General features: G+C 34.0%; 40 protein-coding genes and 3 tRNA genes (2 of these 43 only partly in view). 23 read left to right on the forward strand and 20 right to left on the reverse strand.

All coding sequences use genetic code 11. The features are described 5' to 3' along the window. Positions 1 to 864, forward strand: the 3' portion of a protein-coding gene (locus NBT05_RS16785) for a response regulator (RefSeq protein WP_265771061.1). 1,272 nt of this gene lie to the left of the window's left edge; only the last 864 of its 2,136 coding nucleotides appear in the window; its start codon lies off the left edge, out of view; it ends in the stop codon at positions 862 to 864. A gap of 27 nt (positions 865 to 891) precedes the next feature. Here NBT05_RS16785 and lpxK read toward each other — a convergent pair whose 3' ends face one another. Continuing rightward, entirely contained in the window at positions 892 to 1,902 is a 1,011-nt protein-coding gene (gene lpxK, locus NBT05_RS16790) for a tetraacyldisaccharide 4'-kinase (RefSeq protein ID WP_265771062.1), read from the reverse strand. A 90-nt stretch (positions 1,903 to 1,992) separates the two neighbouring features. Here lpxK and NBT05_RS16795 point away from each other — a divergent pair, with 90 nt between their 5' ends. From NBT05_RS16795 to NBT05_RS16805, 3 genes are all read left to right on the forward strand, one after another. Next, positions 1,993 to 3,087 (forward strand): Nif3-like dinuclear metal center hexameric protein, encoded by a 1,095-nt coding sequence (locus NBT05_RS16795; RefSeq protein ID WP_265771063.1) that lies wholly within the window; start codon positions 1,993 to 1,995, stop codon positions 3,085 to 3,087. Between the two features lie 2 nt (positions 3,088 to 3,089). Further along, the gene (locus NBT05_RS16800; RefSeq protein WP_265771065.1) at positions 3,090 to 3,866 is read left to right on the forward strand and encodes a zinc ribbon domain-containing protein; all 777 of its coding nucleotides are present in this window, start codon (positions 3,090 to 3,092) and stop codon (positions 3,864 to 3,866) included. Between the two features lie 94 nt (positions 3,867 to 3,960). Next, positions 3,961 to 5,202, forward strand: coding sequence for a glycosyltransferase (locus NBT05_RS16805; protein WP_265771066.1), 1,242 nt, complete (start codon positions 3,961 to 3,963; stop codon positions 5,200 to 5,202). 87 nt (positions 5,203 to 5,289) lie between these two features. On the opposite strand, the gene rpsT is transcribed toward NBT05_RS16805, so the two are convergent. From rpsT to proS, 4 genes are all read right to left on the reverse strand, one after another. Beyond that, a complete protein-coding gene (gene rpsT, locus NBT05_RS16810) occupies positions 5,290 to 5,538 on the reverse strand; it encodes a 30S ribosomal protein S20 (RefSeq protein WP_265771067.1) in 249 nt (82 codons plus the stop codon). A gap of 36 nt (positions 5,539 to 5,574) precedes the next feature. Continuing rightward, positions 5,575 to 5,646, reverse strand: a tRNA-Glu gene (locus NBT05_RS16815). A gap of 51 nt (positions 5,647 to 5,697) precedes the next feature. Beyond that, a tRNA-Glu gene (locus NBT05_RS16820) sits at positions 5,698 to 5,769 on the reverse strand. A 132-nt stretch (positions 5,770 to 5,901) separates the two neighbouring features. Then, the gene (gene proS / locus NBT05_RS16825) at positions 5,902 to 7,380 is read right to left on the reverse strand and encodes a proline--tRNA ligase (protein WP_265771068.1); all 1,479 of its coding nucleotides are present in this window, start codon (positions 7,378 to 7,380) and stop codon (positions 5,902 to 5,904) included. Between the two features lie 100 nt (positions 7,381 to 7,480). On the opposite strand from proS, the gene NBT05_RS16830 reads away from it, so the two are divergent. Together NBT05_RS16830 and NBT05_RS16835 are read left to right on the forward strand one after the other, a co-directional pair. Next, positions 7,481 to 8,617: a hypothetical protein gene (locus tag NBT05_RS16830; RefSeq protein ID WP_265771069.1), complete on the forward strand. Its 1,137-nt coding sequence runs from the start codon at positions 7,481 to 7,483 to the stop codon at positions 8,615 to 8,617. Between the two features lie 72 nt (positions 8,618 to 8,689). Further along, the gene (locus NBT05_RS16835; RefSeq protein WP_265771070.1) at positions 8,690 to 10,198 is read left to right on the forward strand and encodes a transporter; all 1,509 of its coding nucleotides are present in this window, start codon (positions 8,690 to 8,692) and stop codon (positions 10,196 to 10,198) included. A 192-nt stretch (positions 10,199 to 10,390) separates the two neighbouring features. Here NBT05_RS16835 and NBT05_RS16840 read toward each other — a convergent pair whose 3' ends face one another. Continuing rightward, positions 10,391 to 10,726, reverse strand: a complete 336-nt coding sequence (locus NBT05_RS16840) for a cupin domain-containing protein (protein ID WP_265771071.1) — start codon at positions 10,724 to 10,726, stop codon at positions 10,391 to 10,393. 447 nt (positions 10,727 to 11,173) lie between these two features. After that, positions 11,174 to 12,700: a T9SS type B sorting domain-containing protein gene (locus NBT05_RS16845; RefSeq protein WP_265771072.1), complete on the reverse strand. Its 1,527-nt coding sequence runs from the start codon at positions 12,698 to 12,700 to the stop codon at positions 11,174 to 11,176. A 245-nt stretch (positions 12,701 to 12,945) separates the two neighbouring features. Between NBT05_RS16845 and folE the strand changes: the two genes are divergently transcribed. The 5 genes from folE (at position 12,946) to NBT05_RS16870 (ending at position 20,186) form a co-directional block, all read left to right on the forward strand. Then, positions 12,946 to 13,623 carry a GTP cyclohydrolase I FolE gene (gene folE, locus NBT05_RS16850; RefSeq protein ID WP_265771073.1) on the forward strand — a complete coding sequence of 226 codons (678 nt, stop codon included), beginning with the start codon at positions 12,946 to 12,948 and terminating at the stop codon, positions 13,621 to 13,623. Positions 13,624 to 13,882: 259 nt separating this feature from the next. Further along, positions 13,883 to 15,367 (forward strand): cysteine--tRNA ligase, encoded by a 1,485-nt coding sequence (gene cysS, locus NBT05_RS16855; RefSeq protein ID WP_265773263.1) that lies wholly within the window; start codon positions 13,883 to 13,885, stop codon positions 15,365 to 15,367. A gap of 957 nt (positions 15,368 to 16,324) precedes the next feature. Beyond that, positions 16,325 to 16,555, forward strand: a complete 231-nt coding sequence (yidD, locus tag NBT05_RS16860) for a membrane protein insertion efficiency factor YidD (RefSeq protein ID WP_265771074.1) — start codon at positions 16,325 to 16,327, stop codon at positions 16,553 to 16,555. Positions 16,556 to 16,848: 293 nt separating this feature from the next. After that, positions 16,849 to 17,775 carry a prolipoprotein diacylglyceryl transferase gene (gene lgt, locus NBT05_RS16865; RefSeq protein WP_265771075.1) on the forward strand — a complete coding sequence of 309 codons (927 nt, stop codon included), beginning with the start codon at positions 16,849 to 16,851 and terminating at the stop codon, positions 17,773 to 17,775. A 566-nt stretch (positions 17,776 to 18,341) separates the two neighbouring features. Continuing rightward, positions 18,342 to 20,186, forward strand: coding sequence for a hypothetical protein (locus tag NBT05_RS16870; protein ID WP_265771076.1), 1,845 nt, complete (start codon positions 18,342 to 18,344; stop codon positions 20,184 to 20,186). A 23-nt stretch (positions 20,187 to 20,209) separates the two neighbouring features. On the opposite strand, the gene NBT05_RS16875 is transcribed toward NBT05_RS16870, so the two are convergent. Beyond that, entirely contained in the window at positions 20,210 to 21,772 is a 1,563-nt protein-coding gene (locus NBT05_RS16875; protein WP_265771077.1) for a solute:sodium symporter family transporter, read from the reverse strand. A gap of 424 nt (positions 21,773 to 22,196) precedes the next feature. After that, positions 22,197 to 23,273: a peptide chain release factor 1 gene (gene prfA / locus NBT05_RS16880; protein ID WP_265771078.1), complete on the reverse strand. Its 1,077-nt coding sequence runs from the start codon at positions 23,271 to 23,273 to the stop codon at positions 22,197 to 22,199. Positions 23,274 to 23,549: 276 nt separating this feature from the next. Here prfA and NBT05_RS16885 point away from each other — a divergent pair, with 276 nt between their 5' ends. Both NBT05_RS16885 and NBT05_RS16890 read left to right on the forward strand, forming a co-directional pair. Continuing rightward, positions 23,550 to 25,211: a T9SS type A sorting domain-containing protein gene (locus tag NBT05_RS16885; protein WP_265771079.1), complete on the forward strand. Its 1,662-nt coding sequence runs from the start codon at positions 23,550 to 23,552 to the stop codon at positions 25,209 to 25,211. Between the two features lie 159 nt (positions 25,212 to 25,370). Beyond that, entirely contained in the window at positions 25,371 to 25,865 is a 495-nt protein-coding gene (locus NBT05_RS16890) for a peptide-methionine (S)-S-oxide reductase (RefSeq protein ID WP_265771080.1), read from the forward strand. A 394-nt stretch (positions 25,866 to 26,259) separates the two neighbouring features. Here the strand turns inward: NBT05_RS16890 and NBT05_RS16895 are convergent, their stop codons facing one another. Both NBT05_RS16895 and NBT05_RS16900 read right to left on the reverse strand, forming a co-directional pair. Continuing rightward, entirely contained in the window at positions 26,260 to 27,441 is a 1,182-nt protein-coding gene (locus NBT05_RS16895; protein ID WP_265771081.1) for an AIR synthase related protein, read from the reverse strand. A gap of 61 nt (positions 27,442 to 27,502) precedes the next feature. Then, positions 27,503 to 29,689, reverse strand: a complete 2,187-nt coding sequence (locus NBT05_RS16900; protein ID WP_265771082.1) for a glutamine synthetase III — start codon at positions 29,687 to 29,689, stop codon at positions 27,503 to 27,505. Between the two features lie 220 nt (positions 29,690 to 29,909). Between NBT05_RS16900 and NBT05_RS16905 the strand changes: the two genes are divergently transcribed. Further along, positions 29,910 to 30,917 carry a glutamine synthetase beta-grasp domain-containing protein gene (locus tag NBT05_RS16905; protein ID WP_265771083.1) on the forward strand — a complete coding sequence of 336 codons (1,008 nt, stop codon included), beginning with the start codon at positions 29,910 to 29,912 and terminating at the stop codon, positions 30,915 to 30,917. A 195-nt stretch (positions 30,918 to 31,112) separates the two neighbouring features. On the opposite strand, the gene NBT05_RS16910 is transcribed toward NBT05_RS16905, so the two are convergent. Together NBT05_RS16910 and NBT05_RS16915 are read right to left on the reverse strand one after the other, a co-directional pair. Continuing rightward, positions 31,113 to 32,522 carry an alpha/beta hydrolase family protein gene (locus NBT05_RS16910; RefSeq protein ID WP_265771084.1) on the reverse strand — a complete coding sequence of 470 codons (1,410 nt, stop codon included), beginning with the start codon at positions 32,520 to 32,522 and terminating at the stop codon, positions 31,113 to 31,115. 402 nt (positions 32,523 to 32,924) lie between these two features. Next, positions 32,925 to 33,869 (reverse strand): calcium/sodium antiporter, encoded by a 945-nt coding sequence (locus NBT05_RS16915; RefSeq protein WP_265773264.1) that lies wholly within the window; start codon positions 33,867 to 33,869, stop codon positions 32,925 to 32,927. Between the two features lie 508 nt (positions 33,870 to 34,377). On the opposite strand from NBT05_RS16915, the gene NBT05_RS16920 reads away from it, so the two are divergent. Then, positions 34,378 to 35,151: a hypothetical protein gene (locus NBT05_RS16920; protein WP_265771085.1), complete on the forward strand. Its 774-nt coding sequence runs from the start codon at positions 34,378 to 34,380 to the stop codon at positions 35,149 to 35,151. A gap of 197 nt (positions 35,152 to 35,348) precedes the next feature. On the opposite strand, the gene NBT05_RS16925 is transcribed toward NBT05_RS16920, so the two are convergent. Next, positions 35,349 to 35,861 carry an adenine phosphoribosyltransferase gene (locus NBT05_RS16925; protein WP_265771086.1) on the reverse strand — a complete coding sequence of 171 codons (513 nt, stop codon included), beginning with the start codon at positions 35,859 to 35,861 and terminating at the stop codon, positions 35,349 to 35,351. Between the two features lie 142 nt (positions 35,862 to 36,003). Between NBT05_RS16925 and NBT05_RS16930 the strand changes: the two genes are divergently transcribed. Beyond that, positions 36,004 to 36,077 (forward strand) — tRNA-Arg (locus NBT05_RS16930). 253 nt (positions 36,078 to 36,330) lie between these two features. Here the strand turns inward: NBT05_RS16930 and NBT05_RS16935 are convergent. Then, complete coding sequence (locus tag NBT05_RS16935) at positions 36,331 to 36,639, reverse strand: hypothetical protein (protein WP_265771087.1); 309 nt, start codon at positions 36,637 to 36,639, stop codon at positions 36,331 to 36,333. A 168-nt stretch (positions 36,640 to 36,807) separates the two neighbouring features. On the opposite strand from NBT05_RS16935, the gene NBT05_RS16940 reads away from it, so the two are divergent. The 4 genes from NBT05_RS16940 to NBT05_RS16955 all read left to right on the forward strand — a co-directional run bounded on the left by NBT05_RS16940 (position 36,808) and on the right by NBT05_RS16955 (position 50,519). Beyond that, a complete protein-coding gene (locus NBT05_RS16940; protein ID WP_265771088.1) occupies positions 36,808 to 37,095 on the forward strand; it encodes a TetR/AcrR family transcriptional regulator in 288 nt (95 codons plus the stop codon). Positions 37,096 to 37,396: 301 nt separating this feature from the next. Then, positions 37,397 to 37,819 carry a hypothetical protein gene (locus NBT05_RS16945; RefSeq protein WP_265771089.1) on the forward strand — a complete coding sequence of 141 codons (423 nt, stop codon included), beginning with the start codon at positions 37,397 to 37,399 and terminating at the stop codon, positions 37,817 to 37,819. A 420-nt stretch (positions 37,820 to 38,239) separates the two neighbouring features. Then, a complete protein-coding gene (locus tag NBT05_RS16950) occupies positions 38,240 to 49,210 on the forward strand; it encodes a non-ribosomal peptide synthetase (RefSeq protein ID WP_265771090.1) in 10,971 nt (3,656 codons plus the stop codon). 34 nt (positions 49,211 to 49,244) lie between these two features. Continuing rightward, positions 49,245 to 50,519 (forward strand): MFS transporter, encoded by a 1,275-nt coding sequence (locus NBT05_RS16955; protein WP_265771091.1) that lies wholly within the window; start codon positions 49,245 to 49,247, stop codon positions 50,517 to 50,519. Positions 50,520 to 50,921: 402 nt separating this feature from the next. Here NBT05_RS16955 and NBT05_RS16960 read toward each other — a convergent pair whose 3' ends face one another. Beyond that, positions 50,922 to 51,392 (reverse strand): hypothetical protein, encoded by a 471-nt coding sequence (locus tag NBT05_RS16960; protein WP_265771092.1) that lies wholly within the window; start codon positions 51,390 to 51,392, stop codon positions 50,922 to 50,924. A 939-nt stretch (positions 51,393 to 52,331) separates the two neighbouring features. Here NBT05_RS16960 and NBT05_RS16965 point away from each other — a divergent pair. Both NBT05_RS16965 and NBT05_RS16970 read left to right on the forward strand, forming a co-directional pair. Further along, positions 52,332 to 52,652, forward strand: a complete 321-nt coding sequence (locus NBT05_RS16965) for a hypothetical protein (RefSeq protein WP_265771093.1) — start codon at positions 52,332 to 52,334, stop codon at positions 52,650 to 52,652. Beyond that, on the forward strand, positions 52,653 to 52,982 hold the full coding sequence (locus tag NBT05_RS16970) for a hypothetical protein (protein WP_265771094.1): 330 nt from the start codon (positions 52,653 to 52,655) through the stop codon (positions 52,980 to 52,982). A 142-nt stretch (positions 52,983 to 53,124) separates the two neighbouring features. Here NBT05_RS16970 and NBT05_RS16975 read toward each other — a convergent pair whose 3' ends face one another. After that, positions 53,125 to 54,648, reverse strand: coding sequence for an IS1182 family transposase (locus NBT05_RS16975; protein ID WP_265771095.1), 1,524 nt, complete (start codon positions 54,646 to 54,648; stop codon positions 53,125 to 53,127). Positions 54,649 to 55,124: 476 nt separating this feature from the next. Here NBT05_RS16975 and NBT05_RS16980 point away from each other — a divergent pair, with 476 nt between their 5' ends. Then, complete coding sequence (locus NBT05_RS16980) at positions 55,125 to 56,411, forward strand: T9SS type A sorting domain-containing protein (protein WP_265771096.1); 1,287 nt, start codon at positions 55,125 to 55,127, stop codon at positions 56,409 to 56,411. Positions 56,412 to 56,663: 252 nt separating this feature from the next. Here NBT05_RS16980 and NBT05_RS16985 read toward each other — a convergent pair whose 3' ends face one another. The 3 genes in view from NBT05_RS16985 to NBT05_RS16995 are tightly spaced (each overlapping or abutting the next) and all read right to left on the reverse strand, a layout consistent with a single transcriptional unit that may run on beyond the window. Further along, positions 56,664 to 57,206, reverse strand: coding sequence for a transposase (locus NBT05_RS16985; RefSeq protein ID WP_265771097.1), 543 nt, complete (start codon positions 57,204 to 57,206; stop codon positions 56,664 to 56,666). Further along, positions 57,158 to 57,547, reverse strand: coding sequence for a hypothetical protein (locus tag NBT05_RS16990; RefSeq protein ID WP_265771098.1), 390 nt, complete (start codon positions 57,545 to 57,547; stop codon positions 57,158 to 57,160). Before NBT05_RS16990 ends, NBT05_RS16985 begins: the two co-directional genes overlap by 49 nt. Next, positions 57,525 to 57,671: the 3' portion of a transposase gene (locus NBT05_RS16995; RefSeq protein ID WP_265771099.1), read on the reverse strand. Its footprint extends 153 nt past the window's final position; the window shows 147 of its 300 coding nt (coding positions 154-300); its start codon lies beyond the right edge, outside the window — the gene reads right to left on this strand; the stop codon is at positions 57,525 to 57,527. The genes NBT05_RS16990 and NBT05_RS16995 overlap by 23 nt, the downstream gene beginning before the upstream one ends.

Consider the following 57,671-nt stretch of genomic DNA (forward strand, 5'->3'; position numbering starts at 1 on the left):
CTTAACAAATCTGCAAAGGACCGTAACAATAAAATTATTTTTGATTTTGATAACGAAATTCCCCAAAAGTTAAAAGGTGACCCATTAAAAATATCCCAAATTTTAATTAACCTGATTGGAAACTCTATTAAGTTTACAAACAACGGTAATATCTGGATTGCAGTAAATCAAATACGTCGTTTAGATAAAACGGTATATCTAAGGTTTGAAATAAAAGATAACGGAGTTGGCATTTCTGAAAAGAAACAGCAGAGTATTTTTGAAAATTTCACCCAGGGTTCCGTACAAATCAATCGAAAATTTGGGGGAACCGGTCTAGGGCTTTCTATTGTCAAAAATTTATTGGCTTTGATGAATAGTGAGATTCACCTGGAAAGCGAACTTAACAAGGGTTCTAAATTTTATTTTGAAATAAAATTTGAAATTTATGAGGATGAATCTGCGAACTACCAGGAGGAAGCGAAAAAAATAGATTATTCGGCTTTTGTTGGTAAGAACGTATTGATCGTAGAAGACAACAAGATAAACCAGTTAATTACCCGTAAAATTCTGGAAAAGAATAAAATGATCTGTGATGTTGCGGATAATGGTTCCATAGCGATTAATAAGGTAAAAGAATTTGATTTTGACCTAATCCTGATGGACATTCATATGCCAGGTATTAGCGGGATTGAAGCAACCAAGCAGATACGGGAATTTAATACAAGCATACCCATCGTAGCTTTAACTGCGGTAACGCTGGACGATAACCTGGATGAGTTCTACGACAACGGATTTAACGACATCATCCCAAAACCCTATAAAACCGAGGAATTTTTTACCAAATTACATAAAGCTTTTACTACAAAAAAAACGGCTTCTTAATTATAGAATTGAAGCAACATAAAATACTTATCCTTCTACCCTCTTAAGTATCTCTGAGTCAAATTTATCTTCCTGATCAAACAAGAAGGTAGTTTTAATAGGTTGGTACCAGAGTTTTTCTTCTGGTAAATGACCTGACAACCGAACGTAATCCTTTTCCGTACACAACACCTTATCATATGTATTAAACTTAGCTATGTCTTTGTCATTAAAATGATAATGATCCGGAAAGTTTAAATGAGTAAATTGTAATTGTTGTTCATTTAGATAAGATATTAGGGTATCCGGATTGGCAATACCGGTTACTAAAAGAAATGAATTTCGTTTTAAATTGCTTAAAGGTATTTGGCTGTTTTTATTTTTAACTTGTCGATCATATATAATTGTTGAGAAAAATAAATGTTGACCAGAGGCAAGTTTTAATTTATCTGTAATTAAAACAGCATCTTTTTGAGTCAGGTTTTTAGGACATTTAGTTACTACAATAATATCCCCACGTTTTGCTCCGGATTTGGGTTCTCTTAAATTTCCGGTAGGTAAAACCATATCATCAACATATAATTGATCGTAGGTAGTCAATAATATATACCCAGAAGCTTTTACTTTCCTATGTTGGAAAGCATCGTCAAGCAAAATGGCATCCCATGGTTCTTCTTCTAATAACTTTTGAATACCCTGAACCCTATTTTCGGCCACGGCAACTTTTACATAAGGAAATTTCTTCTTTATTTGCAAAGGCTCGTCTCCGACTTCATGTGCATTGCTTTCTACCTCTACCTGATAAAATCCTTTAGTTTTTCGACCGTATCCCCTACTTAAAACAGCAATTTTGTTAGTTTTTCTTAAAAGGTCAATTAAATATTCTACCATCGGAGATTTTCCGGTACCTCCTGTACTTAAATTTCCTACGGCAATTACCGGAAGGTTAAAACTGGTTTGTTTCAAAATCCCTTTATCATATAAAAAGTTTCGTACCCAGGTGATTGTATAATACACAGGAATAATTGGAAATAATATGATTCTTATTAACTTTAGCATAAATGGATAACCTCGATGTACAAATGTACTAAGCAGTCATGGATAAATCTTAAACTTTACTTACATTCACCCTAAAACTTATTTTAATTTATGACCGTTCAGGAAGTTGTTCAAAAATTGCAGGAAATTGCTCCGTTAGCTTACGCCGAAGATTTTGATAATGTTGGATTGCTTGTAGGCAATCCGTTACAGCCCATCACCGGAATTCTGGTAACATTAGATACTTTAGAAAGTGTAGTCGATGAAGCTATCCAAAAAAAATGTAACCTTATTGTCAGTTTTCATCCGATTATTTTTTCCGGTTTGAAGAAAATCACCGGGAAAACCTACGTGGAGCGGGTGGTGATCAAAGCCATTCAAAATCAAATTGCTATCGTTAGTATACATACGGCAATGGATAACCATCATCAGGGGGTTAATTTTGAAATTTGCAAGCGCCTGGGAATTGCAAAACCTCAAATTTTAATACCTAAAGCAAATACGATATATAAATTATCCGTAAACGTTCCAAAACAGAATGAAACCGAACTAAAACAAGCCTTATTTAGTGCAGGTGCCGGCAATATCGGCAACTACCAGGATTGTAGCTTTACTGTGACTGGTACCGGAACTTTTACACCTAAAGAAGATGCTAACCCAGCAATAGGAAAGATAAATAAGATAGAAACCCTTGAAGAAGTTCAACTACAATGTATCTTTCCTTCTTACTTAAAAGAAACTATGGTCAATACTTTATGGCAACATCATCCCTTTGAAGAAATTGCTTACGAGATCATAGCCCTTAAAAATAATAATCAACAAATAGGGATGGGGATGATTGGTGACCTGGAGGAACCCATGTCCGAAGCAGATTTTTTACAATTCGTAAAAAAACAATTTGACGCACAAGGTATTCGGTATTCTGCACTACTTAATAAACCGGTTCAGAAGGTAGCGGTTTTAGGTGGAAGCGGTAGTTTTGCCATTAAGAACGCAAAGCAACAACAGGCGAATGTATTTATTACCGCGGATATCAAATACCATCAATTTTACGAAGCCGAAAATAAAATAGTCATCCTGGATATTGGGCATTATGAAAGCGAACAGTATACAAAAAACCTAATTGTTAGCAATCTTCAAAAAAAAATCAGTAATTTTGCCATCATTTTATCCGAAATAAATACCAATCCAATTCAATATTTATAATTATGGCAAAGAAAGAAGTTACAGTCGAGCAAAAGTTAAGAGCACTGTTTGATTTGCAACTAATTGATTCAAGAGTCGACGAGATCAGAAATGTACGTGGAGAACTACCTCTGGAGGTAGAAGATCTTGAAGATGAGGTAGCTGGTTTAAATAAGAGGTTGGAAAAGTTACATACGGATCTTGAAAGTATTGATGAAAACATTAAAGAGAAAAAGAATCAGATTGAAGAGTCAAAATCTTTAATGAAAAAATATGAAGAACAGCAGAAAAATGTTCGTAATAACAGAGAGTACAACTCTTTAAGCAAAGAAATTGAATTTCAAGGTTTAGAAGTCGAACTTGCTGAGAAAAATATTAAGGAATTTAAAGCTCAGATTGCTCAAAAAAATGAAATCATTGATCAAACTAAAGAAAAGATTGATCAAAGAAAAGCGCATTTAAAACATAAGAAAGATGAATTGAATGACATTCTTTCTGAAACTGAAAAAGAAGAGCAGGCATTAATTGAAAAATCAGAAGATTTTAAAAAGCAAATTGAAGAACGCCTGGTGGCTGCTTATACCAGAATCCGAACTAATGTAAAAAATGGTTTGGCAGTAGTACCTATCGAAAGAGGTGCGTCCGGTGGATCATTTTTTACTATTCCTCCGCAGGTACAAATGGAAATTGCTTCCCGAAAAAAAATAATTACCGATGAACATAGCGGACGGATATTAGTAGATGAGGTGCTAGCAAAAGAAGAACGTGAAAAAATGGCAACCTTATTTTCCAAGCTTTAAAAGCAAGGTTTCTTACCATACATTTAATAGGCTGTCTTTTTTAGATGGCCTATTTTATTTTTATTTTGTTCCAATACTTTTTTATAACAGAACCTTGAGAAAAATATTAGTTATAGGTCAGGTATGGCCGGAACCTACTACCACTGCCGCCGGTATAAGAATGTTACAGTTAATTAGCATTTTTAAAGAGCTTCAGTATATTATTTATTTTGGTAGTCCGGCTCAAACCTCTAAGTATTCAACCGATTTTAAAGACCAGGATATTCAATTCGTACCGGTTCATTTAAACAATGATCAGTTTGATCAACAAATTCAAAATTTGCAACCACATATTGTCATCTATGACCGTTTTGTTATCGAAGAACAATTTGGGTGGCGGGTTAAAGAATTCTGTCCGCAGGCAATAAGTATTTTAAACACAGAAGACCTTCACTGCCTCCGGAACACACGGGAATTTGCAGTTAAAAAGAACCTACCCTACACTACTTCCTTGTTACTTGAACAGGAAATTACCAAAAGGGAAATCGCCAGTATCTATCGATGCGACCTTTCTCTTATCATTTCTTTAAAAGAAATTGAAGTTCTAGACAATACCTTTCGAATACCGCCTCAACAATTAATTTACCTCCCCCTGTTCGTAGAACATTCATTGGATCATCTAAAAGATCACTGGAAAACTTTTGAGGATCGAACCGGTTTTATGACTATAGGTAACGGCAGGCATACCCCTAATTCAGATAGTGTTCTGTATCTCAAAGAAAAAATCTGGCCTTTGGTTAGGAAACAACTCCCTAAGGCAGCTTGCAACGTGTACGGAGCTTATTTGCCGGAAAAAGTAAATCAGTTGCACAATCCAAAAGAAGGTTTTTATATTCAAGGCTGGGTTGTAAATAAAGATGAAGTTTTTACTAAGGCAAAAGTTTGCCTGGCGCCACTTCGTTTTGGGGCAGGTATCAAAGGAAAACTCCTGGATGCAATGCGTAATGGCACTCCAAGTATCACCACCAGTATCGGTGCTGAAGGAATGCTCTCTGAGGATGGGGACTGGAACGGTTTTATTACCGATACCCCTGAGAATTTTGCCAAAGCTGCCATAAAGGTGTATCAAAACAAGCAACTCTGGTTACAATGCCAGCAGAACGGATTGGAAACCATACGAACGCAATTTAATAAAGCACCTTATTTTACAATTTTAAAAGATAGGTTACATAAAGTAGTAACCAACTTAAAAGCACATCGCAATCAAAATTTTACAGGTGCGATGCTTCACTATCATACTTTACGAAGTACCATGTTTATGTCAAGATGGATTGAAGAAAAGAATAAGAATAACTAAATATTATAATTCTTTTGAAGAAGTGGTTATAAAAGAAAAGACCGTTTACCAGAGTAAACAGTCTTTCTAAATAAAAAATATCTTTATTTATAGCGCAGCTACGTGCTTTGCTAATTTAGACTTTAGATTTGCCGCTTTATTGTCGTGGATCACGTTATTTTTTGCAAGTTTATCAATCATAGACACCACGGAAGGGAATAAAGTCTCAGCATCTTTTTTATCTGCTTCCTTTAGCTTTTTAATTGCATTACGGGTAGTCTTATGCTGATATTTATTACGAAGCCTTTTGGTTTCGTTGCTTCTAATTCTTTTTAATGATGACTTATGGTTTGCCATTTTTGTTTTATTAAATATTATCTTCTACATTTCTCGTAGCCCGTAGGGGAATCGAACCCCTCTTACCAGGATGAAAACCTGGCGTCCTAGCCGATAGACGAACGGGCCTTTTTTCTTCTTCATTCAGGTGATCAACACCTTAAACTCAAAAGTAAAAAGTAGCCCGTAGGGGAATCGAACCCCTCTTACCAGGATGAAAACCTGGCGTCCTAGCCGATAGACGAACGGGCCATATATTATCTTACTAATATACGCTAAACAAGCATTAAAAAATGTTGCTCAGGCGGGTGCAAAAATACAACTATTTTTGAATGCAACAAGTCTTTTTTATTTTTTTACGTACAAATTTAAATTTTAACTCGTTTAATAGGCTTTTGCAAATAGTACCCTGCCTTGTGAGGCCTGTCCGGTTACTATACACGTACCTTCTTCTGTTACCTGATCAAAAGGGATACATCGTATCGTAGCTTTAGTTTCTTCTTTAATACGCTGTTCGGTAGCTATAGTCCCGTCCCAATGGGCAGCTATAAAACCTCCTTTGGTTTCCAGGACTTCTTTAAACTCTTCGTAAGAACTTACTGCAGTAATATGGTCATCCCGAAACTGTAATGCTTTTTTAAACATTTCTTCCTGCATGGTTTTTAACAACTTTGTAATCGTTGACACCAGGGTTTCCTGTTTTTCGTATTGTTTGGTCAAGGTATCTCTTCTAGCTAGCTCAACGGTTCCTTTTTCCAGATCTTTTGGTCCTATGGCAATCCGGATAGGTACTCCCTGCAATTCATATTGAGCAAATTTGGCTCCGGGCCTAAAGGTATCTCGATCGTCAAATTTTACAGAAATATGATGATCTGTTAATTCATCTACAATGCTTTGAGCAACTTTAGAAATTTCCTTTAGTTGTTCTTCCCCTTTATAAATAGGAACTATCACAACCTGTATGGGTGCCAGGTTAGGTGGTAAAACCAATCCCTGATCATCGCTATGGGTCATAATAAGCGCGCCCATTAGACGAGTAGAAACCCCCCAGGACGTAGCCCATACGTATTCTTGTTTTCCTTCTTTTGACGTAAACTTTACATCAAAGGCTTTGGCAAAGTTCTGTCCTAAAAAGTGAGAGGTTCCGGCTTGTAACGCTTTTCCATCCTGCATTAAAGCTTCAATACAGTACGTATCTTCGGCACCGGCAAAACGTTCACTTTCTGTTTTGCGACCTTTAATAACCGGAATGGCCATAAAATTCTCAACAAAATCCGCATAGATATTATTCATCTGCGTGGTTTCTTCTATAGCTTCCTGTTTGGTAGCATGTGCAGTATGACCTTCCTGCCATAAAAATTCGGCAGTCCTTAAAAATAGGCGGGTGCGCATTTCCCAGCGTACCACATTGGCCCATTGGTTAATTAATAAAGGAAGATCCCGGTAGGATTGAATCCAACCTTTATAGGTATTCCAGATAATAGCTTCTGAGGTAGGTCTTACAATCAATTCCTCTTCCAGTTTTGCATTAGGGTCTACAACTAGCTTTGAAGCATCTTCCGGATCGGTTTTTAAACGGTAATGCGTAACCACCGCACATTCTTTAGCAAAACCTTCTGCGTTTTTTTCTTCAGCTTCAAATAAACTTTTCGGAACAAACAAAGGAAAATAAGCATTTTGATGACCGGTTTTCTTAAATTTTTTATCCAGTTCGGCCTGCATTTTCTCCCAGATGGCATATCCATAAGGTTTGATCACCATACATCCTCGAACCGCCGAATTCTCTGCTAAATCCGCCTTGACTACCAGTTCATTATACCATTTTGAATAATCTTCTTCCCGCTTAGTTAGGTTTTTACCCATATCTGCTTATTTGGCACAAATCTTGTGACTATGTTAAAGTGAAATTTAATTTGGGCAAAACTAGTTAAATTTGTATAGTTCAACAATAAAATAAGGAGATATGAGGGTTAAAAATTATTTTGGGAAGCAACACAATTTTGGAGTTTTAATGATAGTATGTATTTTATTGTTGACCTCTTGTGGCGGTTATGAATATGTATCATATGAAGATGGTATTTATGGTGATTCACGTAATGTACAAACGATTGACCAAAGAACTCCTGCTCCTGCTCAAACAGAAGATGGAAATTATTATACGGACTATTTTGCTAACAAGTCTGCTATTATTGATAATGCCCTTTCTCAGGATGATGAAATATTTACGGATGTTGATCAATATTCCAGTAACGCCTATGAGGATAATGCTGCACTAAACGAATTAAATTATAGTAACGGACGTCCTTCCTGGGGAAGTCAGTACGATGATATTTCAGTAAACGTTTACAATACCGGATGGAACCAGCCTTTTATAGGAGGTGGTTTTGGCTGGGGCGGCGGTTTTGGTTGGGGTGGATTTTATGATCCTTACTGGAACAACGGTTTTGGTTGGAATGGCTTTTACGGTAATTTCGGATGGAATCGTGGTTGGGGTTGGAACCGTGGTTGGGGCTGGAATGGTTTCTACGGTGGTGGCGGTTATGCCTGGAACGGAGGTTTCTGGTGTCCACCTTATTATCAGGCATATCACAACCGATATAACCGGGCGTATACCACCAATCGTCGGGGTGGTGTTGGATACAGAACCGGATATGCTACTAGTTCCAGAACCAGAGGTGTTAATAACGGACGCTATAATGTAAACTCCAGAGGATCACGAAGCTATACTTCAAGCAGATCCAGAGGTTCTTCTAGCAATACTTATAGCCGTAACAGGGTGTCAGCAGACGGTTCCGGAAACAGAAGCTACCGTAGTTCTTCAAACTCGGGTGTTCAAACACGTTCAGCAGGTAGTACAAACAGAAATTATTCGAATAGTAGCCGAAGCAGAAGTTCGCAGGGGTATTCTAAAAGTAATAGTACAAGCCGTAGTCGTAGCTACTCACCTAGCAGAAGTAGCGGGAATCGATCTTATTCTCGAGGAAGTAGATCCAGCGGTAGTAGGTCTTACTCGGGAGGAAGCAGGTCGAGTGGTAGCCGATCCTACTCTGGTGGTAGTCGATCTTCATCTCGCAGTAGTCGTGGGGGTGGCAGACGTTAATCGGTAAGATAATTATCGTTTTTCTTTCTTAAGCTCAGAGAATTAATTTCTTTTATAAAAACTTTTTACTACATGAAAAATATACTTTTAATTCTAAGTATATGTTTTATACAGCTATTCTATGCTCAGGATTTGTCAGATGCTTTTCGATATGGAAATACGGAGATTTTAGGAACTGCTCGTTATAGAGGTATGGCAGGAGCTTTTGGGGCTTTGGGAGGTGATTTATCTGCTATCCATAATAATCCGGCAGGTGCCGCAGTTTTTACAAATAGTTTCGGATCTTTTACCCTGGGATCTGTAAATAAACAAAATGATATATTGTACAGCAATGACCTAACAGTGAATGAAGCTGTAGATTGGAATTTAAATCAGTTTGGTGCTGTATTGGTATATCGTAGAGACGGAGAAAGAAAAGGGTTAAATAAGATTGCTACTGCCCTATCCTACCATCAGACTGCTGATAATCGAAATAACTATAATATTTTGGGAAGGTCTAATACCTCAATCAATCAGTATTTTCTGAATGAAGCAGAGGGAATTACTTTGAGTCAACTCGATTTACAAAACGGACAAAGTTTTGATCGGGCGTATGCTGAAGCGGGAGAACGACAGGGTTTTGGTTTTCAGCAAGCGCTGTTAGGTTACGAAGCCTTACTTATTGATGCGGTTGATCCGGATGACCCAAATAACACTTCTTATGTATCTAATACCGGTTCCGGAAATTTTGACCAGGATTATCTATTTAACAGTTCTGGTATAAATGGTATTATGTCTTTCAATATTAGCGGAGAGTTTTATAATTCTTTATACCTGGGAGTTAATTTAAATTCTCATTTTATTGAATATAATCGATCCACTTCGTTTTTAGAAACCAATACTAATCCGGGAGTACCTATTAGAGATATTGATTTTAGAAACAATATTAGCACTACAGGTTCTGGGGTTTCGGCACAAATCGGTGGAATTTATAAATCCGGAAATATTCGGTTGGGACTAAGCTTTGATACGCCCACTATCCTGTTTATTCAGGAAGAATTGGTGCAATCCATTGATGCCTTTAGTGATGATGTAGGCGACATACGGGTAGCACCGGATGTAATTAACACCTTTCCGGAATATCAAATAACAACTCCCGGAAAGATTACAGGTAGTCTCGCTTTTCTATTTGGACAGTCCGGTTTGATTAGTCTGGATTACTCCTATAGGGATTTTAGCACCCTGGAATTTTCTTCAGATGAAGGAGTTGATTTTTCTGATCTAAATACTCAGATCGAACGTGAATTTAAAGAGGTAAGTACATTTAAAATTGGTGGGGAGTACCGATTAGGAAATTGGAGTTATCGTGCTGGTTATAGCTTTAGTGAAAGCCCATATCAGGATGCGGTGATCATTGGAAATACTACGGGTTTAGCCATGGGACTAGGTTATTCTTACGGAAAGTGGCGCTTTGATATGGCTTATGATACTTTTTTCCAGGATAGAAGAGAACAATTTTTTCCTAACTCCGGCTTTAACAATTCGGCTATCATAGAAAATTATAATACGTCCTGGATTTTTACGCTAGGGCTTCATTTATAATTATAAAGGGCTCTAGTTTATAATAGTATTAGTATATCAAAATCAACCTAACTATTTTATTTACAACTATATATCCTATCTTAAATCCTTTCCAAAGGAAAGAACTTTTAGCTATCTTCCCTGAAGAAAGCGCCTAAGAACGGGATTAGTTTATATAAATTAGAATTATCTACGCAATTTTAAACTAAAACCTTATATAATTCTATCACCATGCGCGTGTGGTTGTGAAATAACCAGGAATTCTAAAGGTTCTTTTGTTTCGTTTTTAATCTGGTGAAAATAATTGGGTCTGATGTATATACCTTCATTAATGCTTACTTCAAATCTTTTATTTTCGATGATAAATATTGCTTTTCCTTTTAGAACAAAGAAAAATTGTTGACTTTCTGTATGTTTGTGTATTACTTCACTAGTTCCCGGAGGCATTATCTCCTGAATTATACTAAGCTTTTTATTGTTTACTAAATGCCATCCCTGACAGGTTGATCCCCATTCGTAGGTTTCGCTGGTATTTTTAGAAATGATCATTTTGTTTTTTTAGATTGATAGTTGTTAAAGTGGGTATAAGATACTAATTGTTATAGATATATAACTCGTAGCTCGTTAGAATCATAAATACTTAATTTTCTACTTTATGATGAGAGGATTATACGTGTTTTCACCTTGTAGAAGTATAACCCGAGGTGCATTTGTACAATAATCATTTCGAAATCAGCTGGTTCGAGTGCTTCGTCCAAAGGAAGAAGTGAACTTCATCTACATTCAGCAGAACTATTGAGCTTTTCGACCAGGCTCAAGACGATAAGAATTTTAGTCAAAAAAGCTATGTAATCCTGAGTTAAACCGAAGGACTCGATATCCTCGATTAAATCAAGGTCAGGCTATTTTTTCTTTATTTCATTACGAAAAAACACTTGAATTGACGCTTTTTCCCTAGATACGCCATGGGTTAAGTATAGTTAAGACCAACCAAACTTACCGAATTAAAGAGAAACTTCCTGAAAAAGTTCTTCGCCTTCGGTTGGGATCCGTAGGTTCGTTAAACTCCACTTTAAACCAATATTGAGCGGAGGGCATTAAACTGCCGTTATAGGTACCATCCCATCCGGAAGATAAAGGATCTATTTGTTTTAATAGCTTTCCGTTTCGATCAAAAATATAGAGTAAAGCGGTCACCTGACCTTCCGGATTAATCAGGTTCCAGGTTTCGTGGAATCCATCTCCATTAGGTGTAAAATATTTAGGATACCCTAGTATCATCAGCGTTTCGGCAGAAACGACTTCATTATCAGGACATCCCCTGTATCGTGCCCGAACTTTATAATCCCCGGGAGGTACATTTTCAAAAACCGGAGAAGATTGAAATTCCCGAAGGGTGGTAAAAGATATCTCCCCTCTTACGTTGCCTTCTTTTTCTAACAGATATTCAAAATCTTCAAAACCTGCATCCGTAATTACAGGGTCAACAAGTATCTCTGCTGTAATAGTATATAAACCGGAAAAAGATTCTTCGGCTACACGTAAGCCAACTTCAAAATCCAGGGATAATACGTCTAATACGGCTACCTGATCCGGAGAATTCGCGACTTCACTACCCGTACTATCAAAGCCTTGCAACCTGTAAATACCATTAGCGTTTACTTCCAGAAAGGGTAAGGTTGCTCCGGCAATATTAGTAAACGTATCACTTCCGATAGGGGCATTTGACCATTGATAGGTAACCGCTGGTAAAATATTTTGCTCCGCATCTCCCGGAAACCTTCCTTCTATGGTAATAGGATATGCTCCGCAAGTGGTTATGGTTTCTTGTGCAATTCCTGGTTCCAGAATACTACAATCCGTACTTCCGGCTTCTTCTTCGTCTACATTGGTTTGCTCTAACTGAATAACACCGGATTCATCGGCAAAATTGGTGATTAGTACCAGGTAATATTCACCTTGCTGTGCATTTTCTATGGTAAAATTTTCAACAAATATCCGTTCTTCAGGTTGACGGGCGTAGCTGCAATCTATAATATTTGTATTATCTAAGTTGTTAATATAAAAATCGGGTTCATCGGCATTGTTTACACACTCTGCCGGTTGTATATTCTCCCCATCGTTGTTCAGGTCACAACCTTTGGCTAATACATCACAAACGACAAACGAAGTTTCAAACGGACCCCATGCAATAAAATCCACATCTAGTTGCCGTTCGTTACGATCCAGACGTTGGTCATCATCCGTATCCACCCATTGACGGATATCAAAGATAAGCCTACCGGATTCTTCAATTCGTAAAAAATACCAGGAAGGGTTCGGGGTTGTATTTAAGCAACCTATTTCGCCAAACCCATCTAAATCTCCGATTTTATTAGGAAACGTAAGGCGTTCAGACTCATCAGAACAAAAAGGTTGTGCTAATTGACAGGCAGTATCAAAGTCATCCTGGGCACTTATATGAAACAATCCGCATAAAAATATGATTACATATAATACAAAAGAGGGGAATGATTTGGTCATAGTAGGTTACGCTTATATTGCAAATAGCAAAGATTATTTAGCTTTTCCTTATAGCAATAATTAACTATACGTTCAAAATCGTATCTTTGCTTTCACACAATAATTATCCGGGGCCGAAAAAATTTTTCGGTGACGAAAGATACAAAAAACAAGCTAATTCTTGAAAAAAAGTTACTTTTAAACGATTTTTTTATGACATTCGTCGAAAATTAGAAAAAGTACCTACAGATTTAAAATATAATTGAGTGAAAATAGATAAAGCCCTGGAAGCTCTGGAGGCGATGGGAGATAATCATATTGCTACCAGTGCAGTAAACCCGATTCGTGAAGATGCTTTTGATACATCCGACGAAGATAAAATAAGGAGTATTACTAAGGATGTTTTTCATATTATGGAGACCCTTGGACTAGATTTAACTGATGATAGCTTAAAAGGTACTCCGCACCGGGTGGCAAAAATGTTTGTTAATGAGATTTTTGCCGGTTTGCATCCGGATCGCAAGCCAAAAGCTTCGGTATTTGAGAACCAATACCAGTACGGTGAAATGTTAGTTGAAAAAAATATAACTGTTTACTCCACCTGCGAACATCATCTGTTACCCATTGTAGGCCGAGCGCACGTGGCTTATATTTCTAACGGAAATGTGATTGGTTTATCCAAAATGAACCGGATTGTGGATTATTATGCTAAAAGGCCACAGGTACAGGAACGGATGACCATGCAGATTGTACAGGAATTGCAAAAGAGTTTAGGAACCGAGAATGTTGCCTGTATTATTGATGCTAAACATTTATGTGTAAACTCCAGGGGGATTCGGGATATAGAAAGCAGTACGGTCACCAGTGAATTTGGCGGTGTTTTTAAAGATAAAGCGGTAAAACGGGAATTCCTTGATTATATTAAACTGGAAACTAATTTTTAGTAATACTTAACCCGTGGTGCATTTGAATAATTATAATTATAAAACCCGTCAGTTCGAGTGCTTCGACCAAAGGAAGAAGTGTACTTCATCTAAGTTCAGCAGAGCTATCGAGAACATGGATTTTAGTCAAAAAAGCTATTCTCGATATAATTTTTCTTCATTTCATTTCGAAAAAACACTCGAATTGACGCTTTTTTCTTTAAATATACTACTTGTTGTTTTTTATTATTTTCCAATTAAAACCTACAGATTCTAAGCTATTATGTTGTACACTTCACAGCAACTTAAAATATATAATTCGCTCAACGGGCAAAAAGAAGATTTTACACCTATTACCTCCGGTAATGTAGGTATGTATGTGTGCGGACCTACGGTGTACAGCAACGTACATTTAGGTAATTGTCGTACTTTTATTTCTTTTGACCTTGTTTTTAGGTATTTACGTCATTTGGGCTATAAAGTCCGTTATGTTCGTAATATTACGGATGCGGGACACCTAGAAAACGATGGGGATGATGGAGAAGATAAAGTTGCTAAAAAGGCACGTATTGAGGAGTTGGAACCCATGGAAATCGTTCAGCGGTACACCCTGGACTTTCATCATATCCTGGAAAAGTTTAATAACATCCCTCCTAGTATAGAACCTACTGCTACCGGACATATTGTAGAGCAAATCGAAATTATTAAGACTATTATCGATAAGGGTTTTGCCTATATTGCTAATGGTTCAGTATATTTTGACGTCCTTAAGTACAATGAATTTTACGAGTATGGTATTTTAAGCAAACGTAATCTTGAAGATATGATTGCGAATACCCGTGAACTTGCTGCGCAAAGTGATAAAAGGAACCCGCAGGATTTTGCGCTTTGGAAAAGAGCAGAACCTCAACATATTATGAGATGGCCTTCTCCGTGGAGTGATGGTTTTCCCGGTTGGCACCTGGAATGTACCGTAATGAGTACCAAATACCTGGGAGAACAATTTGATATTCATGGCGGGGGAATGGATTTAAAGTTTCCGCACCACGAATGTGAGATTGCCCAGGGGGAAGCGGCAACCGGAAAAAAACCGGTAAATTACTGGATGCATGCCAATATGCTTACCCTTGACGGTAAAAAAATGTCAAAATCCACTGGAAATATTTTATCTCCGGCTGAAATTTTTACGGGAACCAGTGATAAGTTAGATAAAGCCTATGCTCCTGCCGTGGCTCGTTTTTTTATGTTGCAGGCGCATTACCGTAGTATTTTGGATTTTTCTAATAGTGCTTTAGAGGCTTCTGAAAAAGGTTTTTATAAGTTGATGGAATCGCTACAACACCTGGATCAATTGGAAACCAGTGCAAAAACGGAAGGTTTGCAGGTAGAAGGCTGGATTGAAGCTTGTTATCAGGCAATGAACGATGATTTTAATAGTCCGATTTTAATTGCTAAACTCTTTGAAGCAGTAAAATTTGTTAACCTGGTTAAAGAACAAAAGGCTAGTATTACCCAGGAAGATTTAGTACTGCTTAGTAAAAAAATGAATGCTTTTGTTACGGATGTCCTGGGGTTAGTACCTGTTGATACTCAAAGCAATTTACAGGATGACAAACTTAGCGGAGCCATGGAGTTATTGATAAAATTACGAAATGAGGCCAGAATTAATAAGGATTTTGCCACCAGCGATAAAATCCGGGATGAACTGGAAGCGATTGGTATTCAATTAAAGGATAGTCGAGAAGGAACTACGTATAGTTGGTAGGGCTTCGAGTGGCCTCAGCCCTCGTTTTGCAGGCTTTTGGCTTTTAGTGACCTCAGCCCGCGGTTTTCGATCTTTTGGGTTGTTTTAGTCTTTAAAGTAGTTTGAACTTTGGTTATTTAAATTCAAACCTTGGGTTAGAAAATTAGCGTCAGTCTGAGTGGTTTTGGATAGAAAATAGTATCGAAGACAAGATAATTTTTGGTTAAAAACTATAAACCTGAATTAAATTGATGGGAGTCGATATTCTCAATCAAATTCAGAACAGGTTATTTTTCTTTATTTTACTACGAGAAATTACTCAATTTGACGGTTTTAGTATAAAGTACCTTTGCTATATTTGGATTTGAAATTATTAATGTCCGGTTAAAATATATAACAGTTTACAAAGTATAGTAAAATAAAATAATTCCAAACTTTGAACTGTTTAGAGGTTGCTTTTTCACTTTTTAAAAAGTAGTTTGTTCTGTAATGTAAATGTTGGCTCTAATTTAGGATAGCGTAGATAATTCCAATTCATGTAAATCCCATTCCCAGCCCTTACCAAAGGGAAAGTAGCTAAAAGTCCTTTCCTTTGGAAAGGATTTAGGATAGGGTAAATATCTGTAAATAAAATAGTTGAGTCAATTTGATACATCAACGCTATTATAAACTAGAGCTTAAATGTTTATTACAATATTGATTTTTAATACTATAAGGATTAGTCTTGATTCCTGATTCTAGAAGCGATAGCGATCTTGAATCCTTACCGGACACTAATGATTTGAAATATAAGATTAGAATTAGCGATATTTAAAATTTCAGTGTTATAGATTATCACTCGTTACATTTTATTTTCCGGTAGAAACTTAAAGTAATGTATTATATTGTCATCTAGTATACTTATATATAAAATTGTAGATAACTAAAAAGCTTTTGGCTTATGCCTAATGCCTAACATCTAAATAACTGTATTTCACCTTGCCCACTTTTAAAAAAATAATACTATTTACATTTATCACTTTAATCCGAGGGTATCAGCGTTTTTTATCTCCTCTACTCCCACCCTCTTGTCGGTATCAACCTACCTGTTCGCAGTATACTCTGGAAGCTTTGCAAAAACATGGGTTATTTAAAGGTGGTTGGCTGAGTATCAAACGGATTGCAAGTTGTATGCCTTGGGGAGGTCATGGTCATGATCCGGTACCTTAATTTATCTTACTTTTGTGTGCTTGTTTAAAACTCTAATTCGATAGTAGGACTTGGGTGAATAGAAATAGGAAGCAAGAGACAAGAAGCAGGATCGCTACGCTTTAAGAATTAGGAATCAGGATTGGTAGCACTTTGGGATTTAGGAAACAGGAATAAGGATCGCTACCCTTTTGAACGTAGGACGTGGGATTCTGGATTCCGGACTTGAACTTATTAAATTTAGTATTATTAGAAGGCTCTTTACACCACTCTCTTATAAATTCCTATATTTATCCCTGACTTTATAGCATCGTATGATATTTCTAAAATTTGTCTGGAATCCGATACAAGGCATTGACCTTGGATTTTTTATGATTCGGTTTTATAGCTTAATGTTTGTGGTCGCCTTTTCATTGGGGTACTACTTAATGAAAAAAATCTATATTCGTGAGAATGTATCTTTAGAAAAGTTGGATTCCGTTTTTATGTATGCGGTTATCGGCACTTTGGTAGGTGCACGCTTGGGTCATGTTTTATTTTATGATTGGGATTATTATAAAAATCATTTACTAGAGATTTTTCTACCGGTACGCTTTAACCCGGAATTTGAATTTATCGGTTTTCAGGGACTTGCAAGTCATGGAGCGGCTATTGCTTTTATTATTGCCATGTATTATTATGCTAAAAAGGTACTCTATAAACATCCGTTATGGATTATGGACCGGGTAACCATCCCAGCTGCTTTTGGGGGTATTTTTGTTCGTTTGGGTAATTTCTTTAATTCTGAAATTATTGGCGAACCTTCTGGTAATTTTCCATTAGGTGTAAAATTTGTAAGAGATGGCATTAGCAAACGTGAAGTGGTTAAAGAAACCGGAATTAACAATCTTAACGAAGCTTATGCAGCAATTGTAGATAACCCGAAGTTCGCTACCCTTCTAGAAGCTATTCCCTTTAGGCATCCGGCACAGTTATACGAAGCTTTTGGGTATGTATTTGTATCTTTTATTTTATACTTTTTTTATTGGAAAACGGAGAAAAGAAACCAACGTGGATTTTTATTTGGAATGTACCTAATTCTAATTTGGGTAGTCCGATTTTTAGTAGAATATGTAAAACAAAGCCAGGGTGGTTTTGAAGATGCCCTAGGCCATGCATTGTCTACCGGTCAATGGTTAAGTATCCCTTTTATTGTAATTGGTTTATATTTTGTTTTTACAGCGAAAAAAGTGAATACTTGATGGCAATCTTAGCAATCACGTTTTATTTATTTCTTAAGTAAGTAAAGTAGCCTTTTGATTTCTTTAAAAATTCCGAAGCATTTTTACTATTTGCTACTTTCCCATAACAAAAGCTGAATTGTCAGATCATGATAAAACGAAATGTTTAGTTTTTTTACCCTTGTATAGTTTTTATTCTGAAACTACTGGCAATCTATTTCTAAATACTCTTCTAAGGTAATAAACGGCAAAAAGGAAAATGGTACTATAATTTTTATCTATGAGTTTAACTGTTCAGGTGAAGTTTGAAATAAAACCATATTTTCTTCTTTTAAAGTTACTGGGTGTAGATTCAATAATAACAATATTCTTTCTAAAAATATCATCTAAGAGTGATGATTGTAATACAAAAATGATTTGTAGTAAAAATCCGATAAAAATTTTAGGGAAAAAAGAGTATGTTAATATTTTTATTATTTTAGAAGTAGTAATAATGAACGAAATGAATTACTGACCGAAATCGAACTAAATCAGGCACGAATATATTAGTTAAAAATCATGAAATTCTAGTACTAACATCAATATATATGAAATTAGAGAAAATTTTAGACAAACTTGGTTCAATAGAGAAGAATTCCTTTATTAAAATTATAGACAATATAATATCGAAAAATCCAAAAAACTCGAAACAGATAGACAACATTCTAAGTTCATCAGATAAGGGATTAAAATCTGTTGATAATCAAAATATCTCAAATATATTTGCTCTAACATCCCACGAATTTCAAGAACATATCAAATGCGAATTCCAGGAAATCACATCACAATTAGATATTCTTATCGATATTATCATTCGTGATGGAAATTGTATAATGAAGCAGGATTGGTTTTCGAGATTGTACGAATCTGAAATTAAACAACTAAAGGTCAAAATTAAAGCGCTAAACGCCGACTTTGAAAACGATAAATCAGAATTGAGTGTGACGCGGAAGAGAGACTACAAAATTTATAAGGCATGTCTACATACGGCCTATCATAATGATACTGTAAATAATAGAGATGCAAAAATAACTTCTGACGAGTTATCTATAATTCTTACGCTTTCAAAGCAATTAGGTCTATCTCAAGAAGAAGTAAAATTAATCAATTATTCAATTTTACCGATTAAAAAATTAGACATTCAAGAAGTCATTAAAGGTTTAAAGAACATTGGAGTCATCTTTTTTTCAAATAAAGAAAATACCATTTACGTTGCAGACGAAATGGTAAGAATTTTACGTAATGTAAGAGAAAAAGAAGTGGCTGAAAAGTTTTATCGTAGAACTTTAAAGCTATTGCGTGAACCTATTATTAATCAAATTAGTAAAGAACATAATATTGATAGAAAATTATCTTATTCACAAAAAATAGAGGAGATAATAAAAGAAGGTGTTTCTTTTACTAACCTACTCTTAGATGATATCTATAAACAAGGAAGCACCTTAACAGAAAGAAAAAAGACATTAAATGAACTTTGTGAAAAAGGTTTAAATATTTCAAACCTAAAAGGAAGTACTTTAGACGACAAAATCAGTAGTCTAATTAATCATTTTGAGAATGTTGAGCGTGATGAAAAAGTTGGGATTTCCATAGATGGCTTTGATAAACTACTTACAGATTTAAATCAATCCATTCCTAAATTAAATAAGCAGATTAAAGACCAATTTGAGCTGCAAGACGAGTTTGTTTTAAAAGCAGATTTTCTGCTTGATTATAATATTAAACCCAGAGATATTCTGGATTTAATAGTAAAATCTGACATAATTAAATTTATAAAAGACAACGGTATCAAACAACGGGGAGATAATACTTTAAATATTCTTGAACATTATAAGGATGTAGAGAATTTATATTTAGAAAATTATGAAAATGTAGCCTATAGAAACCTCAATTTATTAAAGGACAACGGAATTACTGTTAAAGAAAGCGAACTTGGAATAAAATTCGAAGATCTTACTAAAATTATTTTTAAAGGTTTGGGGTTTAACGTAGATGACACGTTAAAAAATAGCTTGAATACAAAAAAAGATATGATTGATATTCTGTTACATTTAGGTAATAATGAAATTATAATAGTAGAATGTAAAACGAGTAAAGAAAGAGGTTATAATAAGTTTAGTACTGTTTCAAGACAATTAAAATCTTATCAAAATTTAGCACTTAAAAATGATCTGCGTATTTTGAAAATATTATTGGTTGCCCCTGAGTTTAGTGATGATTTTGTTACGGATTGCGAAATGGATACAGAAATGAATTTATCGCTTATAACTGCATCTACCTTAGCAAATATTTCAGAAGCTTTTAAAACATCAAAATACACAGAGTTTCCTCACGTTCTGTTTAGAGATATAGTTATTAATGAAGACCGAATTGTAAAGGCATTAAGTAAATGATAGTATAAACTTCCCCACAGAAATTAAGCAAAAACAATATAAACCCCTACTACAAGTAAACAAATAACAACACCAACTATTTTAGTGTACTTCCAGGGTTCAATATATTCTGGTTCCCCGGTATATTTTTGCTCAAATGGGGTTTCTCTGGGGTATAATTTACCAATAATGATCATTAATAATATAATAAGTACAGTTAGAATTGCCATCATATGTAAAAAATGAGGAAAAAATCCTTCAAGGATCGTTGCATCTAGTATAATATAAGCAAGGTACAATCCCGCACCGGCAAAAATTGCAACTTTAGCAGCAATTGCCGGAATACGTTTGGATAAAATACCCAATACGACTATGGTTAAAATAGGAACACTATAACATCCGTTTACTTGTTGCAGGTAACTAAATATACTTTCGGTATATTGTAATAAAGGAGCAATAAACATGGCAAATAAAGCCAATCCGATTCCAAATAGTTTTCCGGAACGTTCAACTTTCTGTTCGGAAGCTTCTTTGTTAATATAAGGTTTGTAAATATCCAGTGCAAATAGCGCTACCGAACTATTTATAGCACTATTAAACGAACTTAAAATCGCCCCAAAAAGTACCGCAGCAAAGAATCCCACCAAAGACGTGGGAAGTACTTTATTCACTAACATCGGATACGCTTCATCTGCCTTTTCTAAAGTATCCCCAAACATGTGAAAAGCTATAATACCGGGTAAAACTACTATGATAGGACCTAATATTTTAATAAAGGAAGCTAATAAAATTCCTTTTTGTCCTTCTTCTAAGTTTTTTGCCGCTAAGGCTCGTTGTACAATAGCCTGGTTCGTTCCCCAATAGAACAACTGTACCAACATCATCCCTGTAAAAATAGTGGCAAAAGGAATGGAACTTTCACTATCACCAATAGCATCGAACTTATCTGCATTTTCTTCAAATAAAATATTCATTCCATCCATCATACTACCATCTCCTATTGCGATAAAACCAAAAACGGGGATCATAACACCTCCTATTAATAATCCTACGGCATTTATGGTATCTGAAATCACTACGGCTTTTAATCCGCCAAAAACACCGTAAATTGAACCTATGATCCCAATACTAAAAACACAAATCCATAAAGCTATATTATCCGAAACCCCCAAAAGTTGGGGTACGTCAAACATGGTATTAATAGCTATAGATCCGGTATATAAAACAATAGGTAAAAATACAACGGCATACCCGGTAAGAAATAATCCGGAAGTTATATACTTTGTGTTTAAATCATAACGTTGCTCTAAAAATTGAGGGATAGTTATAATTTTTCCTTTCATATAACGGGGTAATAAAAATATAGCTGTAACCACCATAGCAATAGCTGCTAAAGTTTCCCATGCCATTACTAAAATACCTTCCGTAAATGCTTGCCCGTTTAAACCAACAATTTGTTCGGTGGATAAATTGGTTAATAATAAAGAGCCGGCAATAGTAAGTGCTGTCAGATCCTTAACTATAATGTCACCTTTATATTTACGAGAAGCAAAATAAGTAATGACGGCAACCAGAATAGTAAAGCCTAAAAAAGATAATATTCCCACAAGATAGCGTTTTTATTGTTAGTGCAAAGATCAAAGCGTTTTAGTAATTTTATGATTAAATCAAAAAATACCGCGCTAATGTAAGTACTTTATAACTAATTATTATAGAAATTATTAAATTCTTACTTAATTAGCTTAGTTTAATACAAATCTTATAGTAGGTCGTTAAACAAGGCTTATGCTATCATACATTTATAAAAATAACATTTAAAGGAGATTTTCACTTTGCAAACGGATGTAAGACAAATTTTACCGTTCCACTTTAAACCGTATAAACATCCTACCTTTGAAGATATAGAGAGTAATTTCTATGGAGTCTAAAACACCCATAACTTACCCTTTCCTCAAGGGAAGGGAACTAAAAAAGTGTAACTAATATACCTTTATTACTGGTACTAATCTTAAGGCAACAATCTTATCTGCTTTAAAAAACTTCGTTAGATTCTTTAAGCTTTTCGGTATTAGCTACTAGTTGTAACTCATCGATAATTTTTTGGATATCTCCGTTAATAATATTCCCCAGGTCGTAGAGGGTTAAATTGATACGGTGATCAGTTACCCTACCTTGCGGATAGTTGTAAGTCCTAATTTTTGCAGAGCGGTCCCCGGAAGAGACCATACTTTTTCGCTTTTCTGAATCGGCAGCTTGTTTTTTAGCCAGTTCTAGTTCATATAATCGGGATCGTAATACTTTTAGCGCTTTTTCCAGGTTTTTATGAGACGATTTCTGATCCTGGCAACTTACAATCATTCCGGTAGGTTCATGATGTAATTTAATTGCAGAATAGGTGGTATTTACGGATTGCCCTCCCGGCCCGGTAGATGTAGTCCTTTCAATACGTACTTCAGTCATATCCAGTTCCACATCAAATTCTTCGGCCTCAGGAAGTACCATTACCGTTGCCGCACTGGTGTGTACCCTCCCCTGGGTTTCGGTTTGGGGTACGCGTTGTACCCGGTGTACTCCGGCTTCAAATTTTAAAGTTCCGTATACATCTTCCCCATTTACTTCAAAAATAATTTCTTTAAAACCACCACTGGTTCCTTCATTCAGGTCTACTGTACTGGTACTCCAGCCCTTCCCCTCGCAATATTTGGTATACATACGGTATAAATCCCCGGCAAAGATACTAGCTTCATCCCCTCCCGTTCCAGCTCTTATTTCAACCACACAATTTTTAGCATCTTCCGGATCTTTAGGCACCAGCATAAACCGGATTTTCTCTTCGAGTTCCGGTAAGGATTCTTTGGCCTCTTCTAATTGCAATTTTGCCATTTCCGTCATTTCTTCATCACTGCCATCTGCAATAATTTCTTCGGCTTCTTTTAAATTGTCAGTAAGTTCGATGTAACGTTCCCGCTCATCCATCAACAATTTTAAATCTTTATATTCTTTGTTAAGTTGTATGTATCGCTTTTGATCTGCAATAATATCAGGTTGAATGATCAAATCATTTACCTCATCAAAACGTTGTTTTACTATATTTAATTTATCTAACATGTTTGAATATATCCTTTCTTAGAATACAAAAATACGCTTTTCCTTAGAACTGCTGGAGCGTTCAAAAAATTAATACCCCTGAAATCTAAAAAGCTGATGGAGTAGCAATGTCAATGAAACTTGGAATCAAATAACATTGTTTTTACAATCTTTTAATCCATATGATGTCCTTAACATAATATTTTTGTAATTTTTTATAAATTAATCATAATTATTGCTTTTTCTATAATTTATAAAGGGGAAATTGTATTTTTATCCTAACTAAAACAACTCACAATGAAAAATACAATGTTCCTGATCCTCTTTGGATTACTATTTACACTTACTGCAAACGCTCAGAGAAGTAACCGATTTACCGGAAGAACTCCACCAGGCCCGGTAAAAGTCATTAAAGATTCCCTTTTTGTTAACAGAACCGCACAACTTCAACGGATTATTGATGGATTTGGTAATCGTGGAGGAAGAATTGAAATTTCCGGTGAAATTACCCTTGGGAATATTCAGATTAACAAAAATAACATCCATATTGACATCAAACGTGGTACTACCATTAAAATTGCCGGAGGAGCTTCGACTGTATTTTCTGTAAATAACAGGAAAGAAGGGGGTCCTCAAATTAGTAATATTAAAATAGGATGTAGTAATTGCGATAATAAATTTGCAAGTAATGATGCGCCTGGTAAACGGTATGTAATTGATCTCAGCGCAAGGAGACCAAACACAAAAGCAAATGCTATCAGCCTTGGTAATGTTAGAAACTTTAGCATATCTCATCTTTATGCCAGGGATAATTACACCAAGATTAATGCGATTGTATGTGCGGCCGTAGTAGTAACCCCTCCCGGAGATCGAGATATTCCAAGGTTTCGTAAAAATCTGGATGTACAAGGTGGACCCAGGGATGGAGACATTACCTATTGTCATGTCAATAAAGGACATAGCGGTTACGGTTTAGTTCAAACCCAGGCTGCTATGAACGTTAACTTTCACTATTTAAGTGGTGTTGGAGGTGTAACCCTTAGAATTGAATCCGGAAGTGTTATTGCCTTTGTACCAACTAATGAGGGCCGAAAAGCTAGACTGGATAGAATTGATGGTTTTGAGATTAAAAATAAAAAGGGGTTTGCTGCTATCTTATTACAACCTCATGGGGCCAAACAAGGAACGGTAGTTTTAAAAAATATCAGATCAGAAAGTTCCGCTTCTAATATTGATATATCTCCCGGTTTTAGAGACCGTGCTTTAGCAGGTTTACCCGATAGGGAATTTGGATGTAATACCTGTAAATTTAAAAGAGGTACATTTGAAAGGGTGACCTTACAAGGGGTCATTTCTCATAAGTTTGGGAATAAAGCTCAAAATGAAGCTAAACTTTATAATTACTATTCAAAAGAATTTAGGGATGGTGCTTCTTATGCCGAAAAATTTGCAGCGAGACGTTTTGCTTCGCCATTTTCCTCTACTATTGAAGCAAGATCAAACACCCCTTCTATTGTAAATATTCTCTATTCTGCTGCGGATAGGGGTCGTACGCCTGTCGCTAGCGAAGGACAATATAGGGTATTCCTGGGTGGTGCTGATATTAGGTCTACCAGATTAGAAGGATTTGAATCCTGTACAAAAAATATATTGTATAAATCTGACTTAAAAAAGGTAGCTTGCGAGAGGGATGCACCTCCATCGCAGAGAAATCGATCTTTAAACAATCGAACAGAAGGTAATTCTATATATCCAAATCCGGTATCAGAAATGTTAACTATAAATTATCCGGAAAATAGCCAGGTTACTATTTACAATAACTTGGGAACTATTATAGAGAAATTTGCTATAAAGGAAGTTACTAGAAACATGAGTGTAAATCACTTGTCTGGAGGAATATACTTTGCCCGTATTCTTTTAAACGGAAAAGAAATTACTGAAAAAATAATTATTAAATAGACTGACAACTCTATTCTATAATTGCAGGGCGTGTCTGATATTTACAGACGCGCTCCTTTTTTTACGTTTATACAAAGATGGTTACAACTTTAACGAAGTGATTATAAACTACTCACACCTAGAATTTCAATATTCTACCGAATGTAGTATTTTAGACTTATGGAACCGGAAAAGATAGGTTTAGGAGGTGGTTGTCACTGGTGTACCGAAGCTGTATTCCAGGCTTTAAATGGAGTTATTAAAGTAGAACAAGGATATATCCGAAGTATTCCTCCGAACAAAAATTTTTCCGAAGGGGTTATTGTTCATTTTCAACCGGAAAGTGTCTGTTTAAAGGATTTGATTAAAGTACATGTATGTACTCATAAAAGTACTAAAAATCATAGTTTTCGCAAAAAATATCGAAGTGCAATCTATGTAACTTCTGATCAGCAAAAAATACAATGCCAAGAAATTTTGAAAACCCTGGAACAAGAATTTTCCATAAGCTTTATTACGGAAGTTTTAGCTTTTAAAGAGTTTAAAGCTTCGCGTATAAAGATTCAAAATTATTATCAAAAAGATCGGAATAAACCTTTCTGTACCCGTTATATCGATCCTAAAATAGCGATGATGAAAGCGGAATTTACACATTTAGTTAAAAACGAGTTTTAATTTTACACTGTAGATACATTGCAAAGTAAAACATCCATCCCCTGCCCTTCCTTCGAAGGAAGGGAGTTGAAAATGTGGGTTCGATTTGAGATATTGCTAAACTAACATTATACTACAAAATTTATAGAGAAAAAGTAAAGTTTAAGGTTAAAAATTTGGGACTTTAAATGGTATAACGATACATCCATCCCCGGCCCTTCCTTCGAAGGAAGGGAGTTGAAAATGTGAATTCGATGTAAAATAATGCCAAACAAATACTATGCTACAAAATTTATAGAGAAAACGTAAAGTTTAGGATTAAAAATTTGAGACTTTAAATGGTATAACGATACATCCATCCCCGACCCTTCCTTCGAAGGAAGGGAGTTTTATTGATGGTATTTCATTTTATCTATTATGTATACGTAAAAGTGCCATGTTCGCTTTTAATGGTTAGTTTTTTAGAAGTTGAGGCTTCTACCCTACCTATTATTTTTGCTTCTACTGAAAAGCTATTACTAAAGGCAATAATATCTTCGGCGATTTCAGGAGTTACGTATAATTCCATACGATGCCCCATGTTGAATACCTGGTACATTTCTTTCCAATCGGTACCTGAATTTTTCTGAATTAATTGAAATAAAGGTGGAGTGGAAAATAAATTATCTTTTATAATATGAAACTGGTCTATAAAGTGTAAGATCTTAGTTTGTGCGCCACCACTGCAATGTACCATCCCATGAATTTTACTACGATCTGTATTTTTTAGGATTTCTTGTATAATCGGTGCATAAGTTCGTGTAGGGGACAATACCAATTTCCCGGCATCTAGTGGTGTATTCTTAACCGGATCAGTTAATTTTGCTGTACCGGAATATACTAATTGTTCAGGCATCTGGTGGTCGTAACTTTCCGGATATTTTTTGGCTAACTCTTTAGAAAAAACATCATGCCGGGCTGAAGTTAATCCGTTGCTTCCCATACCTCCGTTATATTCGGATTCATAGGATGCCTGACCGAAAGAAGCCAAGCCTATAATTACATCGCCTTCCTGTATATTTGCATTGTCAATCACCTGCGAACGTTTTATACGAGCAGTAACCGTGGAATCAACAATCAGGGTTCTCACCAAATCCCCCACGTCTGCCGTTTCTCCCCCGGTAGCATGAATATTGACACCAAATTTTCGTAAATCTTCCAGTAATTCTTCGGTACCGTTAATAATTGCTGAAATGACTTCCCCAGGAATTACATTTTTATTCCGACCGATAGTTGAAGACAGCATAATGTTATCTGTGGCACCTACGCATAAAAGGTCGTCGATATTCATAATAAGGGCATCTTGTGCGATTCCTTTCCATACAGTTAGATCACCCGTTTCCTTCCAGTACATATAAGCCAGTGACGACTTAGTTCCGGCACCATCTGCGTGCATGACCAGGCAATGCTCCTGGCTTCCGGTCAAATAGTCCGGAACAATTTTACAAAACGCTTTGGGAAACAAACCTTTATCAATGTTTTTAATAGCATTGTGAACATCTTCTTTAGAAGCGGAAACACCCCGCCCCGCGTATCGATTGCTTACCTCCCGGCTCATTATTATCGTTTTATTATTGCAGATGCAAATCTACTGTATTTCTAAAGTTTTCTTTGAGTTTCTATAAAGTAAATAGCAACTCCCGGTATTTTGTTAAGGGCCAAAGTTCGTTATCCACTACTAATTCCAATTTATCACAATGGTAGCGTATTTCTTCAAATAAAGGTAATACTTGATTGCAATAAGCGGAGGCTTTATGATCAAGATCCGTTGTACTATTTGCTATTTTTCTTTCTGAAGTCATTGCATTTACTTTACTGTTTATGGCCTCTATATGCCCTGAAATTTTTTCAATAATGCCGAGTTGCTCTTTAGCGTAATTTTTGAATTCTTTTCCATAAAGGTCTTTTAACCCGGCAACATTTTTGATTAATAAATTCTGGTATCGTATGGCGGTTGGAATCACATGATTTCTGGCAATATCACCAAGTACCCTACCTTCAATACGAATACGCATGACGTATTCTTCAATTTCGATTTCGTAGCGGGCCTTACTTTCTACCTCATTCATTACTTTCATTTCCTGAAACAAGTCCAAAGATTTCTTTGATATTTTTGCTTTTAAGGCTTCCGGGGTAGAACGGTTATTACTTAATTTTCTTTTAGAAGCTTCGGCAATCCATTCCTCACCGTAGCCGTTTCCTTCAAAGAGAATATTTTTGGACTTTTTAATATATTCCCGTAAGACATTAAAAACCGCTTCGTCTTTTTTTAAGTTTTTTGTATCAATCAATATATCCACTTCAATTTTAAATTCCTTAAGCTGCTTGGCAACAATAGTATTTAAGATCGTCATAGGATTAGCACAATTTGCATTGGACCCTACCGCCCTAAATTCAAATTTATTTCCAGTAAAGGCGAAGGGGGATGTCCGGTTACGATCGGTATTATCCAGCAGTATTTCCGGTATTTTACCTACTACGTTTAATTTAAGTTCGGTTTTTTCTTTTGGGGATAATTTACCAGTAGTCACCCCTTCTAGTTCCTTTAAAACTTCGGTCAGTTGCTTCCCTATAAATACGGAGATAATCGCCGGCGGTGCTTCATTAGAACCTAAACGATGGTCATTTCCGGCAGAGGCAACCCCGGCACGCATCAATTCTTCATAATCATTAATTGCTTTGATCGTATTAACAAAAAAGGTAAGAAACTGCAAGTTACTCATAGGGGTTTTACCAGGACTTAATAAGTTGACCCCCAGATTGGTTTTTAAAGACCAGTTGTTATGTTTTCCGGAACCATTTACGCCGGCAAAAGGTTTTTCATGTAATAATACTTTAAACTGGTGCTTTAGGGCAATTTTATCCATTAAATCCATGATCAGCGAATTGTGGTCTACTGCCAAATTGGTTTCTTCATGAATAGGTGCAATTTCAAACTGATTAGGTGCGACTTCATTATGACGCGTTTTTATAGGGATACCTAATACTAAGCATTCTTGTTCTAACTCGCGCATAAAAGACAATGCCCGGGTAGGAATACTACCAAAATAATGGTCTTCTAGTTGTTGCCCTTTGGCCGAAGAATGACCCAATAAAGTACGACCCGTCATAACCAAATCCGGACGGGAATTTACCAAAGCCCGGTCAATTAAAAAATATTCTTGTTCCCAACCCAGGGAAGCATTTACTTTTTTTACATTTTTATCAAAATATTTTGCAATAGCAGTGGCGGCAGTATCTACCGCTTGAAGCGCTCGTAACAACGGGGTTTTATTATCCAGGGCTTCTCCAGTATATGCCACAAAAACGGTCGGGATACAAAGTGTTGTCCCATAGACAAATGCAGGTGAGGTAGGATCCCAGGCGGTATACCCACGAGCTTCAAAGGTATTTCTAATACCGCCGCTAGGAAAAGAAGAAGCATCCGGCTCTTGCTGTACCAGTTGGTTTCCACCGAAGCGTTCCATCCCCTCATTTTCATTAATCGTATGAAAAAAAGCATCGTGTTTTTCGGCAGTTACCCCAGTTAAAGGTTGAAACCAATGGGTATAATGTGTTGCCCCTTTGGATAACGCCCATTCTTTCATGGCCATGGCGATCTGATCGGCTATTTTACGATTGATCTTACTACCTTGTTCGATAGCATCCTTTACACTCTTTAAAGCTTCGGTAGTGAGATGCTGGCGCATTTGTTTTTTATTAAAAACCTGCGTCCCGAAAATCCCGGATCTTTTCTCTTTTTCTATTACTAATATAGGTTTTCGATGTAAAGTTTCGTGTAACGCCTGAAATCGTAAAGTAGCCATATTCACTATAAATTTTAACACAAAGATACTATATGTTAAATTATTAAAATTCTATTTTCTCACGTTTCAAATTGAAATATTTATAAAATACCCTGAAAAATTATGGGTAGTTGACAAAAATTAATGAAATTTTATATTTTAACCCCTTATTTTTTTTGGTTATTCTAAAAGACAGTTTATTTTTGAATTCTTTAAGAATTAAATTACAACGTCTTTTATTATGAGTAAGTCAAAATTGGAATACATTTGGTTGGATGGGTATAAGCCTACTGCCAACTTAAGAAGTAAAACTAAAGTTGAAGATGATTTTAGTGGTAAGTTAGAAGACTGCCCGATATGGTCTTTTGACGGAAGTTCTACCAAACAGGCAGAGGGTGGTTCATCTGATTGCCTATTAAAACCTGTTGCTATTTATCCGGATCCGGCAAGAAGAGACGGTTATTTAGTGATGACCGAAGTTTTAAATGCGGATGGTACTCCACATGAATCTAATTCCAGGGCTACTATTGATGATGATGGAGACTTTTGGTTCGGTTTTGAGCAGGAATACTTTATCATGGATAAAAAGACGCAATTACCACTAGGATTTCCGGTAGGGGGTTATCCTGGTCCTCAGGGAATGTATTACTGTTCCGTAGGTGGGTTAAATACTCACGGACGAGCTTTTGTTGAAGAACATGCTAATTTATGTATTAATGCAGGTTTAAATTTTGAAGGAATTAACCAGGAAGTTGCCAGTGGACAGTGGGAATTTCAATTATTTTCTAAAGGTGCTAAAGAAGCCGGTGATGAAATCTGGGTTGCCCGATATTTATTAGACCGTCTTACGGAGAAATACGGATATTATATTGAATACCATCCTAAGCCTATCAAGGGAGACTGGAATGGTTCCGGAATGCATGCAAATTTCTCAAATTCTATCTTGAGAACTTGCGGGTCAAAAGAGGTTTATGAAAAGATTTGTGAAGCCTTTAGACCAGTAACTAAAGAGCATATTGAAGTATACGGTGAGTTTAATGACCAACGATTAACGGGTGAACACGAGACGCAATCTATACATGAGTTTTCTTATGGTGTATCGGATCGAGGTGCTTCTATCCGAATCCCGATTATTACCGTAGAAAAAGGTTGGAAAGGTTGGTTAGAAGACCGTAGACCCGCATCTAATGGTGATCCTTATAAAATTGCTGCTAGAATTGTAAAAACAGTAAAGTCTGCAGATGTATAATTCTGACAGTTAAAATTTGTCTATTTTGTTAAACGTAAGACACCTCTTTGTATATTTTTATACTTAGAGGTGTTTTTTTATAGTTCCAGTTGTTTTTTAAATTTTAGGGATTGCCGTCTGGATACTTCTATAACCTGTTGATTTGTCAAGATAACTTGTAACTTGCCGTCGAACCATGGGGTGACCTAGAAAAAACTATCTTGATTTTTCTAACACCCAATCAGAGATAAGTTGAAGTGCTTCTTTATTAAAAGTTTCTTCATTAGTACCGTATTCACTGGTAGCTCCGGTTTCTGATTTTTGAAACAAATGATTAAGACCTTCTAACTCTTTTATGGTATGATCCGTATTACCTGAACTTTCTAAGATATTCTTAATTGCAGGTAGATTTAGTTCAGGAATGACTTGAATATCCTTAGAACCATTTAATACTAGCACCGGTATTTTTATTTGAGATAAATAGTTTTTTGGTTCGGATTTTAAAAAATTTCGCATCCAGGGATCATTTGCTAATTGTTTTGCTTGTTTCTCAATGAGTTGTAAGGGTATTTGACTTTGCAGAACCGTATCTAAGGTAGCGTGATATGCTTCGGTTCTATTTTTAATACGTTGAACTGTTTGCACAGGATCTTCTTCTGCTATAATTTCAGATAATACAATTTCCATAAACTGATCATTAGTACTGATAAAAGATTCAGGGGTGCCAGCCAATTCCTGTGACTTCCGGGTTTGGGATTTTATGATTTCTTTTCCATTGACTCCGGGACCTGCTAATAGTACTATAAATTTAATTTCTTTGTTTGTCGAAGCTACCATAGGAGCAATTAGCCCCCCTTCGCTATGTCCAATCAAACCGATCTTACTGACGGACAGGTCTTTTCTGTTTGTAAGAAAACTGACGGCAGCTTCTACATCACTAGCAAAATCCGAAGTAATTGCTCCTTTAAAAACACCTTCACTTTTTGCAGTACCCCTATCGTCATAGCGTAAAACTGCAATTCCGCGACGGGTCAAATGATCAGCAAGTATCAGAAAGGGGCGATGATTCAGAATCTCTTCATTTCTATCTTGAGGTCCGGAACCGGAAATTAATATCACTACCGGTGGATTTTTAACTTCTTTAGGGAGTGTCAACGTACCTGAAAGTTCGATATTTCCTGCATTTTTATTGGTAAACGTTATTTGTTCTGAAATATAAGGATACGGAGGCTTCGGATCTTGCTTTCGCGGTGACGGTTTAGCAATTTGAGCATTCGTTTTTATAAAAGTTAATGGAGTGGTATACTCGGACTGTTTAAAAACACCTTCCATCCGGTCGTTTTGTAGTCTTCCTTTATATATAATATTTAGTGATCTTACTGTGATAGTGACAGAGTCTGATTTATGTTGTTTAAGTAATGTGGGTATTTCAGCAGGGGATTGTTTCGGACTAATCAAGACGGTTTTAGTTTCGTTACCTTCTTCGGTGACTTTTAAGATTAAAGGTAATTCTCCCGCAGGTGTTTTTAAATTTCCTTTCCATACCCCTATCATACTTTGTGAGGATATTGTATGAGTAATAACAAGGGTAAAAATAAAATGTAAGAATAATTGAATTTTGATCATGATGATGCTTTTATATTTCCAAGTGATTTAACTTCTTCTATAAAAGTAATATTTAAGTATATAAAGTATTTTAGAATATGTGCAACGGTTGATTTAAAGGTGTAAACGGTTTGTTATGGCTTAATTAATACTAAAGATTGATAGTTTCTGGTAAAGATTCAAGATCGCCATCGCTTCTAGAATCAAGACTACTTATTAAAATTCTAGAAACTAATATCATAAAATCATTCACTTTAAGGAAAGCAAATTATTTTTAAATAAGTAAAAAAGCAATCTTCAAACCTTTAGAAATTTGGAATCACTTTAACTTAATGTAGGATGTACTTTATAAACTTTTATTTGTTTTAAACGGACACTAATAATGAATACCTTAAATTTTGGTGTTATTTGATACTATTTTAGCTATAAAAAAGCCATTACTACAAAACCAGCATAGCATACGAAGATTACCAGTCCTTTTAACTTACCGATTTGCATTCGCTGAGGTAGTAAAGCTAAAGGCAAAAGACACAATGCAAATCCTAACATCCAGAAAATATCGACGTTAATTAATCGTTCGTCTGCCACACGGATAGGTTGAATAACGGCAGTAATTCCCAAGACAGAAGCAATATTAAAAATGTTGGAACCAATTAAATTTCCTAAAGACAGCGCCTTTTCCTTTTTAAGTGCCGCAATTATTGAAGCAGCTAGCTCAGGCACACTGGTTCCTACGGCTACCATGGTGAGACCAATAACTGCTTCAGTTACTCCCAGGGATAAGGCAATTTCTTTTGCACCTTGTACTAGAAATTCAGATCCAAAATAAAGGGCTACGCCGCCAATTAGCAACCAGAGGTACATTTTAAAATTTGATACTTGTTGTAAGGTAGTATCCACTTCATCATCAATTGGTAATTCTTCTTTTTTTGCGCGCCTAATTAGAAAAAACAGGTATACCGCCAATAATAATAATAAAATAAATCCTTCCCATCGATCTAGTACTCCGTTTATGATCAGAAATATATATAATATTATAGATAAGCCTACCATGACGGGCCAATTGTACCTAAAGAAATCCCGGTCTATGGCAAGGGTCGAAATCATAGCGGTAATCCCCAATACCAATCCAATATTTGCAATATTAGAACCGATAACATTACTTAAAGAAAGGTCAGCCGACCCATCTAGTGCCGCTTGTAAACTTACCAATAATTCGGGTGCTGAGGTAGCAAATGAAACTACGGTCAGGCCGATGACCATTTTAGAAAGGTTCAATTTAAACGAAAGGGCTACGGAAGCTCTTACAAGATACTCCCCTCCTAGTACTAAAAGGAAAAAACCTAAAATTACCAGACCGATATTAATCCACATATGCAATTGTTAATCCATGCGAATATACTACAACTTGATAAGTTGCAAAGATGCATCTGTTAGGAATGTAGACTCTTTTGGTATCCTAAGTGTCTGGTAAAGCTTCAAGACCCGCCTGCGGACGGGCAGGTCGCTATCGCTTCTAGAAACAAGAATCAAGACTAATCATTATAGTATTGAAATTCAATATTGTAATAAATATTAACGTTAAAGAACAAATTACTTTTAAAGAAGTGAAAAAGCAACCTCCAAACAGTTCAAAATTTAGAATTACCTTATCTTACTATGCCTTCTAAACTTTTACTTGTTTCAACCGAAAACTAATGTTTACAAATAATAAAAGAAGTTCTATTTCTTATAAAGTATCCTTTTTTTGTACTGCCATTAGGTGATAAGGTAAGTGTAGATGTCAATTTTTCGTTGGCTTAGCATCGTATCTATTTTGGTATGTATTTTGCAACACCGGAATCTGAAAATCGTAAATAAAATAAATATAACTAGTATGAAAAAAACAATGATCATAGGAGCTTGTGTACTAGGTATGCTTTCTCCAATAGTAACAAATGCCATTACTCATCAGCCTTATACTGAAAAGGTTCAAGTATCTGATGCCATTACTGCAACGATTAGTAAAAGTACGACGGAAAAAGAACTGGAAGATCTACAGGATTTTTTTGCTGAAAATGATATAGAGTTGATCATTAAAAAAATAGAATTTAATGATCAAAAGGAAATTACAGGTTTAAGTATTGTCCTAAAAAAAGGGAATTCTCAAAGTAATTATACGGCCAACTCCAATCGACCTATTGAAGACTTGGAATTAGGGTATAAAGACAATAATTTATTTATTTCGAATTCCGGGATGTTTGATATTGCTTCCTGGCAAAACCAATCTAATTTTACTCATCCTTCTTTCAAATCTCTGGATAGTATTATGAAGAATGGCGGATTAGCGATGGATATGGCGGATTTTAAAGATCAAATTATGAATTCTATGAGTATGTTTGAAAATATGCAGGATATGAATGGTATGAGTTCTTTACAAGATTTTTTTAATGATGCCAGAGGAACTACTAAAAAATTCCAATTTAAAAATGATCCAAACCTGGATAAGTTAATTATTATTGACGGTGAAGAAAGTGATTTTGATACCTTGGATCAATTAGCAAAAGATGATCAAATAGATAGCGTAGATTTTTTAAAGTCAGCTACGGCTATTAGTATTTATGGTGACAAAGCAAAAGATGGTGCTGTTATTGCGACTACTAAAAAATAATCTTCTTGGAATTTTAAAAAGGATTACAGATAGTCCGAGTTCATCTAAAGTTTTTTGTAAACAGTAAAAGTCTTTAGATAAACCCGGACTTTTTTTATTTACTATTACCTCTGATGCATTTAGATAATAATTCTTATAAAATCCATTCGGTCAAGGTGGTTTAACACTTTTTAAATGTACTAGGGTGATTTATAGAATTAATACGTTAACAACGTTCCTACAGGTGCGTTTAATCCTTCCCTTCCTTTTAAAAATACCAATTCTATCAAGAAATTAAACTGAACCACGGTTCCCCCTAATTTTTCGATTAAAGCTTGGGTTGCTTTTGCCGTACCTCCTGTAGCTAAAACATCATCATGAATAAGTACACGTTCGCCTTCCTGAATAGCGTCTTTATGTATTTCTAAAATAGCCGAACCGTACTCCAGGTCATACTTTTGCGAAATTACCTCAGCAGGTAGTTTTCCTTGTTTACGTACCGGAACAAAACCAGCGTTTAATCGGTTTGCGATGATAGATCCCATAATAAAACCCCGGGATTCTATGCCTATTACTTTGTCGATGCTACCAGGTTCCGGACAAATAGCAATTAACTGTTCAACAGCTGATTGGAACGCTTGTTGATTTTTAAAAAGCGGAGTGATATCCTTAAAGATAATATCCTTTTTTGGAAAATCAGGTATATCCTGAATATAAGGTTGAAGATTCATACCGGTAAATTACCGAAAAATAGCAAAAACATTGTACATCGGACATGATTTTTTTTATATTTGCACCCGCTTATATAAAATGATATGTTATTTTTTATAAGTTGAAAAATTTAGAGATTTCCACTTTGATGGAAATTTAAAAGGCCTCGTGGCGCAACTGAATAGCGCACTTGATTACGGCTCAAGAGGTTACAGGTTTGAATCCTGTCGAGGTCACTATTAAAAAATGCAACAATCTAAAAATTAGATTGTTGCATTTTCATTTGAAATAGGTTAGTCCATATTTAGTCCATAAACTATAAAACAATGGAAAGATATAAATGACTATACGTTTAACTTAACTCAACTCAAGATTTGTGAAATTATAATCCTTTTTTGAAGAAAGTATTAATTTTTTGATAACGTTCATATTTACTGAGATAGTAGTTTCTACAATTGATATTAATGGCATAGTTTGTCCTAAAAAATTTTATAATTTTTTAAATTCTGGTATATTACTCTCTAAGTAATTCAGGAATTTATCAAAACCTTGAATATCAATTTTAAAAAAGTTTTCATTTTTAAAAGTAGAATCATGTCGAAACATATCTTTAACAGTTGATGAATTTATTTCTGTTAAAAACAATTCAAAACTATCTATTAATTTATGTATTAAATAACCTTTCAATAGATTAGGGACACTCTCAGGAATTCCTACTTCTCTATTTGTTATTACAAAGCACTTTCCTTTTAAATAATTTTCATATATACTATTTTCTTTAATAAAAGCGTTGCTCATGAAAGACTTATAATCTTTATTTTCAAATTATTCAGGTTTGTTTGCCTCTCTCCAATTCATAAACTTAGCATTATCTACAACTCAAAAACAACCGTTTGTCGAATCAAAATTAATTTTTATAATTGTGACTGGTTAGTCAATCATATATGAACAAACAGGAAAAACTTATTGAAACTGCCGTTATACTTTTTAATGGAAACGCGCGGCTTCCATGGAGCATTGACTAGCAGGATTGCTAAAACCGCTGGTGTTGTAAACGGTACATTATTCCAATATTTCCCAACCAAAGAAAAGCTAATATTGCCCGCATTAATATGGATAAAGGAGGAGCTTAGAGAATATTTCGAAAAGCATTTGGTTGAAAGTTTAGATGCAAAGCAATCGATAAAATTTCAAATCGTTATTTTACTTGCACGGGCGCTAGAACATAGGACGAAATTTGATTTTTTGCAATAGTTTCATACTTCACCTTATCAAAACAAAGTCGAGAGTTCAAATTTTGAAAAATACGTGGAACCACATTTGCAAATCATTCAACAAGCAAAAAATGGAAAACTAATACAACAATTACCGAATGATCTTATCTATAGCTTAATAAGCAGCCATACATATGGGCTTTATCAATTCATTTGTCTACGAAAACATACGAAAGAAGAACAGCATGAAACAATCGAAAAGGGTTTTGAGCTTTTATGGAAAATGCTGTCTTAAATAAAATTATAAACTAAAACGACTGATTGGTCAATTAATTAAGATTATGAAAGAAATAATTTTAAACTACTATCAAATTGAAAAGCATACAGCAATAATAGCTATGCTCATCGGGTTTTCATTTATCGTTGCAGGTTCCATACTTTTTTGGAAATTTAGAGAACTTCCTTTGCAAAAAGGGTTAATGTACGCCATTTTTGTAGCAGGAATGTTTTTCGCCATTGGTGGTTATGCATATATATTTCAAGTAAACAAATCGTTGATTGAAACCGAACTGTTACAAAATACAGCATCAGAACTCCACAAAAACGAGCTAACTCGAATCAACAAGGTGTTGAGTTCAAGCCATAAAGTTTCTTCGATTTTATTTACCGTTCTATACTTGCAAGTCTCTGCCTTCATTTTATTTCATTTAAAGGTCATAGCTAAAATGAGGCTTTTTAGCGTAGAGATTCAAGTTTTTATATGAAGATTCATGTTATTTTATGTTGATTTAGCTATATGTATGCAAGGGTTCTTTTCTGAAATCTAACATAAAAGTAATTTTAGACCAGTAAAATGGTCAGATTTACCGTACCCTAAATTTATTTAGGATAGGATTGTCTTAGAACCCCTAAATTTTGGTGTTTAAATAAAGATACAAATGCCACGAGGTTTTTCTTCTAAAAAAAGGATCAATTTGCCGTCAGATTCTTTGGCTATTTTTAATTTCAAAATATTCTAGAATTGCATTAGGTAAAAAGCAAGCTAGCGGTTCTTTAAAGCCCAATCTAATTTTTTTAGCAAAACTTTAAGATCATACCTTAAATCGCCACTTTTAAGGTTAATCTGATGTAAGGGGTTTTTTATTAGAGAGACAAAACTAAGACAGAAAATACTTAAGTAGTTCATGACCAACCATCTTCCAATATCTAGGTATCAAAGAAAATTTTTTTACGAATGGAGTTTAAACCCAACCCAGAGCTCATATAATGTTTCATTCATTTACAGATTGCGCGGCCTTTTAGATAAACAAGCTTTAAAATTAGCATGTAATCGTTTTATTACTAGGCACGATGTTTTTAAAGCGGTATTTGATAAAAATTTTTTACAATGTTATAAAGGTAATTTTATTGTAGATGATTTTTATGAAGAAACTATTTTTAATTCACAACAGTCTATAGATCAACAAATAAAACAAATAGTAAACCTTCCTTTTGACATCACAAAAAAATGCCTCAGGATTGTTCTAATTACTACTGACAAACCAAATGATTATGTTTTTATTCTACAAGTTCACCACATAATTTCTGATGGAATTTTTGGCTTAGAGATTTTAAAACAAATCAATCATGATTATAATGCTATATGTAATAATAGAATAGAAGATGAAATTATAGTAAGTAAATATTTTAAACAAGCTGTAGAAAAAGAAAAACAATCATTAAATAAAGAATTTAATGATACGGCCAGAGAATTCTGGATAAATTATATCAATAAAAGGCGTGTACAAATAGATTTTCCCTACAAAATAAATAATAATATTTCTGCAGAAATATTGAATAACAAAAAGGGGGACTCTATTTATTTTGATTTGCCTTCAAGTAAGTCAAAACTTCTAAGAAAATTTGCTAAGGAAAATAGAACAACTAATTTTATCATTATTTCAGCAGTTTATGGCTATGTTTTATATAAGTATTGTAATCAAACAAAGTTTGCGATAAGCTACCCTGTTGATGCAAGGCCCAGAGGCTTTAAAAATGTTGAAGGTTGTTTTGTTAATAATATTCCCTTATTATTTGATTTCGAAGAGGTCGATAATATTTACGATTTAATTACTTGTTTGAATGAACAACGTAAAGCTGTAAAACCTTTTCAAGTATATCCTACTTCTAATATTATTAATGATCAGAGAAAAGCTGGTAATGATATTTCTAATCCGCTTAATGTAGGTATATCTCAAACAACTCTAAATGAGACCTCTTTTAAACTAAAAGGACTAGAAACAGAATCTATCAACATTCCTTGGGGAGAGGATATAATTAGTGAATTTACCTTACTTTTTGATGAATATTCATCTAAAGATATAAAGTTTAGATTCGAGTATCGAAAATTTCTCTTTGATGATGATTTGATATCAGCATTTATTGATTCTTTTAAAAATACGATTGATCTGATATTATCAGAAAATAAACTCTTCTTTAAAAACGCCATCTTAAATGCTTCAGATTACAATAAAATCATCCATAAATGGAATTCTACTGAAGTAAGGTTCTCAAACAAATTAACTATACCAGAAAAGTTTTACAATCAGGTATATAAAAGTCCAGATGCCACAGCATTAGTTTTTGAAGGAAAAGAAATGTCATACCGAGAATTAAATGAAAAAAGTAATCAACTTGCTCGGTATATAAAATCATCCTATCAAAAATCAACCGGAGAGCCCTTTCAATCGAATACTTTAGTGGCATTATATCTAGATAGAAGCTTCGAAATGATCGTAGCTGTGTTAGCTATCTTAAAATCCGGAGGTGCTTATGTACCTGTAGACCCTTCTTATCCAAAAGAAAGAGTAGACTATATATTAAATGACACCAATGCTAAATTAATTTGTAGCTTAAAACATATAAATCAAAAACATATAACATCTACAAATGCAGAATTACTTTTAATAGATTTAGATGCAGATTTTTATATACATAATGACACCTCTGATCTTCCAAATTTTTCCAAATCAGATGATCTTGCCTACATCATATATACGTCAGGAACAACAGGTTTTCCAAAAGGGGTTATGCTGAATCATTCAGGTATTATTAACAGAATCGAATGGATGCAATCGATGTATTCTTTAGATAAAAGAGATGCTGTATTACAAAAGACACCGTATGTATTTGATGTTTCTGTTTGGGAATTATTATGGGGTATTTGGTATGGTGCTAAAATAATAATTGCTAAGCCTGAAGGACATAAAGACAATATTTATTTGCAAGAATTAATTGAAAGGGAAAAAATAACCACTCTTCACTTTGTTCCTAGTATGCTTGATGCTTACAATAACTACTTAACGGATACTAATCAATTTTTTCATAATTCGGTTACTCAAATATTTTGTAGTGGCGAGGAACTTTTGAAAAGTATTGTAAATGAATCCTACAAAAATGCATCAAATTCAAATTTTAAGTTACATAATCTTTATGGTCCTACAGAAGCATCAATTGATGTTACTTATTATGAAACAAAACCAAATTCTAAAGTATATATCGGTAGGCCTATTCAAAATATTAAAACATATATATTAGATAAAGACTATCAACCTGTCCCTATTGGAGTAAAAGGAGAACTATTTATTAGTGGAGTTGGTCTAGCAAAAGGATATCATAACAAATCTGAGTTAACCCGGAAAAATTTTATAAAAAACCCTTTTGATTCTTCAAAAGATTACAATAGGCTATATAAAACAGGCGATATAGCTCGTTATACCAAAAATGGTAATATCGAATTTATAGGAAGAAATGATCATCAAATCAAAATTAACGGTTATAGAATAGAACTAAAAGAAATACAAGAATCTCTAAACAAAATTGACGGTGTTAAACAAAGTTGTGTAATTGTAAGTAAACGTGATAATAGTTCAAAATTAAGTCAATATATACTTGCTTATTATGTGCCGGACACTAAATTCTATTTAAATTCTAGGAATGAAATATTGAACAAATTATCAACCACGCTACCTGGTTATATGCTTCCTAAATTTCTAATTCCCTTAGAGGAATTACCTACAACCAATAATGGAAAATTGGACAGAAAGTCGCTTCCAAAACCTGACTTGAAATTAGCTAATAAATATGTAGCACCATCAACAGTTCAAGAAATCCAGTTGTGCGAGCTATGGACAGATATTTTAGGAGTAAATAAAATAGGTGTAACTGACGATTTTTATTCGGTTGGAGGAGATTCAATATTAAGCATTCGTCTGGTTTCACAAATGAGAAAGAAAGGATTTGATGTTACGGTAAAAGATATTCTTGAATATAAAAACATCCAAAACATATTAAAAAATACTACCTATAATTCCGTTGTTCACAACATAGAATATATCCCCTTTTCATTAATTGATCCTGAGATTAAACAAAATATTATAGCGTCTAGAAATTATGATGTAGAAGATATTTATCCTGCAAGTTATTTACAAACAGGAATGTTGATAGAGTCGTTTAAGAACATAAATAAAGATGTATATCACGATGTTTTTGTTTATGAATTTTTCAAGGAGTTTGATTTAGAAAAATTTTCAACTATCTGGCAAAAATTTATTAATCAACACGAACAACTTCGAGCTTCTTTTGAAGTTCACAATACAGGTTATGTCAATATAATTAGTAAATCGTATTTAGTAAGTTCAAAAATTAAAATTTTAGAGGCTGAGATTGATATTGAAGAATTTGTGAAAATGGAAAAAAGTAATGACTTTGAAATAGATATTTCAGGTTTATTTAAATTATTCATTGTTCCAGATCGTAAACAACAGAAATTCGTTCTAATCTTTTCATTTCATCATTCAATAACAGATGGGTGGAGCATTGCTTCATTAATTTCTGAATTTGTGGAATCTTATTTTGATCAAGCCTCTGGTGAAATTAAGAATAAAGTTTCGTATGCTAAGTTTATTCAGTCTGAAATAGAGATCATTAACTGTAATGATACCAAAGAATTTTGGAAAAAATATTTAGACAACTATCAAGCTGATTTACATACCTATAAAAAAGAGGAAGCTTCTTTTTCTAGTGATGAATTAAAAGTCGACTATACATTATCGCCAAACTTAAGTAGGCAAATACTTGATTTAAGTGTAAAACTGGGAGTTCCAAGTGATATTATTTTCTTGTCTATATATGGTTTAGTTCTTTCTAAATTTCGAACTAAAAATGATTTAGTAATTGGTAAAGTTGAAAACAATCGCTTAATAGAAGATGGAGGAGAACACATATTCGGATTACACCTTAATACTATTCCTTTTAGATTTACATTTGATAATGACGAAAAGGTATCCGAATATATTTTAGATATTTTTGAGAAAAAAAAGGCTATAGAACCTTATAAGGGGTATCCTTATGGAAAGATTAAATCTTCTTTGAATTTAGTAGATGATATTTATCAGTATGCCTTCAACTACATTCATTTTTATAAACTACAGGAACAACATTCAAATGATTTTGTCAATGTAAAATTAATTCATGAAAAAACAAACATTCCTGGCACGCTAAACGTCCAAAGGAATTTAGAAAACTTCCAGTTGGATTTTTCTGGAAAAAATAATTTCATTAGTAAAAAAAATGCTTTACGCATCCTTCAATATACTAAGGATTATTTAAAAAACCTTGTTGAAAATCCTGAGCAAAAAATTTCAGAAATAAAAGTTGTTAATCCTGTAGAAGAGGTGCGGATATTAAAGGAATTTACACCTGTTGATTTAGAAAAAATTCCAGAAAATATAACAATTATAGACTTGTTTGAGCAACAAGTCCTGTTACACCCTCACAAAACTGCAGTTGTATGTGGCGATGAATCTTTATCATACCAAGGTCTAGACCTTAAATCTACCGAACTGTGTCGTTATTTGATCCATTCAGATATGATAACCAATGGTACCGTTGGTATTTGTTTACCAAAGTCTCTAGATATGGTAGTGACCATTTTAGCGGTATTAAAGGCAGGAGCAGCCTATGTGCCCATAGATCCTAGTTATCCTCCTGAAAGAATTGATCATATCATAACAGATAGTCAATTAGATATGATAATTACGGATCAGTTAATTAATGATATGAGTGGTACAAAGGTCTTACACCTAAAAGAAACTTATAATAGCATTGCTGATAAAATTATTGATAAAGCATGGCCTAAAGTTTCCCCTTCCAACGGTGCTTATATCATTTATACTTCGGGATCTACAGGTAAGCCCAAAGGTGTAAAAGTCAACCACAGAAGCCTGCTTAGTGTAGTTACGTGCTGGCAAAAAGAATTTGAATTGGACCATACTACTAATTTACTACAAGTGGCAAGTTTTGCCTTTGATGTATTTATTGCAGACATGTGTAGAAGTATCCTTTTTGGGGGGAAATTAGTTTTATGTCCGGATGGTACACGGTTAGATTTTGATAAGGTCTACCATCTCATGGCTACACAATCTATTAATCTTATTGATCTTACCCCTGGGTTTGCCATTCCATTTATGGACCATGTATATAAAAAATCATACGACGTATCATTTTTAAGACTATTGATTTTAGGTTCTGACCTATGTAAAGCCTCTGACTTTAAATCCCTATTAGAGCGTTTTGGAGATGATATGCGTATTCTTAATTGTTACGGTACTACAGAAACCACCATTGACAACTCATTTTATGAAGCCAAGAGTGTTGAAGATTTAGATAATTTATTTGCAGTCCCCATTGGTAAGCCGCTAAAAAATTCGAGGTTCTACATTTTAGATAAACAACAAAAATTAGTGCCAATAGGTGTTACCGGTGAATTGTACATCGGAGGGCACAGCCTATCGGAAGGATATTTAAATAACAAAACACTTACAACATCTAAATTTATACCTAACCCTTTTGAGCCTTCTGAGCTATTATATCAAACAGGGGATCTTGCTAGTTGGTTACCTGATGGTAATGTTTCCATATTGGGAAGAAGTGATGATCAAGTTAAAATTAGAGGGTACCGTATTGAATTGGGAGAAATAGAAAACAGTTTAATTAAAAGCAAGTTGTTAAAAGAGTGTTGTGTAGCTGCTTTAGAAGACCCTCGCACAAAAAACAAAAGATTGGTAGCTTATACTGTTGTAGATACGGATAAAGGTAATACGAGTAACGGAGATCTTTTAGAATATTCAAAAAAACTCTTACCTGATTATATGGTCCCTGAGTTTTGGGTTGAAATAGAGGAACTCCCTTTAACAACCAATGGTAAAATTGATAGAAAAGCATTACCCATACCAGATTTTGAAACATCAAAGGAGGGTATAGGATATATAGCTCCATCTACTCCGGAAGAAATCGCGATCTGTAATATTATTGCAGAAGTATTAAACATAGAAAACGTAGGTGTTCAAGACGACTTCTTCATAATTGGAGGGGATAGTATTTTAGCGGTTCAAATAGCCCACTTAATTTCTACATCACTTGATATTGAAATTAAGGCATCGGACATATTAATACACAAAACGGTGTCAGGTGTATTATCAAACACAACAAATAAGTCCCTTGTAAAGATAGATGTAGAAGATCATGGCTTAAAGAAAATTCCACTATCATTTTCACAAGAAAGATTATGGGCTATCGATCAGTTAAATGGAAGTCTTGAATATCATATTCCAGGAGTTTTCAGAATAAAAAAAGGCGCTATTAATATTAATAAATTCACCCTTGCTATACAAAAAATCCTGAAAAGACATGAGGTATTACGTACAACAATCAATTCTCAATTTGGTATTGGTTATCAAAGCGTACAAGAAGAAGCTAATTTTAAAGTCTCCGTAAGAAGTGTACGAGAAGAAAATTTAGAATCAGAGGTTTTGGAATTTATAAATAAAGCTTTCGATTTGAGTACAGATTATATGATCCGTACTAAAATTATTAACTTAGAATCTGGTGATCAAATTATTATTTTCGTGATGCATCATATTGCGTCAGACGGATGGTCTATTCCGATCTTCATTAATGAATTAACTTTATTCTATAATGATTTAAAAATAGATATTCCTGCTCCCGAAGTTCAATACAAAGATTATAGTATTTGGCAAAGAAATATATTAAAAGATGATCTTTTAGAAGAAAAATTAATATACTGGAAAAATAAATTAACAGGCATACCCACATTGAAGTTGCCTACAGATTTTCAAAGACCATTAGTGCGAAGTACTCTAGGTGAAAAGTATACTTTTGAAATCCCTAAAATAATTACTGACCAGCTAAGAGAAATTAGTAAGCGATATAAAGGCACGCTATTTATGACCTTATTGAGTATTTACAGAGTCTTATTATATAAATATTCAGGACAATCAGACATTGCTATAGGTACACCTGTTGCCAATAGGCCTATAAGTCAGGTTAAAAGCCTAATAGGCTTTTTTGTTAATACTATTGTATTACGTAATCAAATTAAGGATCAGCCATTTGTAGAATTCTTAAATATTGTAAAATCTAATACATTAGAAGCTTACAAGTATCAAGATGCACCCTTTGAAAAGGTACTAAATGCAGTAGATCATGATAGAAATTTTAGTACTACACCTCTATTTCAAACCATGATTAATCTTGTGAAAGATCATCAAGATGCAATTATTTTGGAAAATCAAGAGTTATTACAAGAAAATCATAAAACCACTCATGCCGCATACGATATATCAATCGATTTTACCGAAAAAATTAATAATTCACTATCAGTAGATATTGAGTACCGTAGTGATTTATTTAAAAAAGAAAGTATCAAGAGGATTGCCGATAGCCTGATGGCAATTACTCAATTAATTATAATTAATCCTGAGCAAAAAATTTCAGAAATAAAAGTTGTTAATCCTGTAGAAGAGGCGCGGATATTAAAGGAATTTACACCTGTTGATTTAGAAAAAATTCCAGAAAATATAACAATTATAGACTTGTTTGAGCAACAAGTCCTGTTACACCCTCACAAAACTGCAGTTGTATGTGGCGATGAATCTTTATCATACCAAGGTCTAGACCTTAAATCTACCCAACTGTGTCGTTATTTGATCCATTCAGATATGATAACCAATGGTACCATTGGTATTTGTTTACCAAAGTCTCTAGATATGGTAGTGACCATTTTAGCGGTATTAAAGGCAGGAGCAGCCTATGTGCCCATAGATCCTAGTTATCCTCCTGAAAGAATTGATCATATCATAACAGATAGTCAATTAGATATGATAATTACGGATCAGTTAATTAATGATATGAGTGGTACAAAGGTCTTACACCTAAAAGAAACTTATAATAGCATTGCTGATAAAATTATTGATAAAGCATGGCCTAAAGTTTCCCCTTCCAACGGTGCTTATATCATTTATACTTCGGGATCTACAGGTAAGCCCAAAGGTGTAAAAGTCAACCACAGAAGCCTGCTTAGTGTAGTTACGTGCTGGCAAAAAGAATTTGAATTGGACCATACTACTAATTTACTACAAGTGGCAAGCTTTGCCTTTGATGTATTTATTGCAGACATGTGTAGAAGTATCCTTTTTGGGGGAAAATTAGTTTTATGTCCGGATGGTACACGGTTAGATTTTGATAAGGTCTACCATCTCATGGCTACACAATCTATTAATCTTATTGATCTTACCCCTGGGTTTGCTATTCCATTTATGGACCATGTATATAAAAAATCATACGACGTATCATTTTTAAGACTATTGATTTTAGGTTCTGACCTATGTAAAGCCTCTGACTTTAAATCCCTATTAGAGCGTTTTGGAGATGATATGCGTATTCTTAATTGTTACGGTACTACAGAAACCACCATTGACAACTCATTTTATGAAGCCAAGAGTGTTGAAGATTTAGATAATTTATTTGCAGTCCCCATTGGTAAGCCGCTAAAAAATTCGAGGTTCTACATTTTAGATAAACAACAAAAATTAGTGCCAATAGGTGTTACCGGTGAATTGTACATCGGAGGGCACAGCCTATCGGAAGGATATTTAAATAACAAAACACTTACAACATCTAAATTTATACCTAACCCTTTTGAGCCTTCTGAGCTATTATATCAAACAGGGGATCTTGCTAGTTGGTTACCTGATGGTAATGTTTCCATATTGGGAAGAAGTGATGATCAAGTTAAAATTAGAGGGTACCGTATTGAATTGGGAGAAATAGAAAACAGTTTAATTAAAAGCAAGTTGTTGAAAGAGTGTTGTGTAGCTGCTTTAGAAGACCCTCGCACAAAAAACAAAAGATTGGTAGCTTATACTATTGTAGATACGGATAAAGGTAATACGAGTAACGGAGATCTTTTAGAATATTCAAAAAAACTCTTACCTGATTATATGGTCCCTGAGTTTTGGGTTGAAATAGAGGAACTCCCTTTAACAACCAATGGTAAAATTGATAGAAAAGCATTACCCATACCAGATTTTGAAACATCAAAGGAAGGTATAGGATATATAGCTCCATCTACTCCGGAAGAAATCGCGATCTGTAATATTATTGCAGAGGTATTAAACATAGAAAATGTAGGTGTTCAAGACGACTTCTTTATAATCGGAGGGGATAGTATTAGTGCTATAAGGGTAGTTTCAAAAATAAATGAAGAACTAGATATTGGTATTACGGTATCAGACATCTTTAGCTATAAATCAGCGAAAGGTTTTTTAGAAAGAAAAAAAGAAAAACAATTAGAAACAGATATCGCTGAAATTAAAGTCGCAGACTATGAAGTTCTAACTCATGATCCTACTTGTAACATTAGGGTAAAATCTAATTTCGCTTTAAAAAGCACACAAAATCATCAAATTCGGACAAAGGGTTTAAGTGTACAAGAAAAAGTGCTTTCTCTTGAAAAGAAATATTTACATCAATTTAATGAAAGTATAATCTCTTTTAAAGAGTACGGAATGACACCTGTTCAAGAGATCATACTGAATTATACTCCTAATGTTAAAAACAATAATTTATGTATTTATTTGCCTTTTCCAAATAATGTTAATATAGATCAATTTAATAACAACTTTAAATCGCTTATTAATAGGCACAGTATTTTCAGAAGTATTTTTGATCAGAAAAATAAAAGTTTAAAGGAACTTATTCTAGATCCTAATAAAGAAATAACAATTCCGGTATATGAATTATCTGAATCAGATGATTTTATAACGTGCAAGAATTTCATATTCGAAACTTTTTTTAATGCTTTTAGTATTAATGATAGTCTAGCTTATAGAATTTTATTATTACAAAATTTCAAATCTGAATATAGTCTCTGTTTAGTAATAAATCATTTAATTTTTGATTTTACCTCGCTAGAAATTATATACAAAAGTCTAGGGATGTGTTTAGAAAATACGTTTCCTTTAAAAGAAAATTATAAATTCAATACTTTATATGATTATAACAAAGAAATGAATCTGAAAAAAATGAGACTAGAAGGGAATAATTTCTATCTGGATTTCATTAAAAAATATAAGGATTCTATAAGAATAACAGATGAAGAACTAAAAAGAAGACTGAGTTTTTCAAAAGATAAAAAATCAAATAATTATAATTTCAGTTTCGATAACGATGAGATTAAAATAATTCATAAGCATTACGAGTTACATGATACGAATATTCAATTCTTTTGGTATTTAGTATGCTTGAAATACTTTGCAGGTATATTAGATAGTATAGAAAATATTCCTTTTGTTTTTCCAAGTCATGGACGATATTTCAAAAATGAAGAAAACTATTTTGGAATAGTTGCTGATTTACATGATATAGTTCCTATGTTTTTAGAAGTGAGTAAAATAAAATCTTTAAGAACATCTTTAAATCATTTTAAAGAAAGGTTAGAACTCATAAAATATGGTAAGTTAAATTATTTGAATTTGATGCGAGAATATTGTGACATCAATGAATTAGATCCTCCTAATCCAGCATTTAGATTACGTTTTCATTTAGACCGCGAATTTGAAAATGACGATAAATTATACCAAAGTTTGGAAATTGTCCATCCTGCTTCAAATGATTTTTTTTATAGTTTAACATTTATAATTAACATTACTTACAGTAGTTCTAAAGGAATACATATTAATATAAAAACACCTTATCATCTAGAAATTAATAAAAATGATTTTCACAAGATTTTAAACATACCTCTGACAACCTAGAATTATTTTCTTAGAAATATTTACATAGATAAGTATGAAAAAAATATATGTATATATATTATTGTTATCAGTATCTCTAATGGGAACTAGGCTAACAGATTTTGTACTGGGGATATGGTTACTGGACTTAGATGATCAAGGTGTTATATTATATTCTTTAACTTGGTTTTTTTCACTGGCACCGTCGATCTTGCTTGGTCCTTTAATAAGTAGTATAGTTGATCGGTGGGATAAAAATAAAATAATTTTTTTTGGACAGCTTATAGCTGGTATAGGTAGCTTAATTTTAATGATTCTGTATTATTTTAATGCATTATTACCATGGTACATTTTTATAATTACAATGATAAGTTCTATATGCTTTTCTTTTGTTTTTAAAAGTTTTAATAGGTGTATTCCGGAAATTGTTCCTCAAGAAAAGCTAATTAAAACCAATGGTCTAATAAGTTCAGTTTATGAAGTCATTGAGATTGGGGTGCCAATTGCAGCCCCAATTTTTTATAAAATAATAAGTTTAGGTAATTTTTTTCTAATAGATTTTTTAACCTTTATTATTCCAGTAACCTTCTTCTTAATTATAAAATTACCTTCAACTACTAGATCAGGTCAAGCTTTGAATTTACTTACTGATTTCAAAATTTTCAGGGGTTTTATAAATAGAAACAAAGAGTTAAAAGTACTTATACTATATTCGATGTTCACCGCATTTATAATAGGAATGTTGAATATTTTATTCACTCCTTTAATTCTAGATTATTCAAATGAATATGCTCTTAGTGTTATATTTATTTTTTTAAGTTTAGGTGGACTATCGGCAGGCCTTGTGTCAATTGGACAAAACAGACTTAGTAAAACACTAAATCCTATTAGATTAAATATTAGGATGGGATTAATGATAAGTATAATTCTAATTATATCATCAATATATTTTAGCATATATACGATTGCTTTGGGTGGTATGTGTGTTCTTTTTCTATTTAATTTTAGTAGTATTATAAAAAAATCTTTTTTTCAAACTGTAATTCCTCCAAAAATTCAAGGAAGAGTCTTAGGCTATATCTCAATTTTTATAGGAATTTCAGAATCATTTGCGTATTTGATTTCTGGTTTTATTATTGATTCTTTAAGAGAATTTTTAAAAAATCAAAAATTAAGATTTATTCCTAATTATACAGACACTTATATCTCAGCCGCTATTATTCTATTGATTTTATTAATGGGTATCTTCCATTTTATCATATCCGCTTTAATAAATAAAAAGAAAAAAATTTTTGTGCTTGATAATTTATACAAACAACATACTGTTTAACAAAAAGAAAAAGTTTAAGATGAATCTTTAGTCTTACGAAATAAAAGATTTAAATTAGAACTTAAGATTTAAAAAAAGCTTTCACATTTTATTCAATAACACCTGGAAATAGTTTACAATAAAAAGATATTGTATTCTTCGATAATTCACAAAATCCTACATGAAATCGAACCAGTATGTTTTACAATAAAATCGACACAACACAACAGCTCTTAGTCCATAAAAACAGCCAGATTCTTATTTTAAACCTGCAAATTAAAAGCTGTTTTTAAAATAGAGTTACTAACAATACAGTAGTAATATTTTAAATTACTACCCGAAATAGGTGCTTACTATTTTGAAAAGATTATTTTTAAAACCTTACATATTTGTAAAAAATTTTAAAAAGAATAGCTAAATTCTTTATCTAGAATAAATTAACAGGAATGTGTTTGAATCACTATCCTCATTACTAAATATTTCTGTCAATTTTAAGGTATTATTATTATCCTCCAAAGAAATACTATATGTTATAGTCTCATCTAGATTTCCTGAACTATCTAAGAATTCAACCCTACCTTGATCTGAAGAAATTATTTCAAAAGTACCATTTACAAATTGAGCAGGACCGCAAGTATCCGGAGATGATTCAATTGGTTCAAAAAAGGCTTGTGTAAATGTCATGTCTGATGAAATTTCAATAAATTCTAAAGATTGGCAAGTTGATAAATCTAAACTCTTATCATTAATTCTTATATCTACAATATTCCAAGTACCTGCGACATCTTCTATAGTTAGAGAGTTTTCATTTTCAGTATTGCTTGAAGAGCTGTCATCATCCCCACAAGAAGAAAGTATTAATAACGGTAACAGTAAAAAAAGTATTTTTCTCATAATTATCTAAAAAAGTTTATGTTTTAAATTTTTGAGCTTGTCATGATGTAAGTATTGACGTATTTATTTTAAATACTTACAAAATATTATAAATAAAACTTCATTTTTAGATATAATTGGCTGTTTTGGAGCGACCATATTAGATATGTTGGTCACTTATCGATCTACTTTTTGTTGGATTAGTTGTTTTCGCTTGGTAATTACTACTTCATCCAACTCCTGCCCTCCTTCTTCTAAAACGATGGTACCTACGATCGGTTGGGTGGGGTATATTTTTTTGGTTACGAATCCTACAAAACTAATTTCCAGATATATGTTTTTATTCTTGATATGGATGGTAAAATCCCCATTTCATTAGAAACTACACCGTTGATTAGGGAATTATTAGTTTTATCCTTTGCAGTGATGTTAGCATAGGCAATAGGTTGATTTTATGGGTCTACAATTTTTCCGGTAAAGTCTTGTCCGAAACTAAACGAAAAGATAAAAGCAATTAAAAGTGTGGTGATGGTTTTCATAATATTATTGGTTTTTAATGAATGATACGCCAAAAGTATTCTGAGAAAGCAGTCTTCAAAATAGCTATGTCATGAGTTCACGGAAAAATGAAATGAATCAGAGGAAATTAAAAATGTAATTTAATTCCGGAAGTAAAGAAGGTATTCTTAAATCTATTAAATCGAAAGGTGCGATGTAATTAATCGCCTTATTTTATGCATTTATTCTCTCCGATTGTTTTACAATTAAAAGGCGAGGTAAGTTTTACTATTACTGGTAATCATCAACTTGTAAAAGTTTTTGTACGCTTATAAGCCGAAATGGATGTACATACAATACTTTTAAATTAGTGTAATTTCCCTTAGATTTGCAAAGAAAATATATGGAATATTAAGGATATATGTCTTTTATATTGTTGTTGGCAGTAATTTGACAAAACATATGAAATTAAGTAATTCATTTAGCGGAGCATTAAGAACATTTGCTTATTTCATTGCAAGCGGGACACACTATCAACTTAAAGGAGTTGAATATTTGGATTTGTTTGGAGAAGAACCAAGTGCAATAGAACAAGCTTTTGCAATATTTACAAATGTTATTGAACTGGATGAAAACGGAACTGTATTGAACGCAAAGTATGCTGAAAAAAGAGCTGTTGATTATATTCGTTCATATTGCGATTCTAAATTTCAAGTTGAACCACCTTATGAAGATTGGGAAACTGAATTACATTCTGCGCCACCAATTAAAGACAAAATTTAAATGACTGACCAAATAGCTGAAAGAATTGTAGACTGTATTCTTGAATGCCGAGAAAAAGGGATCAAAAATGACGAATTGATTGTTAAAGAATTGATGACCAAATTTGACGGAAAGGAAAATGATTTTTATTGGGCAATTGAAATGATGAACACAGGTGGTTTTATAGCATCAATAATGAGTTCAGGTAATTCTTATCCAAAATCAAATATAAAAATTGAGGACAATCCCATATTAAAAGTTGCATTTAAAAAATGTAGGATTGATTTAAAAGGAGAAGCTTATTTTATCAATAATTATGGAAAAAAGAAAAAATGGTGGAAAATATTCTGAGAAAACTACTGCCAACACGGGTAACTGTTGCACAAGCCCCTAAAAAGTCAAAAGACAATCAATAATCTTGAGTTTAAGCCCTAATTTTCTAGAGGGATATATTCATAACTACCTTAACACAACTAGCGCTAAATTGCTTATTTTACGCCTTAAAAGGCATTTTAATCGAAAAATTATGGGCTAAACAGACTCCCACTTTACTTATTGGGTTTTTCTTGGTGAATTTCAGGTATTTCTTTAAGTTATAAGCAATAGCCGCCAAGTGCATTACTTTGTTAGCCTGTCCAATGCTAATGGTATTAATTTTTCGTAGTCCCATAAATTGGGTAAGAGTCCCAAATACCGGCTCCACAGTACTCTGCCGTTTGGCTTTCATATAGCGCCCCTGTTTACTGTTTACTCTAGCTATGTTACGCTCATATTCCGCCCGGTAATAAGTAACCGTTATTCGTTTCTCCTGACTGCTCTTTAGGCATTCTTTACGCAGTGGACAACCGGTACATATCTTTTTACTGGCTCTGTATTCCTTCTTTCTTGTTTTGGTTCTATAATCTAAAAACTCTTTGGTAAATGGGATTACGTTTCCTTTGGGACACAGATAATGATCTTCTGTTTCTATATACTGAAAACCATCCGGACCACCCTTATAGGTGCCGTGAGGCGGTATAAAACTTTTTATACCTTGACTTTCCAGAAATGCATAGTTCTCTCCACTACTATAACCGGTATCAGCTACACAATTTTCCCAAAACATACCTTGCTTCCATAACCGCCTTTGTAAGCGCTTTACAATATCAGGTAGTTGCTGGTTATCCTTGCCGTCTGCATGGTAAGCTTTTATATCGGTAATGACGTGGTTGTTTGTATCTACGCTGAGTTGGCTTAAATAGTTCAGTTTTCTGGCCTTACCTGGCTTAACACTGATCCTTGCATCCGGATCTGTGGGACTGTAATGAGTTTTATTACTCGTATAACGACTTCCTTTGTTTCCAGCTCCCGGGCGCTGATCCTGATCTTTTGACCATCTTTTGTTCCTGTAAGTGATTCCTTGCAGTTCTTTCTCATTAGCAGTAATGATTCTTTGGTCTTTACTGGATTTATCCTGCTTGGCTTTTCTGAAGGTTTGTTTATCCCTTTCGCTGATATGGCGTACTTCTGCCAGGTGGGCATCCAGATCTTGACTTGGGACTTTAAGCTCTAAACTGTCCATGGAGGCATTAGCTTTAACAGGGGCGCTGTCAATAGCTTGGGTGTGACCACTGACCATACCTTTTTCCATACACAACTCAAGTACTTTTGTAAAGACCTCTTCAAATATGGACTCCGGAAATAACTGACGTGTTCTCGAGATAGTCGAATGCCAAGGAAGTTCTTCATCAATATCATACCCTAAAAAATAAAGAATATCCAGTCGCATACTGCAGTGATCAATAAGCTTGCGGTCACTTATGATATTCTCCAGATAACCTACCAAACAGAGTTTGAAGAAAACCACTGGATCAATACTTTTTTGACCGCTAGAACCATAAAACTTTGAAGTAAGATTGTATAAATAGTCCAGGTCCAAAGCCTCTTTGAGCCTGCGGTAAAAATTACCTTTGCCAACACGATCACTAAGCTGGAAACTACTGAACAACTTCTCCTGATATATTTTCTTGCCTTGCATACTTCAAGATAGTAAATCAATGAACTAAACATATTAACCCAATGTTAGCTTTTTACTATCTTGTGTAACAAGCACACGGTGTATAAAACATAGCTAATAAGTACTAAACCGAAAGGTTTGTGTATATTTAGAAAGTCCGCCAAATTTTTAATTTGGATTTTAAAAAGAGAAAAATTAAAAACAAAATATAAAAATTTGACTCAGTTCTAATTCGAAAATGTAATATCTTTTTGCTCGCTACGATTTTATACACTAGCCGTTCAAGTCCATACTCCGCTACGCTCCGTATGGGTTTGAATGTGCGGGCGGCTACGCCACTAGTTCTTACCCGTCACCGCCGAGAGCGGAGAACGGGCAAGAACTGGCTGTTATAACATATTTCCACTCTGCTAAGATATTTCGTATCTTACTACGTGAAAACCTGCTATTGCCGCCCGCGCATTAGCAAATATTAAAACAAATTAAACCTTAAAAAAATGAACAAAAAACTACTATTCAAAATTCTTTTTATTGTTATCTGTTATCAAGGATCTTCTCAAACAAATATAAGTGGAGGTATTTTTTCCAATACTACCTTTGATATAGCTAACAGTCCATATATTGTTACTGATAACGTAGTCCTTTTTCCAGATGTTCAATTGACTATTGAACCAGGTGTAGAAATAAAATTTAACACAGGTAAACAAATGGAAATAAGAGGCGAATTAATAGCTATTGGAAACATGACAAGTAGAATTGTTTTTACGTCCAATAACACACCTCCTTCTAGAGGAGACTGGAATGGAATAAAAATTAAGAATTCTTTGGGTGCCAAAGCAAGTTTTGAATATTGTGACTTTTCTTATGCAACTTCCTCCAATAATACTGAATGTTGCTGGGACGGAGGTCCAATCTATTACAAAAATTCTAGATTTGACAATAATCAATCAGCAATGACTGGATATACTGGTTACGATATTGATATAGATAATTGTGAATTCACAAATAACATATACTGTATAACTAGTGCTGATAAAAATATAACGAACTCTACCTTTACTAATAACGATTATGGTTTATATTCAACGGAGCGGGTTGATGTGAGCAACTCTACGTTTACTAATAATCAAAATGCTTTGTATGGGGGAAGAGGCTTACTGGAAAATTGTATTATAACCAACAATGTGATTGGTGTAGATAGTTTTTTTGAAGGTTTTGAAATTCGAAGCTGTAATATTTCAAATAACGAAATAGGTATAAAAACCTCTAATTATGACGGATATACTGCACCTATTAAGGATAATCAAATTTGTAATAATACAATATTCAATGTTGAGAACACCGATAATATTAATAAAGATTTAACTAAAAACTGTTGGTGCTTAGAAGATCAAAATTCAATAGAAGAAAAACTTAAAGATGCTTTTGATAATTTAAATTTAGGACTTATTAGCTATTCTATTTATGATACTAATTGCGAGATTATATCTTCTGAAGTAATAAAAGACCGGACATTATCAATAAACGAAGATTTTGATATTGTACTAAATAAACCTTCTATAGGCCCAAATCCTTTTTTAAATAACCTTTCAATAAATTTAGAGCAAACAGTAGCTGAACTAACAATAAATATTTACTCATTTACAGGTCAAATAGTTTATTCCTTAATAAATCACAATATATCTGAAACAGAAATTAATTTACAAAATTTAAACTCTGGAATTTATATGATGAATTTAACTTTTGGGAATAGAATTATAAATAAAAAACTTGTTAAAAAGTAACATTTGCTATCACTAGTGGCTGTTGCGCAACCTGAATTTGGGTTAAATTTTACTAATCTTACTTGTTTTTAGGCATTTTTATGAGATGTGGTTTTCAACTTTTAGTTATTTCATATCTAAGTTTAGAGGTCTTAAAAAGTAATCATTGAACTTTATAATTACCCATTTTTCCAACTTTGACAATACGGCAGTTTTAGCTCCGCTTTTTTGGCTTTTTAATTGTGTATTTTAATAGTTTTTTGAGGTTATAAGCTATTGCTGCCATATGCATGCACTTTTTGTCCCAGAAATTCCCCTGACATTTATCTTTTGCATACCTAGATATTGGGTAAGTGTACCGAATACTGGTTCCACACGCGACTGCCTTATCTTTTTCATTTGTTTGCCCAGATGGCTATATACCCTTTTGTCGTTCCTCTCATATTCTTCACGGTAATAGGTAACTGTTATACGTTTCTCTTTTACTTTTCTAATGCAGGTAGCTTTGATTGGGCAGTCTTTACAAAGTTTGCTCGATGCACGGTATTCTTTCTTCTTTGTTTTAGTTCGGTAATCTAAAAACACCTTTCTAAAGGGAATCACCTTAGCTTGTGGGCAAGTAAAATGATCTTCTCTTTCATTATACGTAGATCCATCGGGACAGCCTTTATAAGTACCATGAGGTGGAATGTAGATTGTTAAGTTTTGTTTCTCTAAAAAAGCATAATTCTCTTCACTACTGTAGCCTTTATCTGCTAATATATTCTCTACTTGTAATCCTTCTTTCCACAACCGTTGTTTGGTACGTTTGACCATGTCTTGTAATGCTGGTTATCCTTAGCATTGGCATGATAAGCTTTAATATCAGTTATTACATGCATGGCACTATCTACAGTAAGCCGACTAGTGTAGTTTAACTTTCTGGCTTTGCCTGGTTTTACACTTATGCGAGGGTCAGGGTCTGTTGGACTGTAATACGTTTTGTTACTGGTGTATTTGGAACCTTTATTGCCTGCCCCCGGTCTTTGCGTTTGGTCTTTTCTCCATTTCTTTTGACGGCTTTCTATATTTTTTAGTTCAGCTTGGGTAGCGATTATCATCTTTTGAGCTTCTGTAGCTTTATTCGCTTTTGCCCTACCATACTGTTCTTTGTCCATAGCACTGATATGACTCCGCTAAATGAGCTTCTAAACCCTGCTTGGGAACCTTTAGCTCTAAACTGTTCGTTGAAGCATTTGCTCTTACCGGTGCACTATCCATAACTTGAGTATGACCGCTTAC

The sequence above is a fragment of the Aquimarina sp. ERC-38 genome (genome assembly GCF_026222555.1).
In the GTDB taxonomy this organism is placed as follows: domain Bacteria; phylum Bacteroidota; class Bacteroidia; order Flavobacteriales; family Flavobacteriaceae; genus Aquimarina.

Excerpts from the sequence above, each read along its gene's own strand:
- lpxK (WP_265771062.1), bottom strand. The coding sequence starts at position 1,902 with ATGCTAAAGTTAATAAGAATCATATTATTTCCAATTATTCCTGTGTAT.
- NBT05_RS16795 (WP_265771063.1), top strand. The coding sequence starts at position 1,993 with ATGACCGTTCAGGAAGTTGTTCAAAAATTGCAGGAAATTGCTCCGTTA.
- NBT05_RS16800 (WP_265771065.1), top strand. The coding sequence starts at position 3,090 with ATGGCAAAGAAAGAAGTTACAGTCGAGCAAAAGTTAAGAGCACTGTTT.
- rpsT (WP_265771067.1), bottom strand. The coding sequence starts at position 5,538 with ATGGCAAACCATAAGTCATCATTAAAAAGAATTAGAAGCAACGAAACC.
- proS (WP_265771068.1), bottom strand. The coding sequence starts at position 7,380 with ATGGGTAAAAACCTAACTAAGCGGGAAGAAGATTATTCAAAATGGTAT.
- NBT05_RS16830 (WP_265771069.1), top strand. The coding sequence starts at position 7,481 with ATGAGGGTTAAAAATTATTTTGGGAAGCAACACAATTTTGGAGTTTTA.
- NBT05_RS16835 (WP_265771070.1), top strand. The coding sequence starts at position 8,690 with ATGAAAAATATACTTTTAATTCTAAGTATATGTTTTATACAGCTATTC.
- NBT05_RS16840 (WP_265771071.1), bottom strand. The coding sequence starts at position 10,726 with ATGATCATTTCTAAAAATACCAGCGAAACCTACGAATGGGGATCAACC.
- NBT05_RS16845 (WP_265771072.1), bottom strand. The coding sequence starts at position 12,700 with ATGACCAAATCATTCCCCTCTTTTGTATTATATGTAATCATATTTTTA.
- lgt (WP_265771075.1), top strand. The coding sequence starts at position 16,849 with ATGATATTTCTAAAATTTGTCTGGAATCCGATACAAGGCATTGACCTT.
- NBT05_RS16870 (WP_265771076.1), top strand. The coding sequence starts at position 18,342 with ATGAAATTAGAGAAAATTTTAGACAAACTTGGTTCAATAGAGAAGAAT.
- prfA (WP_265771078.1), bottom strand. The coding sequence starts at position 23,273 with ATGTTAGATAAATTAAATATAGTAAAACAACGTTTTGATGAGGTAAAT.
- NBT05_RS16885 (WP_265771079.1), top strand. The coding sequence starts at position 23,550 with ATGAAAAATACAATGTTCCTGATCCTCTTTGGATTACTATTTACACTT.
- NBT05_RS16890 (WP_265771080.1), top strand. The coding sequence starts at position 25,371 with ATGGAACCGGAAAAGATAGGTTTAGGAGGTGGTTGTCACTGGTGTACC.
- NBT05_RS16895 (WP_265771081.1), bottom strand. The coding sequence starts at position 27,441 with ATGAGCCGGGAGGTAAGCAATCGATACGCGGGGCGGGGTGTTTCCGCT.
- NBT05_RS16900 (WP_265771082.1), bottom strand. The coding sequence starts at position 29,689 with ATGGCTACTTTACGATTTCAGGCGTTACACGAAACTTTACATCGAAAA.
- NBT05_RS16905 (WP_265771083.1), top strand. The coding sequence starts at position 29,910 with ATGAGTAAGTCAAAATTGGAATACATTTGGTTGGATGGGTATAAGCCT.
- NBT05_RS16910 (WP_265771084.1), bottom strand. The coding sequence starts at position 32,522 with ATGATCAAAATTCAATTATTCTTACATTTTATTTTTACCCTTGTTATT.
- NBT05_RS16920 (WP_265771085.1), top strand. The coding sequence starts at position 34,378 with ATGAAAAAAACAATGATCATAGGAGCTTGTGTACTAGGTATGCTTTCT.
- NBT05_RS16925 (WP_265771086.1), bottom strand. The coding sequence starts at position 35,861 with ATGAATCTTCAACCTTATATTCAGGATATACCTGATTTTCCAAAAAAG.
- NBT05_RS16935 (WP_265771087.1), bottom strand. The coding sequence starts at position 36,639 with ATGAGCAACGCTTTTATTAAAGAAAATAGTATATATGAAAATTATTTA.
- NBT05_RS16945 (WP_265771089.1), top strand. The coding sequence starts at position 37,397 with ATGAAAGAAATAATTTTAAACTACTATCAAATTGAAAAGCATACAGCA.
- NBT05_RS16950 (WP_265771090.1), top strand. The coding sequence starts at position 38,240 with ATGACCAACCATCTTCCAATATCTAGGTATCAAAGAAAATTTTTTTAC.
- NBT05_RS16955 (WP_265771091.1), top strand. The coding sequence starts at position 49,245 with ATGAAAAAAATATATGTATATATATTATTGTTATCAGTATCTCTAATG.
- NBT05_RS16960 (WP_265771092.1), bottom strand. The coding sequence starts at position 51,392 with ATGAGAAAAATACTTTTTTTACTGTTACCGTTATTAATACTTTCTTCT.
- NBT05_RS16965 (WP_265771093.1), top strand. The coding sequence starts at position 52,332 with ATGAAATTAAGTAATTCATTTAGCGGAGCATTAAGAACATTTGCTTAT.
- NBT05_RS16970 (WP_265771094.1), top strand. The coding sequence starts at position 52,653 with ATGACTGACCAAATAGCTGAAAGAATTGTAGACTGTATTCTTGAATGC.
- NBT05_RS16975 (WP_265771095.1), bottom strand. The coding sequence starts at position 54,648 with ATGCAAGGCAAGAAAATATATCAGGAGAAGTTGTTCAGTAGTTTCCAG.
- NBT05_RS16980 (WP_265771096.1), top strand. The coding sequence starts at position 55,125 with ATGAACAAAAAACTACTATTCAAAATTCTTTTTATTGTTATCTGTTAT.
- NBT05_RS16985 (WP_265771097.1), bottom strand. The coding sequence starts at position 57,206 with ATGGTCAAACGTACCAAACAACGGTTGTGGAAAGAAGGATTACAAGTA.
- NBT05_RS16990 (WP_265771098.1), bottom strand. The coding sequence starts at position 57,547 with ATGGACAAAGAACAGTATGGTAGGGCAAAAGCGAATAAAGCTACAGAA.